The following is a 57,671-nucleotide window of genomic DNA, read 5'->3' on the forward strand; positions in this document are numbered from 1 at the left end:
AGCTACAGACACTACTCGCGGTCTGGACCGGCACCTGTCCGACCTGCCACCGCGACATACCAGCACCAATACGGACCTGACCAAGCCCTACTAGCCAAGGCTTGGTGACGTCAGAGAGCACGCCCTCCACTCTCGTGTCCAGGGCGAAGAGCCTCGCACGTACTCCGGCGGATGCCGGCGCCCGGACAACCGGAGAGAACCCCAGGTGGGGACACAGGAGGATCCAGGGCGAGCCGGCCCGGCTCGGCCACCCCGTCGCCGCCTGGACGGTCTGCGCCGTAGCATCCGGCGTGAGGCCCTCGAGTACGTCCTCATCATGGGCGAGGCTCACGCCCGACAGGTCCTGGCCACCTACAAGAGCACAGCAGCGCGCATCGGCCTCATCGGGCCCGCGTCAGCTGCCACCCGACTCGGTCCAACAGCCCGCCACCGTGCACGACTTCGATACGCCCACACTTCTGCGCACCCGCGTCCTCGGCGGCCTCATCAACGAGTACCGCTACGCGACCTGCCCCACAGGCGTGCGGGCTGTCTTGGTGGTGTCCGTCATGACGCCTGCTCGAAAGCAAGGTCGCTGGCCAGCACCGCGGCGCCGGTCACACCGGCTCGCGGCCCCAGGTCGGACAGCACAACGGGCAGGTTCCTGGTCGCAAGCGGCAGCGACCGGTGGTACACGACGCTGCGGATCTCGGCGAGCAGGATGTGGCCGAGCTGGGCGAGCCCGCCACCGATCACGATCATCGAGGGGTTGGCGAAGCTGACCAAGCCGGCGAGCACGCCGCCGACCTGGCGCCCGCCGTCGCGGATGAGTCGGATGCACGTCACGTCGCCCTCGGACGCGCCCTCGGCCACATCCTTCGCGCCGACCGCGCCGGAGGCGGCAAGCCGCTCGGCCAGTGCCGGGGACCTGTTCGAGCGCGCCGCCGCGGTCGCCTCGCGGGCGAGTACGGCGCCGCTGAACAGCGCCTCGAGGCAGCCGACGTTGCCGCAGGAACAGACCGGCCCGTGCGCGTCGACCTGGATGTGCCCGATGTCGCCGGCGCAGCCGTCAGTCCCTCGGTAGACGTGCCCGTCCTGATAGATGCCGCACCCGACCCCGGTTCCGATCTTGACGAACAGGAAGTCGTTGACCGAGTGCGCAGCGCCGCCATGGCGCTCGCCTATCGCCATGATGTTCACGTCGTTGTCGACGATCGCGGGGCAGCTGTGCTCACGGGTGAGGTACTCGCGCACAGGGAACCGATCCCAGCCCGGCATGATCGGCGGCGACACCGGCACACCGTCGCGGAAGCTCACCGGGCCAGGCAGCCCGATGCCGATCGCGGTCAGCCGCTCGTATGCCCCCTCCGCGCGGGCCTTTGCGAGCATCTCGTCGACCCGGTGGAGGATCGCTTTCGGCCCCGACCGGAGGTCGGCGGACTCCTGGTACGTCGCGACCTGCTCCAGGCGACCATTGGTCACCTCGACGTCGATCGAGGTGGCGTCCAGGTCGATGGCGGCGAAGCGCAGATCCGGGTTCAGCTCGACGAGCGTCGACCGGCGGCCGCCTCGGGACGTGGCAGGCCCGGCCTCGACGACGTAGCCCGCCGCGATCAGACGCTCCAGCTCGGCGAGCAGCCTCCGCCGGGGTACCTCAAGGCGGTCGGCCAGCTCAGCGCGCGACAACGCGCCTTCATCGCGCAGCAGCCGCAGCAGCTCAACATGCAGCGGTTCTGGGCTTCGCACCGGGTTCACCTCTGACGGGTTCATATCAGCGCAACATGCTGCGCTCCATCACAATAGTGACTTTTGACAGGAGCGTTCTATATCTTCGAGCCTCACCTCCAGGACTTTTGTTCTTCTACGCAAAAGTCTCAGACAGGATTCGCCGGCACGCACCCCGCTCGCACCGCGGTCGCCACCGTGTCGCGTGGCCGCCGCGGCGCAAGCGGGACGGAGAGCTGCCGGATGTCAGCCGCGCAGTGCCGCCATGTTGGTCGCACTGATCCTGGCGAACCGCAGGGACTGCCCCGGATCCGAGCTGCCGCCCGGGGCGTTGTCCTGCTCGTAGTTCGAGTTGTAGTGCCCCTTGGCGCCGACGGACTTGTAGAAGGTCTTGTAGTCGATGTCGCTGCGGGGGTCGCCGAACGGGATGAAGTTGTAGCCGTTGCCGACACCGGGTGCCTCGCCGGTGGCGTCGCCGTCCTTGGCGTGGAACAGCTGGTACCGCTGTGGCTGCTTCGCGACCTGGGCGGCCGGGTCGAAGATGTCCTCGACGCGGTTGCCCTCCCAGTCGTAGCGCCACCGCCACTGGTGCTGGGCGACGTGCGCCCAGTACACGTCCAGCTCGATGACGCACAGGGCCGGGTCGGTGACGTCGAGATAGTGCTGCATGAGGCGCTTGCCCGACTCTCCCCGCACCTGCGTGGGCGGAATCGGCCTACCTGTCACGCGGTCCTCGGTCACGGTGACCATGGGACCGTCCTGCAGGAAGTTGTACGCCGGCGAGTGGTTGTGGGTGTACATGCGGATGCCCGACTGCAGGCTGAGCGTGTTCAGCGCCTCCCATTTCTCGCCGGCGACGGTCCACGGCTCGATGTTGCGGTTGCCCGCGTTCGTCGGGTCGTTGCCGGTGCCCATGTACGGCATGCCCAGGATCGCCGCGAATTCGAGCTCGGTCTGCAGCCGCTCGTAGTCCTGTGCGGCCATTGCGCCGCCGGGGCTGTTCGGGCCGTTCCACGTGTTCGGTACGAACCCGTGGTTGCCGATCGCCTCCAGACCGTACGCGTCGAGGAAGCCGCGCAGCGTACGCGCGTATGCCAGGTACGCCGCTCGCGACTGCGGTGTGGTGACGCCGCCGGGCGCCGGGTTGGGCACGTCGCCGCCGGGGTTCGCGGCGTTCTGGCCGTAGCCGGCGAACTCGATCTGCTTGAAGCCGCACTTCGCCAGGAACTCGAACAGCTCCAGCCAGCCGCCGGGCAACGGCACGAGCGGGCCGAGGTCGGTGGGGTCCTTCGGGAAGTTCGGGCCACCCAGCCGGCCCATGGTGGGTGAGACGCCGCGCGCCGCGCTCGCCGCGATGCCGACCCGCGTGGGCACGTCGCGCTGGCTGTAGGTGATCGTGCCCAGCTTGCCGCCCGGGATGAGCCGCCCGTTGGCCGCGCTCGCCTGGGCCGGCGTGAACACGGATGCGGGGCCGAGTGGGCTGAACGTCGCGGCCACCGCCGCGCCCGTGCCGACCATGAACCGGCGCCGGTTGAACTTGCTGTTGAAGGCCATTGTGGTCCCTCTTTCGAAGTGGCTGAACCAAACCAGGGCCGGGGCGCCGTGCCGATCGCACGGCGCCCGGCCGCGGGGCCGTACTAGGGCGCGCTCACCCCTCGTCCGCCGAACTCGACCCAGTTGAGGTTGAACAGGTTGGCGCCGGTCTGACCGCCCGTGACCGACCGGAACACGAGGTAGATCTTGTGCTTGCCGCCCGGGTTGGTGATCGGGAACGTCTGGCTCTGCCACTTCGCCGTGTCACCGGTCGACGTGAGCCTCGCCGTGGTGAGAATCGGCCCGCCGACCGAGTCGAGGTGGACCTCGACGGCGGCCATCGGGCTACCCGCCGGCACCTGCGTCGACGTGCTCGCCACCCGGAACGTCAGCGAGTCGCTGTTCAGGAGGTTGAACGGTCCGTTCAAGGCGATCCAGTCGCCGCTGCCGAGGCTGCCCCTGTGCTGGCTGCCGCCGTCCGGGTCGTTCGTCGTGGCGACGTTGGTACCGGACTCCTCGAGGGCGAACTCGACCTCCTGGCGCTTTTGCCGGATCTCGTTCTGAGCGACCGTCGTCAGCGCCGGAACGCCGCCGGCACCGCCGCGATCGGTGTACGAGGCGCTGATGACGCCGAACACGTTGCCCCCGTGGGACACGTCATCAGGGTCGGTCGGCAGCACACCCGTGCAGCCGTGAACGGTCTGCTCGGCGTGGCCGTGACTGTCGTGGCCGAGGACGAACGTCACCTCGACCCGGTTGCAGTCGATCGTCTTGTCCTCGGGGTCGGTGACCGTCACCGAGAACGGGATGCTCTCGCCGAAGGAGAACAGGCCGCCCTCGACCGGCGTACTGACGGTCACGGTGGGCGCGGTGTTGCCGACCGTGATGGTCGTGTTCGCCGAGGCGGACTTGCCGCTCGAGTCGAACACCGTCAGTCGCGCGGTGTACTGCCCCGGCGTCGTGTAGGTGTACTGCGGGTCGGGGTCGACCGAGTCGACGACTCCGTCACCGTTGAAGTCCCACTCGAACCGGATCGAGTCGCCCGGGTCGGGATCCCGCGAACCCGCGCTGGAGAACTGCACGGTCAGCGGTGCGGAGCCGTTCGTCGGCGTCGCCGCGAGCTTCGGGATCGGTGCGCGCTGGCCCTTGACGTAGTCCCACCGGTACATGCCGGCGTCGTTGTTGCTGGTGAAGAAGCCGTCGCCGTAGGTGAGCAGGTAGAAGTGACCGTTCCCGTCGAACTGCATGTCCATCGGGTTGTCGCACTCGAACGGGTTGTTCGTCTCCGGGACCCGCTTTGCAGAGAGGCCGCCGCAGTCGAGCAAGTTGTTGATCTTGAACACCCGGCCCTTCGAGTCCAGGCGGATCTCCCGCAGGGTGTCCCGGGTGAACTCGCCGAAGAAGACCGCGTTGTCGTAGTACGGCGGCAGCTTCGTCGAATCCGGGTTGTCCGGGTCGAAGCGGTACTTCGCCGCGCCGTGCGGGCCGACACCGCCGGTGCCGAGCTCGGGGAACAGTCGCGGGCAGGTGGTGGCGCCGGAGCCGTTGTAGTAGGCGAGGCACGGCGTACCGATCGGGCTGTCCGCCCGGTTCTCGGGCGTGAACGAGTACCAGATGTCCGGGTTGGTGATCGGCGGGCCGTACTCGAGGCCGGGCTCCACGGTGGGCCCGCCGGAGAGGTTCCACCTGGAGTCGTTCTGCGGCCCGCGGTCGGGGTTGTCGCACTCGAACGGCTGCGGCGGACTGTCCTGCGGCGTGGAGGTGTTGAAGTCCCAGCGGTAGTACGGCAGGTCCGTCCGGTAACACAGCGGCCAGCCGTAGTTCGCCGGCTTGCGAACGATCTCGACCCGGCCGGCACCAGCCGGCCCGCGGAAGTTCTGCGGGGTCTGCGAGTCGGGCGAGTAGTCGGTGACGTAGGCGACGTCGTTCTCGTCGACCTGGATCCGGAACGGGTTCCGGAAGCCCATCGCGTAGATCTCCGGACGGGTCTTGTCCTTCCCGGCGGGGAAGAGGTTGCCCGCGGGGACCGTGTAGGCGCCGCCGAACTTGTTCTGATCGCCGGCGGCGATGGCGCCGTCCTTGACCGTGATGCGCAGGATCTTGCCGCGCAGGTCGTTGGTGTTCAGCGACGAGCGGCGAGCGTCGACGTGCGGGGCGTTGAACTGTCCGTTCGTGGTCAGCATGTCGTTGAAGGGACTGAAGCCCCCGGAGTTGCCGCCGCCGGCCGGGGTGTCATCGCCGGTGACCATCCACAGGTTGTTGTGCTTGTCGAAGTCGATGTCGCCCGCGACATGGCAGCAGGCGCCGCGGTTGACCGGAACGCGCATGATCTCCTGCTCGGACGCGACGTCGAGGTGTGCCGGCTTGTCCGCGGTGGCATCGACGAACTTGAAGCGGGAGAGCTGGAAGTACCCGACCCAGGGATCCCAGACCGCCGGCGAGTCCCCGGTGTTCGGCGCGTTCGCCTCCGGAGTCGTCTGCGTGACGATCTCGCCGGTCGACAGCTTCACGTCCTTCACCGTGGGTGGCGCGTAGTAGAGGTAGACCCAGTGGTTGGTCTTGAAGTCGTTGTCGATCCCCGGCCCGTACATGCCGTCCTCGCTGGCCTGGTAGACCGGGATCTGGGCCAGCACGGTGGTCTTGTTCGACTTGGGGTCGTGCAGCCGGATGCTGCCGCGGCGGTCGGTCTGGATGACCCGGCCGTCGGGAAAGACGTCGAAGCCGACCGGCTCGCCCAGGTTCGGCGGCGCCGCGACGGTCGTCTGCTGGTAGTTGGCCAGCACCGTCGCGCCGCAGTCGGAGTACACCGGGTCGGCCTGCCCGGCCGCCCACTTGATCGCGCCACCGAGGTGCGAGCGCAGGTTGGTCTCGCCGAAGCTGGCGGCGGTGTTGCCGAGCGCGGTGTAGAACGAGCGGCCGCCCTGCCAGTCCTTGCACCAGGTGACCGGGTGGTCGTGCCCCATCGTGCCGCCGCTGATGCCGGTGAGCGTCCCACCCCACGACTGCTGCTTGAAGGCGTCCTCGACGACGGTGGCGATGACATGGCTCTTGCCGCGCACGTTGGACTTGAAGTTGTACCAGGCGTCGGTGCGGGTCCAGTACTCCGGCAGGTTCTTCGACGCGTCGTGGACGCGGTCGGCGACCTTGATGGTGCCGGGCTGCACGCCGGTCCGGCCGGACGCGCGGGTGCCGAGGGCGTCGGACAGGAAGTCCCAGCCGGGCTGGGCCTCGATCGCCGAGCCGATGCCGACGAAGCCGCCGCCCGCGCGGTAGTACGCCTCGAAGGCGTCCTGCTGGGCGGTGGTGAGCACGTCGCCGCTGTTGTTGAGGAAGACGACGGCGCGGTACTGCTTGAGGTGCTCCTCGTCGAACTTGCGGGCGTCGTCGGTCACCTGGACCGCGAACCGGAGTTGATCGCCGAGCTGCCTGATGGCGCCGACACCGGCGGCGGTCGCCGCCGGGTCTCCGCCCGTGGATTTCGTGAAGACCAAGACTCTGTATTGCATGCCGCGGCTGCCCGGCGCGGCCGCGGCCGCCTCCGGGGCGGACGCCGATGCCAGGCCGATGAGCGCGCCGGCCACGAGCGCGAGCAGCACGCCGAACGCGGTGAGGCGGCGGCGGAGGGCTATGCGCATGGAACCTCCTCAGGGGTACGCCCGACCAACGGGCCGTCGCGCGGAGACGGTCCGGCCGGGAAGGGTGCGGTATGCGCCGGTATATCCAGAGGAAAAGGCAAACGGGTGGTCGATCGCTGCAGTGCGAGCGGGGATGAGGTGACGGCAAGTGCGTCCACTGCGCCGAGTTACGCGTCAGTCGCTCACCGCGATCACTGGTGAGCGACTGACGTGGTCCAAGTTCTTGCGCGGATCGTATAGGCGTGAATCCGCCAAAGATAGAGTCTGATACGCGAAAGTTTCAGGCAAACGACCTGAACTTCTGCTCAAACAAGCCAAAGTCTGCTGAAGGCGAGAGGAACGCCGCTGCCCAGCCGACGATCTCCGGCGGCACATCACCGACGTACTGGCGATCAAGCCCGTCAATCCCCGCCGCCCGCCAGTACCAAGCACGCGGCGGACACCTCCGCGTACCCGCAAACACGTTGAGGACGTAGACGGGACCGCGGTCCGGCCAGTGCTCTGACCGGGAAGGTTCGCCGGGTTGGGGGGCCGGTTGCAGCACCAACTCGGTGCGCTACCGACGCGCGATGATGCTGCTCGCCTCAGCCGCGGCAATCGCGTCCCAGTGATCGCCCAACTGGTGCAGGCCGACGAGACACGGTCCGCGATGTGATCCATCGGTTCGACGAGATCGGCCTGGCCCGTGTGGACCCTCGCTGGGCGGGAGGCCGCCCCCGCCGACTCAGCCCTGACGACGAGGACTTCGTCGTCCAGACGGCCATCACCCGACCGACCAAGCTCGGCGAGCCCTTCACCCGCTGGCCCCTGCGGGGGCTCGCCGCCTACCTGCGCCGCGTCCACACCCGCGTCATCCACATCGGCCGCGAAGCCCCGCGCTGCCTGCTCGCCCGACGCGGCGTCACCTTCCAACGCACCAAGACCTGGAAGGAATCCCCCGACCCCGCCTACGACGCCAAGCTCGACCGCATCGAGGACGTGCTCGAGCGCTGCCCGGACCGGGTCTTTGCCCTTGACGAGTTCGGCCCGCTCGGCGCCCCACCGCCGGGACCTGCCGGACCCCGGCCGGCCATCCGGACCGACTGCCCGTCACCTACACCCGCACCCACGGAGTGCGGTACTTCCACGGCTGCACGCCCACCTTCGCCGGCGCAACGCCAACGCCCGCCACCCACGCGTGCTCGCCGCCGAACGCAAGGAACGCGCCCACATCCGCAGCGAGAAGGGCATCCGCTGGGGCGGACGCCCTGTTGCCGGGGCGGTCTGAAGTCGCCGGTGAGCCTCTGCCCGGTGCGTCAGAAGGGCAGGCCCTGGAGGTCCACGCTGACGGTGGGCTGGGGCAGGTCGGCCGGGTCGTATGTCATGGTGCTCAGCGGGCAGGGTCGGGGGCCGGCAGGCTGTCGGAAGGTGACCGGCACGAACATGTGGCGCCATCCGAGCTGTGTGCAGAGCGGGACCAACTCCGGGCGGCAGAGCAGCATCACCGTTTCGGCCCCGGCCTCCCGTGCATGTTCGATCGCGACGCTGATCATGGTCCCCCGGGTGCCGACATCCACCTCAGCGCCCAAGCCGCCCGCCGCCTATGCCGCTTCGTGCGCATCCCACCCGCGCACATGGCCGTCGGGACGCGGTCCTGTTCCCTGTCCTGTCAGGGCGAGGGCCCACGTCCGCCCAGTGATTGCAGGGGGATTTTCGGCTGCGGGTCCGTGGAGCAATCGCGGACCCGCAGATTGCTTTCGGGCCTCGCGAAAAAATTTCAGCTGCCGTGTCACGTTCCGCTTCGAGTCGTCCCTTCACGAACCGGGGCCGGCTGGGGCCGTCCGGGTGGGGCCGTGGTGGTCGACTGGCCGCCGGTCACAGAGTTCCGGGCTGGGCCAGCCACTGGGTGGGTTGTCCGGTGATCTGCGCGACGGTCTCGCAGTCCCGATCGTAGTGGAGCAGCGTCAGCCCGGACAGTTCCGCGGTGGCTGCCACAAGCAGGTCGACAGGGCCGGCGGAGCGGTGTTTGCCGGCGTCGGTGGGCAGTTGCTGCACGCGACGGGCGCACGCGTAGGCGTTGTCCGGCGTGGGGACCCAGCGGCGATCCGTAACTCACCGCGGTCGATACGCCCCGCCCGACCCGCCCTGAGCGGATCAGGCCAACCGACCCGGTTCCGGCCGCCGCTCGCCTTGCTGTCCGCGCCCCGACCAGGTTCTGCGCATTACGGCATGTTCACGCCATGTTGAGTACCGTATTATCCGTTCGACGATTGGACGGGGCGTGCCGGTGGACGGGCTGTTGTCCGGGCCAACGGCCGGGGTACGGGGGATGAGGCGATCGCCACCGTAGCCGTCGTCGGGGATGTACCTGCGCCGCGCTCACTGCCGGACCACAGCGGGAAGGGGCCCCGCTCGGCGGTCTGGGCCGCTCGCCCTCGTGAGGGGGATGACACGGTGCTGGTGACGGAGTTCCGGACGCTGGATCTGCCGATAGCCGAGAGGTTCGCGTCCTGGCACGACATGACGGTCAGCGCACTGATACCCAGCGTGGTCCACACTGACCATGAGGGGGACTTCCAGGCGAGTGCGCGGGTGCTGAATTTGGGTGGCGTTCAGGTGTCGGCGCTGACCTACCCGTCGCTGGAGACACGTCGGACAGCAAGGATGATCCGGCGCTCCGATCCCGAATCCATGCAGCTGATGCTGACTCTGCGCGGGGGCCATCGGATCCTCCAAGGCGGCCAAGACACCACCATCGGCTCCCGTGAGATGCTGCTCTTCGACACCTCACACCCCTGGCACGGCTGGGCGAGCGCGGACCCTGACGCGGTGGAGGGGGTGTTGGTGCAATTCCCCCGGGCGCTGCTGCCGATCCCGGCGAACAAGGTCAAACGGCTCACCGGGATGCGTCTGTGCGGGCGTGAGGGGGTGGGCGCCCTGCTGTCCGCCTACCTCACGCAGCTCAGCACGGGCGCCGCCTCGTACACCCCGGCGGACAGCCCCCGACTGGCCACCCTCACCCTCGACGTGCTCACCGCCTTCCTCGCTCACCACCTCGACGCCACCACGTCAACGCCGCCCCAAAACCGCCATCGCTCCCTGCTGATGGAGATCCACGCCTTCATCCAGCAGCACCTGGACGACCCGGACCTGTCCCCGGGCACGATCGCCGCCGCCCACCACATCTCCCTGCGCTCCCTGCACCGCCTCTTCCACAACCACGCCCACGGCGCCACGGTCGCCTCCTACATCCGCCGACAGCGCCTCGCACGCGCGCGACGCGACCTGGGCGACCCGCGCCTGTCCACACGACCTGTCCACGCGATCGCCGCCCGCTGGGGCTTTCTCCGCCCTGCCGACTTCACCCGGGCCTTCCGCACCATCTACGGCTCCACCCCCACCGAATACCGCCAGGGAATCTTGCGCGCAGGTGCTGGCGTCCATCGCTAAGCGTTTGGCACGCACTGCTATCCACATGCCGGCAGCACCCGGGAATGATCGGGCAAGAAGAGATGCGCCGTGCATGGTGCATATCCATGACGCCGCGCCGTTTCCCATCTCATCCAGGAGGACACCATGCGCACACGCACGCTGCTCGCACGTTCCGCGGTGACCATGCTCTTCGCCTCCGCGGCCATCATCGGCATGACCTCCCCCGCCAGCGCCGCCACCTGCTCGGGCTCGTCCTGCGACGGCAAGGACCCCGGCGCCTATTGCCAGTCCGACGCGAGAACCGTGCAGAGCCTGAAGCTGGGCCAAGCACTGCTCGAGCTGCGGTACAGCTCCTCGTGCCGCGCTGCGTGGGCCCGGATCAGCAATGCATCGTTCGACACCCGTAGTCAGTTCACGCCTTACGCGACCGTCCACCGCAACAGCGACGGCCGCCAGTACAGCTGCTCGGTGAAAACCACCGGTTCGTCCTGTTACACCTTGATGGTCAACGACTCCAACGTCACTTCGTACGCGCGCGGGATGTGGGACAGCGGCGCGAACATCTACGAGGGACGCACCGGCTCTTACTAAGGTCCGCCTGCGGGGCGGCGGCGCCGGGTGCACCGCAAGCTCAAACGGCTGGGGATGCGCCACCGCCCTGCTGCAACGGGCCCGTCCACCTCTGTGCCGTTGGCCAGCCGGTGAACATCATCAGCGGAGCAGCAGCCGAGTGCCTCGGTAGCCTCACGGCAGCCCTCGCACTGGCCGCAGGACACAGCATCAGACGCGCACCAAGCGCCGAGCGCGCCGCGCCACTACACCGGCCACGGGCGCGAGAGGCGCGTCAGCAGCAGACCGCGCGGACACGCCCAACTCGTGAACATGCACGACGGCGGCCTCCTTCGCGCAGGTGGTCGCCGTTTGCAAGGCCCAGAAACTCCCACCTGCCGCCTCTGGTCCGAGCACCGCGCCCGAAGCGCTCACCGTCACGGCCGCCCCGATTCCGAGGGCGGCGCGGAGGCTAACCCGGCGTATGTCGGGCGGTGTTGTGCTCATGCCGAAGGACCCTACGCGTCACGCTGAGACCCGTGCCAGCGACGAGGGTCTGGGCGTGGACGACGCGCAACCGCCGCTGCGGATGCCCAGCTCCAAGCATGCACTGACGGTGACCGAGACCTTGCTCGCCTTGCTGTCCGGGCGGGACGGCGGCCCCTGCCCAGGGCGCTGCGTGCAGGGGCCGTCCATCACCCTGCGGTCCTGTCACAGCGCAAGGCACTACGACGCTAAAACCCCAGCACCCAACCCCGCCCGCTCGGCGCGTCGGCAGGGTGAACGAGTCCCCTCCCCTACGCCTCACGGCCATCTTCACCGACCGCGGCGGCACCCAGTGGTCCTGGTCGCCGCCGGCGGTCCGCATCATGATTTTTGTCGCGGCCCTCGCTCAGGGCGTCAGGCGGGTCGGACACACGAAACGGGAGTACCAGGGGCGCGGAAGGTCTTACCGGGGCCGGCAAGGACGAATCAGCCTTTGGCGAGCGCCTTCACCCGGTCCAGCGCCCCGTTGAACCTGTCGTGATCGCCGACGGTCGGGCCGGACGAGGTGTACTGCCACAGCGTGTAGTAACCCCAGCCGGCCGGCAGCGTGCCGACGGTCGAGGCGTACCGGGCGATCCACAGGGGATTCTTGGTGGCGAAGCCGCCGTAGTTGCCGGTGCACTGGGTCCACCAGCTGGTGGCCGTGTAGATCACGGCGTCCCGGCCGGTGCGGGCCTTGTAGGTCTTGAGGAAGTCGGAGATCCAGCTGACCATCGAGCTCGCCGACTTGCCGTAGCAAGTGGTGCCGTAGGGGTTCCACTCGATGTCGAGGACGCCCGGCAGGGTCTTGCCGTCGCGGGACCAGACGCCGCCGTGGTCGACGAAGTAGTTGGCCTGCTTGGCGCCGCTGCTGGTGTCCGGGGTGGCGAAGTGGTACGCGCCGCGGAACATGCCGACGTTGTACGAGCCGTTGTACTGCTGCTTGAAGTAGGGATTCGTGTAGTACGTCCCCTCGGTGGCCTTCGTGTCCGCCCACTTCACGCCGCTGTTCCACAGCGTCGACCAGGCGACGTTGCCCTCGTAGGAGCTGACGTCGACGCCTTCGGTCTGGGTGGCCTTCCTGGTGGCGGGCGTGCCGCTGCGGCCGTCGTGTGCCAGGACACCCATGCCCATGTAGGCGGAGCCACGGGCGGGGGTGGTGCTGGTGGCGGGCGTGCCGCTGCGGCCGTCGTGCGCCAGGACACCCATGCCCATGTAGCCGGAGCCACGGGCGGGGGTGGTGTCGGCCGAGGAGGGTGCGGTGCAGAGGACCGAGAACGCTGCGAGCAGGGCTCCCGTGACGGTCAGCCGCCCTACGCGGGCCGTTCCGGATCTGTGCACGGGCATGACGTGCCTCCGATAATTAGGCGGTGCTCGGTGGGAGGAAATGCGCGCATGCCCCACGGTCGCACGGAGGGAGAGCGGATCAAGGTCGACCCGCCGAGAGCGGCTCACGCGCAAGGCGTTGGAGGTCAGCCAGCTCACCGGCTTTGATGCGATCAGGGCCCGGCTCGACTCCGAGGCCCCGAAGGTCACCCTCACGGTGGAGGTCCCGGAGTGGGAGCCGCTGGCCTGGACTCCGCACGGCATGCCGTGCATCCCGTGGCCGTCAGGGCACAGCTGGCACTTCCCCCGAGACCGGGGCCAGGAGCACCGCTTGGTGCTGCAGCAGGTCCTCGTGCTGGAGAACCTCAGCGACCGGCGCGTGGAGGCGCGGTTCGTCGGCGACCTGGTCGTGTCGGACGAAGACCGGTGGCCCCGTGCCGCCGGCGTCATCGTCCTGGAGGCCGGCGAGCAGAGCGAGAAGGTCTACCTGCAACGCGACTTCACCATCAAGGAGCTCTCGGAGAACTTCACGGCGAAGCAGGCCGGCCAGGTATTGCCGCGCAAGGTGCTCAGCACCGTCACGGTGGAGGACGATCGCGACAACGGGAACACGGACCGCTGGGATCTGCTGCTGACCGGCTGCCCTGTCCACCCCGATCCCGAGCGGGACGGGGTGTGGATGATCGCCCGGCACCACCTGACGGAAGGTTCAGGGCTTCGGGCCCTGGACTACGAGCTGGTGCCATCGAGGCAGCGGACCCACTGGCTCTCGCGCGCACAGGGTCGCAAGCTCGCCGAGCCCGGCCGGCTGTAGAGCCGGGACAGTCCCTGTCCATCAACTGATCAGTTGTTGAACAGCATCACGTGTGTCGGCCGGGGTCCGTGGTCTGCTCGTCCCTCCGCCGCCCGAAGAGCCACAGGATCCGGGTTGCGTCCAGGGAAGTGGTGTACGGGTTCGACCTGATCGGTGGGTTTGCTCCGGCGTCGGGATGAGGCTCGCATAGACGAACGGCCACCGGCTGATCTTCGAAGTGTCGAAGCTTCGAAGGAGATCAGCACGATGACCGCACCTGACAGTCTGCCCCTGCACGCCCTCGCGGAGGTGCCATCGGCGCGGTGCTGCCCGGCGCCTCTGGCAGCGCTGCCGCACCCACTACGCCCGCAATCTACTGAGCCAGGTCCCGAAATCGGCCCAGCCGTGGGTGGCCACCCTGCTGCGGACCGTCTTCGAACAACCCGCAGGAGCGGCTGAACAAGGAGATCCGGCGTCGCACACCGACGTGGTCGGCATCTTCCCCGACCGCACCGCCGTGATCCGGCTCGTCGGCGCGGTCCTGGCCGAGCAGAACGACGAATGGACCGAAGCCCGCCGCTACACGGGCCGCGAACTCCTCGCCAAAGCCCGCCTCCACCCAATCGAGTCAGAAACCGACGACACCGACCTGCCCACCGAACTCACCGCATAGCCTCAAAGACAAGATACCGAGTGACCGTCGATACACCACTCCAGCGGACGTGACCCCGGGCAATACAACAAACCCCTCACCCCTCACTACATCAGCGAGCAAACCGGCGACCGGGACACACCGTGGTGACGGTCGCCCCGGACAGTGGCCTCAGGTACGTCACGGGCGATCTTTTCGCGGCCTCGCTCTGCTGGAATGGCACGCTCGGGCGATGATCGCATCTCCGGGATTCCACAACCGGCGTCGCACTTCCGATAAAATGCTGAGTTGTGATGGAAATCCGCCATCAGTCCGTGGCGCCGACTCGTACCCAGCGGCTGGCCTCCGGCAGGTCCATCGATGCCCACCGGCACGACGACCCATCAGATCGTCTACGCCGGCCAGGCAGCGATCGCTGTCACCACCGACGCGGGATCCTGGGTGGCACCGGGAACCCGCGCGATCTGGGTGCCGGCCGGAACCGTGCACGCGCACCAGGCCCACGGCCAGCTTCAACTGCACCTGGTAGGACTGCCCGAGGCGCAGAACCCCCTCGGCCTGGACGCGCCAGCCGTACTCGCCGTCAGTCCGCTGCTGCGCGAGGTGATCATCGCCTACACCCACGCCCCGGACGACGAGAGCACCGAACGGGCCCACCTGCGAGCGGTACTGCTCGACCAGCTCCGGCTCTCTCCCCAGCAGCCTCTGCACCTGCCTACGCCGTCCGAGCCCCTGCTGCGGGAGTTGTGCGACATCCTGCGTGCTTCCCCGGCCGACAGCCGCACTCTCGTCGAACTCTGTCAACAGGTCGGGGCCAGCGCGCGCACCCTGTCCCGGCTGTTCCGCAGCGACCTCGGTATGACGTTCCCGCAGTGGCGCACCCAGCTGCGGCTCCACCACGCGCTGATCCTGCTCGCCGAGAAGACGCCCGTGACTGTGGTCGCCCACCAGTGCGGCTGGTCATCGGCCAGCGCGTTCACCGATGTCTTCCGGCGCACCATCGGCCACACGCCAGGCTCCCATCCCGTCGGCTGACGCCCGGCCAGGCAGAGACGGGGCCGCCGGCCACGGCCAGGCCCGTGCCGCCGCCCCGTGCCCGTACGGCGCCCGGGCCGCACGACAACCTGACCCTAAGGAGCCACGACGCGGTCGGTACGGTACGGGCTCGGGGCGCACGGCTCGGACATGTCTTCTGCCGCTTGCCCGCGTCCGAGCGACACGCCTGCGGGCGGGGCCGTCGTCCAGGCGAAGGCGCGGACGAACGCGTTGGTCGTCGCCCACCCGCCAGGCGGTGGCGGTCCACGGCGTCACTGCCCTCGGGGACTGGGTGCGGGTCGGCGCAATCCGTGTGTGGCGGATCTGAGATATAAGTCGGCCGATTACTGGAAGCAGGCCTGACTCGGATTGCTCATCGTGGATGCGTGACTTCAATCCAGGAAACAGCTCGCCCCCCTGATGCCGGTGACCCGCCGGGGCACTGGCCCCGCATGCGGGTTTGGGCCACCACGCACGCGGTCGACGACTTCTATCAGGGTCTCGTGCCCGCCGCCGTCCCCTATTTCGTGCTGGAGCGGCACTTCAGTTACGTCGAGGCCTCGGGGCTCGCGCTGGCCGCGACGCTGGGCAGTGCGCTGCCCCAGGTGCCGATCGGCTTGCTGGCCGACCGGCACCGGCTGCGGTGGATGTCGCCGCTCGGCGTCAGCCTGGCGGGCATCGGGGCGGGCCTGTCCGGGCTCGTGCCCTCCTATCCGCTGGTGTTCGCACTACTGCTGCTGGCCGGTGTCGGCATCGCGATGTTCCACCCGCCCGCCGGACGAGACGCCCGCCGCGCGGCCGGGGGCAGCGCCACGGCGATGAGCTACTTCGCGGCCGGCGGCAGCGTCGGCTTCTTCATCGGCCCTGCGGTCGCGACACCGGCCCTGGACAACCTCGGGATCGGCGCGACCGCGCTGTTCATCCCACCGGCCGTGCTCATGGGCTTCGTTCTGCTGCGCCACAACGGCCGGACCTCGAACCCCGCGGCCAAACAGGTCCAGCATCAAGGCAAGGACCGGGTCGGCCTGTTCGCCACCCTGACCGGCGTCGAGATCGTGCGGTCCACGATCTCGACCGGACTGAACACGTTCATCTCGTTGTACTGGATCCGGCACCTGGGAGCGAGCAGCGCACTCGGCGGCCTGGCGCTGACCCTCGCACTCGGCGGCGGCGTGCTCGGCACCCTGCTGGGCGGACGGATCGCCGACCGCATCGGGATGGTCCGCACCGTGCAGATCGGAAACGCCGCGATGCTGCCCGCCCTGTGGATCCTCCTGGCCTGTGGCGACAAGTACGCCGCACTCCCACTGGTGCTGCTCGTCGGCCTGATCTCGAACATACCGTTCGCCGTGCTCGTCAAACTCGGCCAGGACTACCTGCCCAGCCGACCCGGCACCGCGGCCGGCGTCACCCTCGGGCTCGCACTGAGCGCCGGCGGGCTGTTCATGCCGCCGCTGGGCCTCGTCGCCGACCACTACGGCCCGCGAGGCACGCTCATCGTCCTCGCGTCCGTGACGGTGATCGCGATCGCGGTCTCCACGGCCCTGCGCGAACCAGCCAGCAACCCAAAACCGCCGAAGGCCCCGACAGCCACAGCAACCTGACCGGCTCCTCAGCGATCGCGCACGGCAGGCCGACACCCTGATGGCGATTCTTGGAAACGGCTCTGTCAGCAGTTCCGTGAATCCCCAGGTCAGCGAGGGGATCGAGGGATCGTTTCGGCAGAGTGTTTCCTGCCATGGCGGGTAAGACGGTCGAGGCTGTGCTGTTTCCCGGGATCGATGTGCGAGTGGAGCGCGTCAGCGACTCCTCCGACGTCCTTGTGGTGGAGGCGGTGTCCACTGCTCGCCCGGGCCGGTGCCCGGACTGCCGGAAACAGGCAAGACGCATGCACAGCACGTACCAACGCACCCTAGATGAAAGGGTCGTTGGGATCTCTCCGGGTCACAGTCCGGCTGTCGTGGACGTGCTGCCCGACCGCACCCCCGAAACACGTGAACGTGTCCAGTCACGTACGGATGAAGGGGCTCTGTCGCTGATCTTGTGACCTGTCCCTGGGCGATGGCGAGCACTGCGAGAGCCGAGAGACCGCCCATGTCCAGACGTTGGCGGGTACACGTGACGACTACGTCGAAGGCGTTCAGCGCGGTCTTCCAGCGCATGGTCCAGCGGGCCTGGCCCTTGCCGGTGGGGTCGAGCGACATGATGGCCATGTAGACGCACTTCAACATGGCCTGCTCGTTCGGGAAGTGTCCGCGGGCCTTGACCGCTCGCCGGATCCGCGCGTTGTCCGACTCGATCGCGTTGGTGGTGCAGACGATGCGGCGGATCTCGGTGTCGAACCGCAGGAACGGAGTGAACTCTCCCCCAGACTTCGTCCGGGGCCGCTGCCGACTCGACAGCCTCGTGCTCGGCCACGTTCTCACGGGTCATCGACGCATCTTCCATGATCGGGAGTTACACCGAACGATTCACAGTCCCTCCTCACTGTCAGGTGTGACGGTTTGTTCGGCCCAGATGGTCTTGCCGGTGCGGGTATGGCGGGTGCCCCAGCGGTCGGCGAGTTGGGCGACGAGGAGGAGGCCGCGTCCGCCTTCGTCGTAGATGCGGGCGCGGCGCATGTGGGGGGTGGTGCTGCTGGTGTCGGAGACTTCGCAGATGAGGGTGGTGTTGTGGTGGATCATGCGGAGCTGGACGGGGGGTTTGCCGTAGCGGATGGCGTTGGTGACGAGTTCGCTGACGATGAGTTCGGTGATGAAGGCGGCGTGGGTCAGTCCCCACGTGGTGAGCTGGGCGGTGGCATTTTGGCGGGCGTGGGCGACGACGGCGGGGTGGGGTTGCAGGTCCCAGGTGGCGACGCGGTCGGCGCTGAGGGCGCGGGTGCGGGCGATGAGCAGGACGATGTCGTCGTCGGGGCGGTGGGTGAGGGTGGCGGTGAGGACGTGGTCGCAGACGGTGTCGAGGGTGTGGGTGGGGCGGACGAGGGCGGCGAACATGTTGTCGAGGGCTTCGTCGATGTCGTGGTCTCGGGGTTCGAGGAGGCCGTCGGTGTAGAGGGCGAGCAGGCTGCCTTCGGGTAGTTCGGTCTCGGTGGCCTCGAACGGCAGGCCGCCCAGGCCGAGCGGGGGGCCGGCGGGGACGTCGAGGAGGTAGGCGGCGGCGTCGGGGGTGACGACGGCGGGCGGGGGGTGGCCGGCCCGGGCGAGGGTGCAGCGGCGGGTGACGGGGTCGTAGACGGCGTAGAGGCACGTGACGCCGATGCCGCCGGCGCCTTCGGGGGCGCCTTCGGGGGTGGCTTCGTCGGCGGAGAGGCGGATGACGAGGTCGTCGAGGTGGGTGAGCAGTTCGTCGGGCGGCAGGTCGACGTCGGCCAGGGTGCTTACCGCGGTGCGCAGCCGGCCCATGGTGGCCGAGGCGCGGATGCCGTGGCCGACGACGTCGCCGACGACGAGGGCGACGCGTGCGCCTGACAGCGGGATCACGTCGAACCAGTCGCCGCTGACGCCGGCCAGGGGGTCGGCGGGCAGGTAGCGGGAGGCGATCTCGAGGGCGGCCTGCTCGGGCAGGGTCCGCGGGAGCAGGCTGCGCTGCAGGGTCATGGCGGTGGTGCGTTCGCGGGTGTGGCGCCGGGCGTTGTGGATGCTCAGGGCGGCCCGGGCGGTGAGCTCCTCGGCCAGCTGCAGGTCGAGGGGGGTGAAGGGGGCGGGGTTGTGGTGGCGGCTGAAGAGGGCGGCGCCCAGGGTGGTGCCTCGGGCGCGCAGCGGCACCACCATGAGCGAGTGTGTGCCCCACTCGCTCATCCGGGCCGCTCCTGGGTCCTCGCCGGCCCACCGGGCAAGGGTGGGGCCGGTCATCTCGTAGAGCGCCCCGCGGTCCTTTGCCAGGCATTCGGCCACCGGGGACAGCGCCGGGTAGGTGCTGGACTCGCCGACGGCGACCGGGGACTCGGGGCTTGTTTCCAGGACCGAGCGCACGGCGGCGCGGCGCATGGTGACCGGCCCGGCCGAGACGGTGGCGCCCGCCTCCTCACCGCGCGCAGGGAGCAGGTCGACGGCGGCGAAGTCCGCGAGGCGGGGGACGGCGGCGTCGGTGAGTTCCTGGGCTGTACGGGCGATGTCCGGGGTGGTGCCGATACGGGCGCCGGCCTCGTTCAGCAGCATCCGCTCCCTCTGCGTGTGCTCCTCGTGCCCCTGGTACGCGGTCAGGCACACGCCCCGCAGCCGGCCCGCTCCGTCGCGCAGTGCGGTCAGCGACACCGGCCGGCCGCTTTCTGGGCCGTCGGCGCATCCGGCATGGGCGGCGGGGAGGAAGGCCTTGGTCCACTGCGGCTCGCCGTCCTGAAGCACCTGGCGCATCCGCGCCTGGATCTCCTCGCCCACGGGGTGCGGCGCGATGTCCACCAGGCGCAGCCCGCGCATCTCGGCCTCGGTGAGCGAGAGGGCGTGCTCCATGCCGGTGTTCGCCGCGATGAGCCGCAGATCCGTGCCGAAGACGGCCAGGGGGCAGGGGGACTGGGCGAACGCCCACTCCTTCAGCTCCTTCAGCCCGCCCGGCTGCTCCTCCTGCCCCCGCTCGCCCGGTGCGTCCGGTGTGCCTTGCGGGCGGTTTTCGGGGTGCGGCGGCGGGCTGGTCACGGCGCAGAGAAGGAGCCATTCGGTGGCCGCACCGCCGGTGGGGGTGCGGCGGTGGGCGAGCAGGTGCTGTTCGAGGCGGCGGCCGTCCTGGTGGCGCAGCACCGCGGTGCCGTTCCACCGGTCCTTGCCGGCCGCCTGGTGCCCGGCCGCCCGGCGGGCGGCCTCGCCGGTGTCGTCGGCGAGCAGGCGGGTGGCAGGGCGGCCGATGATCTGTGAGGGCTCGTAGCCGAGCAGGCGCCGGGCGCCCTCGCCCCACTCCGTCACGATGCCGTGTTCGTCGACGGTGGCCGTGGCCGTGACGGTGGCGGTGCGGGGCGGCTCGAGCGGGGCGTCCGCCTCGCCCGGCCGTTCACCAGGAGGAGTGGGAAGGTGCTCCATCGGCGCTCATCTCGCCTCGCTCGTTCCTCGACCGCTGTTCCCGGGGGAACCTCCGCGGCCAGGGCCCTACTGACAAGCATGATCCTGCGGGGCAGGAAGCACCAGCACGGTGCTCGGTGAGGTGCCCGGGCCAGGCGGGGGCGCGGACCGCCCGCGGTGGGCGGTGCGCTGTGTGCGGGGCCGGGTGCCGAGGGTGGTTCTGTACGTCACCGACATGGGCAGATAACAGAAATTTCAGGAAATGTGCGACGGGGTGGAACCGGCCTGGGCCTGCCTGTGTCAGTTAGGGGCAAATGCCCACATTTAGGCATTCGTGTGACTCCGAAGATGTGGGCCGGGACGACCGGACCGATGCGCCGAAGGAAAGCCGCCATGAGCCTCGCACCCGCCCTGTACGCCAAAGCCCCCACCCCCGCCCCTGCCTCTGCCTTCGCGTGCGGGCCGGCTGCGCTGGCCCCGCGTGAGCGGGAGGCGCTGCAGCACATCGCCGCCGGGCGCACCTACGTGCAGACGGCCCGGCGCATGGGGCTCTCGAAACACACCGTCGATGCGTATCTGCGCCGGATCCGGGCCAAGCTCGGCATCAGCAACACCGCCGAGCTCACGCGCCTGGCGGTCTCCCTGGGCCTTTGACGCCGCGTTTCGGACCGGGCGGGGTCGTGAACCGCTCGTTCTGCACGCGCTTCGCGAGTTGGCATGAGCGGGGAGGATGATCGCGGCGGAGGTATAGCCTGCGTCGACCAGATGCTCGCCGGGCCTCGTCCCGCGCAGCTCCAGGTTCTCGTGGACGCTGTCGATCAGGCGGGAGTCATCCACCGCGGCGTGGGTGGTGGCCACGTTCACCGCCAAGTGGGGCAGGTCGTCCTCGCTGGTCTCGCTGTAGCGGACCTTGTAGCCGTCCCAGACCATGCCGCGTTCGCCGCCGCAGCGGGCTTCCACATCGTGGGGGTTGATCAGCCGGTCTCTGCCCGGCGGGAGGTCCTTGCCCTCCCGCGAACTCCACCAGATCCAGATGCGCAACGGGCTGGAGCAGCGGACCGCGGACTGGCAGCGGCGCTACGCGATCCGGGCCGGCATCGAGGCCACCCTCTCTCGAAACGTCCGCACCTGCGGCCCGCATCGACGCGTCGTACCAACTGCGGCTGCCAGGCCGTCCGAGCTCCTCGACGGGAGCGACCGTCCTGGCCGGGAACACGAGATTGGCGTTGTTCGCGAGATCGGGGCCGCGATCGGCTGGCGGGCGGTTGAGAACGACGTACGGCGTCTGCGACAGAGGATCTTCGCGGCTCGCAGGCAGGGGACTGCCTGCGAGCCCTCGGGGCTTGCTTGAGCCGGTTGCTCGGAAAGCGGGCACGGCCGGTTCTGAGGGGGGCGGCAGTGCAGTAATGCACTGCCGCTACCCGACTGGAAGCCCGTGTTCACGGCGCTGGAGGGCCGGTTGACCTGTTGGCTGGTCAACGCCGCGCATCTGCGCAATGTGCCGGGCCGCAAGACGGACGTGGCCGACTCGGTGTGGATCGCCCGGATCATGGAGTGCGGTCTGGTGCGGCCGTCGTTCGTACCGGTGCAGGAGTTCCGTGAGTTGCGGGATCCGACCCGGGCGCGGACCGCCGCCGCGCAGGAGCGGGTCGCGGTTCACCAGGCCGTCCGCCGGTTCGCGCACGCCGCCGCGGCGAGTGGGCCGGTCCTGGATGCCGACCGGCTCTCCTACCTCCGCTGCGTCCGGATCGCCCGGCGCAGCGTGCCGTCCCAGCACGACACCTCCAGGCGCTCGCTGACCAACGCCTGGAAGGAGGCCTGCCAGGAAGCGCGGTCCCGTCCGCTGCCGCCCCGGTCCGGCCGGGGCTGGCCCCGAGCGATCAAGAAGCCGATGCGGTGGCCGATCCTGAGGACTCGGAGCGGCCGCAGCAAGGTCGAGCCGGGGCGATGGGCGCACAACCAGACCACCAAACAGCGCAAACACCGGGGCGTCGGCAGACCTGTGCCGCGAGCTCAACCGTCTTGACCTCCTTACAGCCGGTCCCCCATGCCGGCTGGTTCCGGAGGATGCTTCCCGCCACCGTCCTTGATGTCCTGCTTGCAGGTGCGTCGGTCGTAGGACTGGTCATTGGGGATCAACAGCACTCCGGCAACCTGCTCAGGGTGCTCGACGGCGAGCCAGTCGTCGCCCGTGAGGGCACCGTCCGGCTCGGGCCACGCCCCGGACGAATAGACCGTCTGACACCCCAACGCCACGCGCTCCTTGTCGACCGCGCAGGCATCCACTCCAGGGCCGGATATCTCGTCGGCGCCGTCGAAGCGGTAGTGGAAGTGGACCCGGTCACCATCGGAGGGCACCTGCGGGTGGGGCTCAAGGCGCCAGTCAACGACCTCGGCGGTGACGCCGAGAGGCTGCCCAGACGTGTCCTCGACCTGCACCCTCACACCGGCCTCACCGCGCTTCGCCGTCGTGTCGGTGCAGCCCCGGAGGGAAGAGCAGCCGGACAGGGCGAGAATCACCAGAGCCAACGGGGCACCGGCAAGTACCCGTGCAGGGAACACGACGATGACCTCCGGTCGGGGTGGGGCGGAGCAGTGTATCCCGGGGCCTGGCAGCTGACGGGTGATGGCGGCGAGCGCCTGCAGCGGTGAAGCCGAAGCGCAGAGGAGCCCTGTGAACTGGGTGGGCATGGACAGCATCACGATGCAGCCGACCCAATGAGCGATCGTCTACGCACCTGCGGCCTTCCAGTCGCGGTCGCTGTCTCCGCGGCGAATACCCATGACAGTCTCGCGCTCCAGCCCCTTGTCGCGTCGATACCGCCGATCCGCAGGCGCCGCAGACGGCCCGACGAGCCTCACGGCGACAAGGGATACGACTACCCCCACGTGCGGAGATGGCTCCGCTCTCGCGGCATCACACCACGGATCGCCCGCCGAGGACTCGGGACCTCACACCGACTCGGACGCCACCGGTGGGTCATCGAACAGACCATGTCCTGGCTCACCGGCTGACGTCGGTTCCACCGCCGCTACGAACGCAAGCCAGAACACTTCCTCCCCTTCACCGCCATCGCCACCAGCCTCATCAACCACCGCCGACTCACCAAGTGAAGCAACGTCTGAAGCAACTGCATTGGCCGCGGCCCCTCCCAGGTATTCACCAGGGACATCAGCGAGCTCGCCGACCGGCCAAGGGCATCTGGTACCACGTCTACGTCATCATCGACATCTTCAGCCGCTACATCGTCGGCCACACGGTGGAACTGGCCGAATCAGCCGACCGCGCCGAGGAGTTGATCCGCGAGACCATCGACCGCAACGGCATCGTGCCCGAGACCGTGCACGCCGCGGCACATCGATGACGAGCAAGAAGGTCTCCCAGCTGCTGATCGACCTCGGCGTGACCAGGAGCCACTCACGCCCCAAGGCCAGCAACGACATTCCCTGCAGCGAGGGCCGCTTCAAGACCGGGTCCACTTGTCGCTGAAGGTGTCCTTGCTGATCTCGCAGGAGGCGATGGTGTAGCCGCCCGACGCGGTGGACTGCGAGATGACCCTGCCGTTGACCTTCAACTGGCAGGTGACATGGCCGCCCCCCTGAAGCCGCGCGGTGATCGCGTAGTGCTGCCGGTTCTCGAGCGGCCTGGTCACGCTCATCGGCACCTTGCCCTGGGCCAAGGACCCGGCCGGGCCGTACTGGACGTCGGCGCCGCTGGTGCCGGTGACGACGTAAGTGACGGTCTGCGGCGCCCCCTTCTGGGGGGCGGACTGCAAGGCGGAGGCCTTGGAGGCGTTGCCGGCGTCCGGGGGTGCGGCGGCCGGGCTCTTGGCAGTACCGCTGCTGGACTTGCCGCCGGTGGCAACGGAGATCGCGCCGGCGATGACCAGGATCCCGACGACACCCAGGCAGCCGGCTCCGGCACAGGTCTTGCCCTTGCTCTTCTTCTTGTGAGGTTCCGGGGCCTGCGGCTGGAACGGCTGCTGCGGCTGGCCGGGCTGCCGGCCCCGAGAAGGCGTGGACATGCGCGGGTACCCCCATGTGGTGGCGTGAGGAAGGGGACGGGATGAGACGGAATTCGTACGGGAGCGTGTCCTGGTAGTGCTTGCGCACGTGCCGCAGCCGGCGGGCCTCGCGGTGGAAACCGGGCATCGCCTGCATCACCGCCAGGCACAGCAACTCCGTGTGGCTGAGCTTCGGGGGCCGCCCAGGCAGACGCGTGATCCCAGCCCGCTCATCGTCGATCTTCACGTACAGCGGTCACGAGGGTGTTCAGGTCAGTTGTCGCAAACGGATCCTGAACACCCTCTCTTGGTGCCCGCAGGCATGTGGACAGGCTCGTCTAGGAGTAGTACACGCTCTCCGAGTACGACGAGGACTGCGAGTACGACGAGGACTGCGAGTCCGAGTAGGAGTAGTAGTTCGGCGTAACCGTGTACGACGAGGACTGCGAGTCCGACGAGGACTGCGAGTCCGACGAGTTCGTCGTGACGTCAATATCATTGGCGTAACCGCTGGCGGTCTTGGCCTCCTGCTGGGGCGCTTGCGTGGCCATGGCGCTGGTCTGGGCCGGGGCCGGAGCGGCGAACGCGGCGGTGGGGATCAGTGCGCCTCCCGCGGCCAGGGCAGCGGAAGCGGTGAGGATCGCCAGACGCCGTGTACGAGGTGTGCGGGCCATGGTCAATCTCCTTGGTGAGAAATGATGGGAAAGGAATGTGTCGAAACGGTCCTGCCGGTTCTCCGGCGGGGCGGCCGCGGGACACACGTCCCGTCAAACCGTCCGGACCATTCCGGTGGGCCACCTGCTCTGCGTGAACCCGTGCCTCAATTGACCCCGGCCCGGCGTACCGCGTCATGTCCCTGGAATTCGGGGCTTGACAAACATCCCCGGCCCACCGACCCTCCCCCCCTCCCGGGGGGCGGGGTGCACACCGCGCGTCAGGGCGACGTGGGAACGGCGATCCGCCTCTTGAGGATCGTGCCGGTGGGCCCCTTTTCGGGAGGGCGTCGACGAGCCGGGCCTCGCGCGGGTACGCGTACGGCGCGCGACCGGGTCGCGGACGGATGCCCTCAACTCCTCGGCGACGGAGGGGTGCTCGTACAGAACCGCCTCGATCTTGCGCGGGTGGATGTTGAAGCCGCCGCGGATTGTGAGGTCCTTCTTGCGGTCGACGGTGGAGAAGTGGCCGTCGTCGCCGGCGCGGAGCCGGCCCTCCACGACGGTCTTGGCGGTCGCATCGGGGCGTCCCGGCCCGGCTGGCCGCTGGGGCACGGACCTTGACCTGGCACTTCCCGGCCCGGTGGCCCTGGCGCGACGCGCTGGAACAGCTGTGGACGGCAGCCGGCCACCGCCTGCGCACCTGACCGACCACGCACCCTGCCCACCCTGCCTGCCCGCGACGTGAAGGACCTTGGAGAACCCGCCACCAAAGGGGCCATCCGGAAATGCCTCCTGCCCGGACCCGGGATATCCACCTGGAAACCGATCACGTCACGTGATCAGGCATGACGCGGTGGATCCAGGCTGAATGGCCGGGTTCTGGAACGCCATGAAGACGTAGTTCACCGGTACCTCCCGCTCCTCTGCTCCAGCACCACGGGGTCGATCCAGTGCAGGTCCGGCTGCCCGCCGGCGGGGCGTGACCATCTGGTGGAGTGGCGCGCGGCGGGGCCCGGAGTGACCGACGGGACGCCGCGGGACGGGCTGATCGTGGGGGCGGACGGGCGGGCCGTGGCGCCCGACGCGCCATATGTGCTGAGGCTGTACGTGGGGTTCCACCGGGAGCTGTCGGCCGAGGTGCCCGTGCCCTTCGGCGCCGGCGTCGTGTACCGCGCCGAGCACGTCGTCGTCGCCGACAAGCCGCATTTCCCCGCCGAGCACTGGATCCAGCTGCGCACCCAGAACCCCATCGAGTCCGCCTTCGCCATCGTCCGGCTACGGGCCAAGGTCACCCGCGGCGCCGGCTCCCGCATCGCCGCCCTGGCCATGGTCTTCGAACTCGTCGAGTCCGCCCGACGGCGGTGGCGGGCTGTGAACGCGCCCCGCCTCGTCGCCCTCGTCGACGCCGGAACCCGCTTCGCATGCGGTCAGCTCATCGAACGCCTGGACCCTCTCACCGGTATGCACCACCACAGCCGATCCGCGGTAATGACAATTTCCCGGCGCTCGCGCTTTCCCGCTCCTGATCCCGACACCGCCGCGCGGAACATACGCGGGCTACACCCGTTCTGGGTGACTTGCCGTTCTTCGGGCGATATGCGATACGTGGAGAGAGCCCTTCGCCGAGGAACCCCTGCTGGCCGTCCTGGAAGAGGAGTGCCATGTCAGGAGCGCAAGAGGCCGCCGGGCGCGTGATCATCGGACGTTACCGGCTTCTGCGTCGGCTCGGTACCGGCGGCATGGGACGTGTGTGGCTGGCGTACGACCAGGAACTGGCGTGCGAGGTCGCGCTCAAGGAGATCATTCTGCCGCCGGACGTCCCCGAATGCGAGGTGCGCTCCCGGATCGCGAGGGCCCGCGGCGAGGCCCGGCACGCCGCCCGGCTGCGCAACCATCCGCATGTCGTCACCGTGCACGACATCGTGGAGGAGGGCGGCCTGCCGTGGATCGTCATGGAGTTCGTGCCCGGTGCCATGGACCTGGAGGCGGTGGTGCGCGAGCGGGGGCCGCTGCCGCCCGGCGACGTCGCCCGGATCGGTCTGGCGGTCCTCGACGCCCTGCTGGAGGGACACCGGCTCGGCGTCCTGCACCGGGACGTCAAACCGGCCAACATCCTGCTGACCCATCCGGGGCCCCAGCCCTCCTGTCCGACGGAGGGCGGCGGCCAGGTGATGCTCACCGACTACGGCATCGCGCTGGAGCCGAGCTCCGGGGAGGACCGCCTGACCGCCACCCTGGAGATCCTCGGGACGCCGCGCTTCATGGCCCCGGAGCGGGCCAACAGCCGGCCGCCCACCCCTGCCGCCGACCTGTTCTCGCTCGGGGCCACCTTGTACTACGCCCTCGAGGGGGCCGGCCCCTTCGACCGCGACACCGCCCTCGCCACGCTGAGCGCCCTGCTGTTCGAGCCCCCGATCCTGCCGCGCCGGGCGACGGAGCTGACCCCGGTCCTCGTCGGGCTGCTGGCCAAGGACCCCGCGGACAGGATGGACGGTGAGGAGGCCGCCCGGCGGCTCGCCTCCATCGCCGACCAGCCCCACCCGCCCCCTTCGCAGCAACCGGCCCCCTCACCAAAGGTGCCGCCGCCCGAGCAGCCCTGCGCCCCGAAGCCGCCGCGCCCCCAGGAATCGGCCCCGCCGACCGAGATCCTGCCGCCGGCCGAGCCGGAAGAACCGGCCGGCCCGCCCCTGCATCCGCTGCCGCACAAAGGGGACGAGGCCCGGGGCCGGCCCCGCCCGCCGCGGCCCGGAAACCGACGGGCCAGGCTCATCGCGGGGGTGGCGCTGGTGGCGCTTGCCGCGGCGGGCGGCGGCATCTACCTGGCACAGTCCCGTTCCTCGGGTCCTGAACCCACCGCACCGTCCGTGTCCTCGATCCAGGTCGGCAACTCCCCGGGCGGGGTGGCGGTGTCGCCGGACGGGCGCCGCGCCTACGCGACCAACTACTTCGGCCCGGCCTCGGTGTCGGTGATCGACACCGCCACCAACCGCACCGTGGGCAACCCCATCCCCGTCGGCGACAAGCCGCAGGGGGTGGCGGTCTCCCCCGACGGACGCCGCGCCTACACCGCCAACTCCGGCTCGGCCTCGGTATCGGTGATCGACACCGCCACCAACCGCACCGTGGGCCACCCCATCCCCGTCGGCGACACCCCGCAAGGGGTGGCAATCTCCCCCGACGGACGCCGCGCCTACACCGCCAACGCCCGCTCGAATTCGGTATCGGTGATCGACACCGCCACCAACCGCACCGTGGGCCACCCCATCAATGTCGGCAAAACCCCGGTCGGGGTGACAGTCTCCCAGGACGGACGCCGGGCCTACACCGCCAACGCCGGCTCGGATTCGGTATCGGTGATCGACACCGCCACCAACCGCACCGTGGGCAACCCCATCCCCGTCGGCCACACCCCGCAAGGGGTGACGGTGTCCCCCGACGGACGCCGCGCCTACACCGCCAACGCCCGCTCGGATTCGGTATCGGTGATCGACACCGCCACCAACCGCACCGTGGGCAACCCCATCGATGTCGGCAAGGCCCCGGTCGGGGTGGCCGTCTCCCAGGACGGACGCCGGGCCTACACCGCCAACGCCGGCTCGGATTCGGTGTCGGTGATCGACACCGCCACCAACCGCACCGTGGGCCACCCCATCCATGTCGCCGGGTACCCGGTATGGGTGGCGGTCTCCCCGGACGGACGCCGGGCCTACGCGGCCAACTCCGGCTCGGCCTCGGTGTCGGTGATCAAGTTCTAGCCCCCCTTCCCGCTAGGGCCGGCAAAGCCGAGCCGGTCGCGGTGAGCCGGTGGTCTCCGGCCGCCGGCCACCGGGCGGGCATGGCCGCGACCCGACACCGCAGTCACCGCCCCCGCCCACCGCACTCCCCACCTCCAGGCCGTTGACCAGGGAAAATACACTGGTTGACAGTGGTCCGGCCGCAGCACCAAGCTGTAGTACCAAACCGACAAACAAGGAGTAATCCACCCCAAGGCCAAGGGAGATCATCATGGTGACAAGCACCCGGAAACGCATCCGACACCTCGTCGGCGCGTTCTGCGCTGCAGCGCTGCTCGCCGCAACGATGGGCGTGACGAGCGCTGGGGCAACGCCTCAGACAACGAAGGCCACCGCGCAACCGCCGAGCGCGGACTGCGCCGGCCCCGCGAACCCGCCGGGCTGCGTATGAGGCAAAGCCGGCTCAGGTACCGCCCACTGCGCGGCCCCCGTCTTGAAAACCGCCGCGCAGAGCGCTGCCGGCGCACCACCCCATCCGCCCACCCCCATACGAGCCAACCTCGACCCTGCACGACGGTCCGCCGACGGAGCTGAAGCTCCCCCGTGATCGTGGACAGCGGATGGTTACGCTGCGCGGGCGAGGTCTAGCGTTGCCAGGGCCCTGGTTTCGACCGGGGTGACGTGTCCGTAGACCGGGTGCTTGCGCAGGCGGGTGCGGTCGCACTCGACCTCGATGAAGCGAAAGACGTCGGCGCGAGCCGCCTCGCGGGATGCCCAGAACGTGGTACCGATCTCCGCTTACAACAGTCCGAAAAGCTCTCAGCTGCGGCATTATCGCAACACGAGCCCGCTCTGCCCACGCTCTGCCGCAGACCCAACTCACCTATGAATGTTCGGTATTCGCGTGAGGAGTATTCCGAACCACGATCCGGGTGCGCGACGCAGCCCTCCTTCAGCTCGCCTCGGCCGACGGCCGTCCTCAGCGCGTCGGCAACGAGCCCGGCCCGATGATGGTCGGCCATCGCACAGCCGACGACCTCGCAGGTGACCAGGCCGATCACCGTGGCGAGATACCACCAACCGGCCGGCGTGGGCAGACAGGTGATGCCGGAGACCAATTTCGTGCCGGGCTCGGCGGCGGTGAAGTCCCGTGCGACAACGTCCGGTGACGGGGCCGCCTTCCGGCCCGGCCGGGTCAGGCCGCGACGCCGGCAGCGGGTGATCCCGAGAATGCCGTGCTCACGCATTATCCGCTCCACCCGCTTGCGGTCGACCTGGCGCCCGTACCTCCACAGCACGACTGTGATCCCCGGAGCCGCCGCAGGCCCGCCGCGACACATCGTGGACGTACCGGATCTCGTCGACCAGCTCGCCTCCTGACAGGCCCGCTCCTCAGCCACCGCACGGGCGGCAAGGCAGCCGTCACAGCCCGAACAAGACACGCCCAGCACTCTGCACATCAGGGCGACACTGTGACCACCGGGGTTCTTCTCGGTGGCCTTCCCGCGTCGATGAACGCGTGGCGCCGGCTGCTTCGTCGACTCCCTCGCGAAGAAGGCCCCGGCTTTTTCCAGGACCTCGATCGTCTGCTGCTGTTCCCCGTTCTCCCGCCGCAGACGACACAGTTCTTCCTTCTCATCGCCGGTCAGAGCACCCGCGGTTCGGGGGCGGTGAAGTCCCTGCGGAACAGGTCCGGGACGATGACGACGGAAGGGTCGGGGACCGTGGTGCGGACCCTTCTGCGCAGGCGGAACCCGGTGATGCTGAAGGCCCGCATCACCCGGGCCACGCGTTTCCCGTTGACGCGTATCCCGGCGTCGTGGAGTTCGGCGGTGACCCGCGGCGAGCCGTAGATTCCGCCCGAGTGCTGCTGGACGACGCGGATCTTCCCGGCCAGGGCCTGGTCGTCCAGAGGCCGGGCGGCTCACGCGTCGCCGCCCGCCCGCCACTTGCAGTAACTGGACCGGTTCAAGCCCATGACCTGGCACAACCGCTTCACCCCGAAGGCGCCCCGGTGGTCGTCAACGAACTCGAAACGGCTCACCAACTCGTCTCACCCGCAAAATACTTGGCCGCCCCGCGGAGAATGTCCCGCTCGGTCGCGAGCTTGCGTTCGCTGGCCTCGAGTCCCCGCACACGTGCCTCGAGCTGCCTGATCCGCTCGTCCGGATCGGTGGCCGAAGCCTCCTGCCCGGCCCCGGCCACCGCCTCTCCGGCGGCCGGCGGGGCGGCCGGGTCGACGCCGCGGCGCCGACGGTCACGCAGCACCCAGTTGCGCAGGGTCTTCCTGTTGATACCCAGGTCAGCGGCGATGCTCTTGTATGCCGCCCCCGAGCGTGGACTCGTACAGGGCCACAACATCGGCCTTGAACTCGTCCGAGTAGTCCTTCATCACCATCGACGGTGTTCTCGCTTCCTCCGGATCAAGCAGACCCAGTATCAGCGTGTCCACCAACCAGAGGGAGGCCCCGTCGCGGGTGGGGACCCGGGTGCCGTCCACGATGAGCACGGTGTCCCGCCGATCGGCGCCTCGGTTGCAGTGCCAGGCGGGGAACTATGTCGGCGACCACACGGTCGGCCGTCGACTTCGAAATCCCGAACAGCAACGCGAGCTGGCGCAAGGTGAGGTTCGTGCGCCAGTACGCCGTTACCAGCAGCACCCGGTCAGCCAGGCTCAGAGCCCACGGCCGGCCTCGCAGGACTCTTGTCGCACTCCCTTGCCTAACCACAGTCACAGCCTTCTTGAACTGGCGCGGACTCAGCCCGGTGAACGGGGCTATCCATGACGGCTCCGAGGCCGTGATCACACCCACCACGCCGTGATCATCACATCGGACCGGATGCGTTTCCGAGACCATCGCAGCAACTACGCTTCCACCGGCGCAGCCGATAATGGGCATGGCAGGGGGAGACCGTGAGCCGACCACTCTTGTTCCTCGATGTGGACGGGCCCCTCAAACCCTTACGCGGCCAAGCCGGAGAAGCGCCCCGCCGGCTACACCACCCTAAGAGTGCCGCGAGACGGCGGGGCCCCAGAGGAACACCGAGCACTCTCGTTCCATCGGCGGCCCCTGCGGGTCTGGCTAGCTCGTAGTCGAGCCGGAGCAGGTCTCGTCCGTGCTCTGGATTTGTGTTGGGCCACCACATGGATGGCGGATGCCAATCGGTGGATTGCCCCGGTGCTCGGCCTTCCCGAACTCCCCTTCGTCGACTTCGGTGACGTCTTGCTTCAAGACCGCCCCGACGGAGTTCACTGGAAGACTGCTCCCCTGGTGGACTACGCCAACGGCCGCGCCTTCGCGTGGGTGGACGACGAACAGAGCGACCTGGACCAGGCGTACGTGACCACCCACCACCGCGCACGTGGCCTTCTGCACCACGTCTACCCGCGGATCGGCTTGAGAGAGGATGACTTCCGGACTCTTGCCGACTTCGCCCGTTCTTTGGGTACTTCACAAGCCACCGGCTGAACAGCTCCTCAGCCCATCGGGGAGCTCTGCACCGGACTCCGTGATCATTGCGGGACAGCCCTTAGCCGGCGCAAATGAGACGCTCAAATGGCGGATCCAGGCTCAAGCTTGGCGCCTCCTGGACGATCACCTGTACATGTTCTGTTTTGGCGTGTGCGTCGGCTCGGCCGAGAAGTTTCAGCGATTCGCATTGCCCGGGCTGCAGCGCATCTGCGAACCGGATAGCGTCGTGATCGAGCGCTCCTCGGAGACATCGATCTTCGAGGCGTACAACGAGGTGCTCGACGACGCGCGGGGCCGGGAGGACCTGGAAGCGCTCGTGCTGCTGCATGAGGACACCGAGATCGTGGATGACGGTTTCGTCAAGAAGATCCGGGCGCGGCTCGATGAGCCTGATGTCGGCGTGATCGGGGTGGTCGGGGGGCGGGGGGTGAGGAGCCTGTCGTGGTGGGACTATCACCCTGCGGGGCGTGTGGTCGAGACGAGGGGCCTGATCGACTTCCAGGACGGCGGCTGCGATGTCGACACGGTCGATGGCTTGATCATGGTGCTCTCGCCGCGCGCCGTGCAGCAACTACGCTTTGACGAACAGACGTTTACCGGGTTTCACGGCTACGACGCTGACATCTGTTTCCAGGCGCGCCGTGCTGGGATGCGCGTCGTTGTCGACGATCTCGAGGTGATTCACCACACCAAGGGCGGCTACGGAGATCCGGCCGCGTTCTTGGCTGCTGACCGCGCGTTTCGCGCGAAGTGGATCGCGGGGGCAGAGCAGGCCGCGGGCACACGGGCCCATCGCGTCGAGGAGTTGGGCGTTTACTACGAGGGGGACCGGCCGGACCTCCGAGCGCTCGTGCCCCAGACAGCGCGTCGAATTCTCGATGTCGGCTGCGGAGCTGGTTCCCTCGGCGCCGCGCTTAAGACGGAGTTGGGGGCGTGGGTCGCCGGGGTTGAGCTCTTCTCGCAGGCGGCTGAGATCGCTGCGGGGCGTCTCGACGAGCTGATCGTCGCCGATCTCGATACCGTCTCGGACCTGCCTGACAATCTCGATGCCGCCATCTTCGGCGATGTGCTCGAGCATCTGCGTGACCCGGCCCGACTGCTGTCAGTCGTTCGCCGCAACCTCGCCCCCCAGGGCGTGATCATCTGCTCAATCCCCAACGTCAAGCACTGGACGGTGCTTGCGCCGCTACTGGTCGAGGACCGCTGGCACTACGAGGATCAGGGGCTGCTCGATCGCACCCACATTCACTTTTTCACGCGGCACGAGTTCGACCAGATGCTGACCGCCACCGGCTTCAGGCCAGTGAGCGTGGCGTGCCACGAGGTACCGCTGCCCGCCAGCCTCGAGCCGCTGGTGGACGTCGCCGTCGGCCTCGGTGCGGAGCGGGTTGAGACACACCGTCGCCTCAGTGCCTACCAATACCTCGTGGTCGCGCGCCGTCGCTGAGCTTCAGGAAGCCGACGCGAACCGGCACCATGCAGCACCGTATCGGGGTGCGTACACCGTGTTCTAACTTGGGTGTCACCACAGGGTGAAGGGGAGTCCTGCGGCTTCGGCTGTGTGAATCCGGTGCTCGATGGTGCGGGGGTCCTCCCCGGCGGCAAGTCCGGCACGGATAGCGGCGGCAATGGCGCGGGTGCGTCCGGCAGCGCCGCAGAGGTCCGCGAGCGGGCCGGTGGGGTTGCGGTGGCGGCGGGGCTCGGTGGCAGCCCCGAATACGAGCCGGCCGACGTGCCCAGGCCGAAGCGGAGGGCTTCGTCTTCCACACCAGGGCGCGATTCGGGTTTGCTGCTGCGGCCGGCTCCTCGGACGACCCGCGGGTGCGGTGGATCACCCAGTCCCTCCCGGGAGAGGTAGCCCGGGAGCTGTTCACCGCCCGGGACGCCGGCGCGGGCGAGCAGCAGCAGATGGTGATCCTCGCCCGAGCGCTGGGGCATGCCTACTTCCGCGATGGGGGCCGCCACGCCCACGGCCTGCACCTCGCCTTCAGCGACGTCGAGTTCGCCGACTTCTCGATCGGATGAGCCTGCCCTGATCGGACGCGTCAGGGCGTTCAGCGCCGCGAGGGTCTGGCGCGTACGGCCAGCATCGCTTCGTACCTGTTGGCCTCCTGCCGCTCGCGCCAATCCCACTCAAAACGGCCGGCCGGGCCTTGGCGGCGGGCCACAGGCGGATGGGACGGGCGCAGCCTGGCCGTCTCCGCCACGCGCAGCAGGAGGGCACGGTCTCCTAGCGGTCGGCGAGGGCGCGGACCTTGGTGCCGATCACGTCGTCGAAGGAGAGGACGGGCCCGTAGGGGGTCTGGGCAGGCGGGGCCCAGAACGCCTCCTTGAGGACGTCGACCTCGCACTCCTCGCCGGTGTCCGGGTCGGTGGCGAGGAACCGGCCACTGAGTGGGTCGGTCTGGACATGTGTGGTCCGCCATCCGCGCGCGGTGAGGCCGGCTGTGAGGGATGCGACGATCTCGTCCATCGGAGCGGGATTCTCGGTGGCGACATCGAGGTCGCGACGGAAGCGCTCGACCGGGCCATGGGCCTGCACGGCGTATCCGCCGGTGAGCACCAGAGGATAGGGGGAGCCGAGGTCGAGGATGTCGGCAAGGAGACGCTCGTGGAGCGGGGTGAGCTTCACACGGCGGTCGCGTCGGCCGGAGCGGTGCGGGGCAACTCGGGGAAGGCGTGCTCCCAGACCTCGCGGATGTAGGGGCTGACCAAGCGACGTAGAACGGGCCACTGCTCGGCCAACAGCCGGAGGTGTAGGAAGGCCGCCAGGTCCTCCCGCAGGCCCTCGGCGAGGACGGTCCGGTAGAGCGTCATGCGGGACTTCGGGCGGTGCAGACTGTAGCTCGTCCTCCCGGACCATACGATGTGGAGCGGCAGGTCGACGGTGCCCTCGGACCGACCAACTCCTGCAGGTGCTCGGGCAGCCGACTGCGGTAACGGTCCCGCAGCACCTCGGCGCGGGGGGCGGTGGTCGTCGCATCCATACATCCGGTATCGCTGGTGGAAGGCGGCGGCATGGCGGATACCGGGCTCTCCTGCCGTATGGGTGGATCAGGCACCCCCACCGCCCCGGCACCTCACCGGCGGACCCCCACCGCATCATCACCCCGTTACCGTCTTCGTGGCCCCGCAATGGGGCTCCCGGCCGCCGGTCCGGCATGACTGTTCCCCCTTGTAGTGCGCATGATCCGGGCGGTGGTGTCACCGGGCCGGAGGCATCGGTAGACCGCTGATAGGGGCAGGACCACCAGCTCGCTGGGAGGCTCTTCGTAACGTGGATGCCGGCGACTCATGCCACGCTGACGAGGCCGAGGCCGTGACAGTACGACGCCGGGACAGTACGACCTCGTGAGGATCAGCGTGATCGACACCGGCGATGTGGACGTCTTCCTCGGCCTGGACGTCGTTAAGGGCTTCCAGTGCCGCTCCAGCAGGGCGAGGGCGAGCAGGGGCAGGACCACCCAGACGGCGTCCATGGGACGCATCAACGCCATGAGGGCGGTACCGCCGGCCAGTCCCCACAGTGCGGCACGGTCCCCCGTGGCGGTCCGGACGCGCAGGTAGCAGCCCGCACAGGCGAGGGCGCCGATGGCCACCCAGTAGTTGGGCATGGCCTGCGGACCGTAGAACAGCGTCACCCACAGGGACGCGAACAGGGCTCCGGCCAGGGCCAGGACACCGGAGCGGAACGCATGCCGCCACACGCGCAGGGCCAAGTAGAGGGCGAGCCCGGAGAGCACCGCGAGGTAGACGCGCAGCAGCACGGTGGACGACGACCAGGAGGCGACCGGGGCTGCGGAAGTGGGCCGTCGACGGGACCTGGGAGCGGGTGTTCACCGCGCTGATAGCCCAGGCCGACGCCGATGAGGACCTCAACCGGACCGTCTTTACCCGCATGTGCCGCGGGTCCCACCACCCCAAGCCGCCGGACTGCACGACAGACCCCCGCCAGACTGCGGCAGGTCTCGCCGAGGTACTGCGGACCTACGGTTCGCTTCGGAGGCCGGACCGCGACCGACACCGCTGACCTCACCTGGATCGCCCCGTCGGCCGCAGCCTTCACCGCGCCGGACAGAGACACCGCTGAGAACAGGGTCAGGCCGAGGCCACGCGCAACACCACCGCCGCCGCGGCCAGAAGCGTAAGGACCACGACCGGCGCCACGGCGTTGTCCTTCACGCGCAGGTGCGATATCACCGCGCCGACGAAGTAGAGCACCAGGCCCACGGCGGCGGCTATGCCGAGCGGCGCGACGACCAGGCCGGCGAGCAGACCGAGCGCGCCCGCCGCCTTCGCCGTCGCGAGCCAGGGCAGCCACGAGTCGGGCACGCCCACCTTGGTCATGCTGCTCACGACCTGCGGATTGCGGGTGAAGGTCAGGAAGGCGGACCCGACAGAGGCGAGCGCGAGCAGCGCGGCGACGATCACGTAGCCGATGAACATGGCAACTTCTCCAACGATCTATGAATGACAACCGTTGAAGAGTATCAATGATTTATGTCGGCCCATAATAAGCCCACTGTTACGGTGGACGGCATGGCAGCTGCGCACCCGAACGACCGCCTCGGATTCCTTCTCTCCTTCCGCGGAGAGCTCACCGGCGCACGCATCCGCGCCGCCCTGGTCGTCGCCGGGCTGCACCCGCGCACCGCGATGACCCTGATGCACCTCGCCCCGGGCGCCACCAGCCAGCGCGAGCTGGCCGTCACGATGGCGGTCGACCCCAGCCAACTGGTCGCCATCCTCAACGAGTTGGAGTCCGCCGGGCTGTGCGAGCGGCGCCGCGACCCCGCTGACCGGCGGCGCCACATCGTGGAGATCACCCCGGCCGGCCAGGAGGCGCTGGGGCACATCGACGAGGCGGTGAGCGCGGCCGAGCGCGAGCTGTTCGGCGACCTCACGGAGGCCGAGCAGACCCTGCTGCGGGGCCTGCTCGACCGCGTCGTGGTGGATCCCGCCGCCCACGAGTGCGGCGAATAGACGGGACGAGAGCCAGGAGTCAGATCAGCCCTCGAAGGTGACAGTGGGCGCAGCCCTGCCGGCACCGATGTTGGTGACGATCTCGATCCACTCGCTGTGCTCATCGCCGAAAGGACGCGGGTCGTGGAGCCCGATCTCGCTCTTGGGGACGTCCGGGGAATCCCCGAGCCCATCGAGGAACTCGCCGTTATCCTCGCAGCCCTCGGGCAGGCCGGCGACGATCTTGGTGAGCTCGGTGATGGTGTGTACGAGAGAGGAGAGGTCTCCGTGCAGCGGGATGGGCATGATGCCCTGGCTGAGCTGGCGGAGTTCGCCGCTCTGTGCGTCCGCCACGATGGCGCTGATCTCGAAGCTCCCGATGCGGCTTTGTTCATGAGAACGGGTTTGGCTCAAGTTCTGTGATCGGGAACGCCGGGCAGTCCTGGTTGTTCGGCTCGAACGCGGCCTGCTCCATCTCGGTGTGGAAGTCGGTCACGTTGCGGTCCAGCACCAGCCTGCCCACATGTGCCGCCAGGTGCGAGGGATGCCCCGGTCGCCCATCAGCCAGGTCACCATGTGCGCCGACTCCGGCGACAGGGTCGGTGCGGGTGCCGGGCTGGGATACCGCTGCCTTCGTGTAAAGCGCTGGTGGTCGGCGCATATCTGCTGGGGCCTCCTGGTAGCTCGAGGTTGTGATCCCAACCGAGCAGCACCAGGAGGCCCTTGCGCCGCAGTCTCCGCCGCCTGCGCGTCGGCAGGCTCCCCGAGACCGCGCCCCGAAGCCGGCGCCGTCGCGCTCGAGGCCTCAGCCCTGGCGCGCCTTGAAACGGGGGTTCTTCTTGTTGACGACGAAGGTCACGCCCCGGCGGCGCACCACCTGAGCGCCCGGCTTGGCCTTCAGGGAGCGCAGGGACTTCCGCACCTTCATGGCTGTCTCCTCCTCTTGCTCCGGCTCCCGTTGCTGGGGGGCCGGACGGCGGTCAACCGCGGGCCGAGGCGACGCGGCCGTAGCGCCGCTCGAAACGCTCCACCCGGCCCTCGGTGTCCACGACGCGCGAGGTGCCGGTGTAGAAGGGGTGGCTGCCCGACGAGATGTCCACGTCGATCAGCGGGTAGGTGTTGCCGTCCTCCCACTCGATCGTGCGGCTCGAGTGCGCGGTCGAGCGGGTCAGAAGCGCGATGTCTGCGGCACGGTCGCGGAAGACGACCGGGCGGGAGACGGGGTGGATACCTGGCCTCATGGGTTTTCCTCCTCGTGAGCCGTCCCCCGGCGGCGGCTCGGCTCAGCGTTCCTCGCGGAACGGGACGTGCTTGCCGGCCACCTGGTCGTACTTGCGCAGGACGAGCCGGTCGGGGTCGTTGAGACGGTTCTTGCGGGTCACGTAGGTGACGCCGGTCCCGGCCGTCGACTTCAGCTTGACGACGGGGCGCATGGTGCTGCGTGCCATGAGGTTCTCCTTTCGCCGACACCCCAGGTGATTGTCCCGGGCATGTCAGCCATCGCTCCTCCAAACAACGGAACGCTTCGCCGCATTCCCGACTCGCCATCGCCCCCTGCGGGACCGCGCCTGGGCAAAAGACGAGGCCCGGGGACACCGCCCCTTCGTCATCACGTGTCCCGCAACGCGGCAGGTCGCGTGGACATTCCCCTGAGCGGCGAAGCGCTCAGGACGGTGGAGGCAACTGAAATGGCGCAGGTCGAAGGGTACCGGGCTGGCGGGGCGGAACATCGGTGGCGCTTCACCGTCCACAGCCAACAGCACGATGCACTCACCCGGCTCGGCATGGAATGGACATGACGCTGGCGCCCTGACCTGTGGGCGGTCCTCGTCTGCCGCTCGTCTCGTCAGGTAGACCGCACGACAATGCCGTTGGCGCGCGCGACAAACTCACCCTCACGGATGCTCGTCGCCGCGTCCAGCCGCTCTGGAACTCCTGATAGCCCTCAACCGGTTCCTCCGTCCACTTCGAATGCCGCTCGGTGCGCGCTTTCAGGGATCCTCGTCGGCCCGGTCTTCGGGTTGCCGCTCTTCGAGAACTCCGACGAGGGCCGAGGCGACGAGGGCGACGGCGCGGTCCTTGTCGTGGGCCAGTTGGTGCAGGAGCTCCTGCCCGGTGGTTCCCGCGAGCTCGCCCAGCGCCTGGGTGAGGCGGATCCGTGTCGCGGAGTCCGCGGTGGGCGCGGCGAGTTCGTCGGCCAGGGCGGTCAAGATCCGGTCCGCGCGTTCGGGGTCCTGGGACAGCGTTCCCAGAGCCTCCGCCGCGTCCACGTCGTTGGGGCCCTTGACCACCATGCCGACGAGTGCGGGCACGGCCGCGGTCACGCCATGCCTGCCCAGGGCCAGAGCGGCGTGCCTGCGCACCGTCGTGTCCGGGTCCCCGAGAGCGTCCGCGAGCACCTCGGTCGCACCCGGGGCCTCGGGCATCCCGGCGATGGCCAGCACCGCGCGTCGCCGGATGTCGACGTCCTGCGAGTGCGCGCCGGCGGCCAGTGCCGCCACGCCGTCGCCGCCCGCTCGGGCGAGCGCCCAGCGCAGGGCGCCTGCGACGTTGGGGTCGGATTCGGCCAGGACCGCCCGGCCAGCAGCTCGGCGGGAACCGACACACTCCCCGGCCGGGCCAGGACGGCCTGCTGCCTGCGCGCGGCGCTGGTCGAGTTGGGCCCTTGCATGAGTTCGACGATGCGCAGGACGTCCTGCCAGCCGGTGGGCGCCGACGCATCGACAGCGCGGAGCCGCTCGAGCAGTTCCTGTTCCCGCGCCAGGCGGTCTTCCGTCCACCGGATGAGGTCACTGACCAGGGCGGACGGCTTGAAGGCCGGGTCCTCCAGCGCGCGCCCGATCTGCTTGAGCGAGAGTCCGAGGGACCGCAGGCTCTCCACGTGAAAGATCCTGCGGACGTCCTCGGCGGAGTACTCGCGGTAGCCGCCGACGGTGCGGCCGGTCGGCCGCACCAGCCCGAGGGCGCCGTAGTACCGGAGCATCCGGGTGCTCACCCCGGAGTGGCGGGCCACCTCGCCGATCAGCAATCCGCGGCCTCCGAAGCCTCTGTGGCCTTGGCAGCCTCCGCCGACTCGGTCGTCTCCATGGGCTCGGCGGTCTCCGAGGTCTCGGTGCCTGCTGCGGCAGCAGCAGCTCGTTCCGGTCCGAGTGCAACCACGCGCTTGGCCTCTTCGATGGCCGCGTCGAAACCGGTCTCCGGGTTCTGCCAGAGCAGTTCGGTGGCACGGGCGTGCGCGGCCACCGCCGGGGCGGGATTCTCCGCGGCCTTCGCCAGGGCGGGCTTGATCACGTCGCCGAGGTCGACGAGGGCCCGGCTCAGGCTCAACCGCACGCTGCGGTCGCCGCGGCCGAGCTGCAGAACCAGTTCGTCGACCAAGTCCCTTTCCTCGTCCTCGGGCACGAGGACGACCGCGACGCGCCAAGCGGTCCGCGCGACCTCGTCGTCGGCGTCGCGCAGCATGTCGCGAGTGATCCAGGCCCACGTGCTCCTGTCGCCGATCTTGGAGTGCGGCCGGACCCGCTCGTCCGATGTCTTCACCCGACCGAGTGCCCCCGAGCGTGTCCGTGGGCCGGTCAGGGGCTGTCGCCGCTCCAGTCCCAGCAGGCCGGGTTGCCCGGGCGGGGGTCGTACAGGGCCCGCCCGCCGGGGCCGAAGTGCCCGAGGTCGGTCTGGAGGCAGACGCCGGTGCCGCTCTCATCCAGGGTCCAGCCGGTGATGTCGAGCAGCAGCCCGTCCAGCGGCCCGCCGACCAGTTCGGCGTAGGCGTGGCCGGGGCGCGGTCCCGGGTGCGGATCGCCGGCGTCGCGGCCGTAGACCCGGCCGCGCAGCAACTGCTCATCATCGCTGTCCATACGGTCCAGCCTCGCAGCGGCCACTGACAACAGCCGGCTGCTCCAGTGTCACGCCCCGGCGCGCCTGCACACCCGCTGAACCAACCCACGCCCCGACCCGAAAACAGCCGCCAACTCCCCCTACCTACACGCGCCTGCACAAAAACCGGCATCACACTCAGCTCACCGCGCAGCACAAACAACCAGCTCAGCCCACCAACCACCCGTCGCCGGCGCCTCAGCCCCGCGCAGACCTCCCCGCGCAGACCTCCCCGCGCAGACCTCCCCGCGCAGACCTCCCCGCGGAACAGACATACCGCTCAGCACAACTGAACAACAGCAGGTCGCAATCAAGATCCATAAGCAAACGCGACAGCTACGCCACACCACAAACTCACCCCCGAACAACGCACCGCACTACGGAAGCTGGGCATGCAGCGGGCGTAGTCGGGGCCGTCGAAGCGCAGCCGAGCCCCGCCCCGTCGGGAGTGGGGGGTCCGCGTTTGCCCAGGTCGTTGCAGGGTTCGCGATTGATCTGCGGTCACACTCCGGGCCTCGGGTTTTCCCCAGTACGGAGGGGAAGAGGGCCATACCATCGGCTGACCCGTTACCCGGATGGTCTGGCAGGCATCGAAACAACGAGGCTGAATGCGCACGGATCCACCGCACAAAAGGAACCACCTGTGTACAGCTTCAAACCACTGCGCCGCCGTACCGCCCGCACCGCTGCCGTCGGCGTTCTCTCAGCTGCGGCCTGCGCCACTGTCATGGCCGGCAGCGCCTCAGCCATCGTCAACGGATCGGACTCCACCGAGCACTACCCGTTCATGGCGACCGTCCCCGAGTCGGCCCCCACGCTCGGTCTGAACGACGGGACCTGCGGGGCGTCGCTGATCGATCAGCAGTGGGTACTGACGGCGGCCCACTGCGTGAAGGGTGACGGCCTGGAGCTGGACGGCATCGTGCGCGTCGGCAGCGACCACCGCAAGTCCGGCGGCACTGTCCGAAAGATCGACCGGATCTTCGTCCACCCCGGCTATGTGAACGGCGAGGGCAAGGCCGCCAACAACAACGACCTCGCGCTGATACGCCTGGACCGCCCGGTCGCCCAGCACCCCATCAAGATTGCCCAGCATGTAGGGGGCCCTGGCACGCCGACCCGGCTCCTGGGCTTCGGCACCACCGTCGACACCGAGCTCAAGTTCCCGGACCGGCTGCAGGAGCTGAACACCCGCAGGGGCGCTGAGTCCGAGTGCGCGCCGGGCTACGCGGGCAAGACCCGGCTGTGCACCATCACCACCGTGCCCAAGGCCATGGCGTGCTTCGGGGACTCCGGCGGGCCGCAGGTCCAGAAGGGCCGCAACGGCCGCTGGGAACTGATCGGCGTCACCTCGGGACCCGGTGCCCCGAAGGTACCGTGCTCGGAGGGTCCTGGCCTCTACACCAACGCGCACGCCTACGCGGACTGGATCAACAAGACCATGAAGACCAACCACGCCCCGAAGAACCACCACGCCCTGTCGACTGCGGCCATGGGCTCCGACCTCGCCGAGACCGGTACGAACGACAACACCGCGGCAATCGCCGGTATGGCCGCCACACTGGTCGTCGCCGGTGCCGGCACCGCCGTCGCAGTACGCCGCCGCAAGACCCGCCGCGCCGCCTAAGTGTGGTGTCTCGGGACCTTGGTTACACGAAGTCCTCGAAGGTGAGCTGCTGCGGGATGTCCGCGAGTGGTTCGGGCGGGTGGTCAAAGACGATCCGGTAGTCGCTCCCGGCGGTCCGGCTGATGGGCAGTCGGCCGCCGAGCGCGGCATGCGGCCGCTCGTGGTCGTAGTAGTTCACGAACTCCGCGAGCGCGACGCGTCGTTCACGCTCGGTTGGGTAGTCGCGGACGCATGCCCACTCGCGGGAGAGCGTCCCGTTATACCTCTCCACCTTTCCGTTCGTGCGCGGCGTGTACGGCCTGGTCCGCTTGTACTTCGTACCGGTCGCGGCGAGCGCGTCAGCCCAGGTTGTAGACCGGTAGCACGCGCCGTTGTCGGTGAGGCAGCGGCGGATTGGTGTGATGCCGTGGGCGGCGAAGAAGGCAACGGCCCGGTGCCGGAAGGCGACCGCGGTGACGGCCTTCTCATCGTCCAGGGCCTCGGTGTAGGCGAGCCGGGAGTGGTCGTCGAGCGCCGAATGCAGGTACGTGTATCCGACCTTGCCGGTGCCGGGACCGGTGCGTTTGGAGGCGCGGGCGGACGGTGCCGACGCCGTGCATCCGCCAGCCGCCGCCGGTCGGGATACGTCCGAGCTTCTTGACGTCGACGTGGACCAGGTCGCCGACCCGGTCGTGCTCGTAGCGGATGACCTCGCGCGGCTGCTCGCCAGTCGGTGGATCGAGGTCCCGGAGCCGGTCGAGTCCTCGCCTCACCAGGATGCGGTGAACGGTCGCCGGCGCGAGTGTGACGCCGTGCAGCCGCTGCAGGTCGGCGGCGAGCCGGGCCGGCCCGTGCTTGGTCTGCCGCCGCAGCGCCTCCACCAGGCCAGCGATGTCCTCGGGGGTGCGGGCGGGGCTGGTAGCGGGGCGGGAAGAGCGGTCGAGCAGTCCGTTCTCACCGTGCGCCCGCCAGCGGGCGTACCACTTGGCCCGGCAGCGGCGGGAGATCCCGGCTTCCGCAGCCACGTGCGCGATCGGACGTCCGGCGTCGATCCGCAGACACAAGCGCAGACGTCCTTCGGGGGGTCAGCGGTGCCTCCCGTGCCCCCTGCTGGTGGCGCTCCTGGACTCGGCGGCCGCGTTCACCGGGAGCCCTGGGGTCTCAGGGCTCCCGCGTGAGCGGCTGTGTGTGGCGTCAGCGTGCGAACTTTTCGATGGCCGCCGGGGTGACGGGGGTGAAAAAGTTGACGAGGTTGCCGTCGGGGTCGCGGAACAGCAGCGACCGGTTGCCCCAGGGCATCGTGGTGGGCTCGTTGACGAAGTCGGTGACGAAGCCGGTCAGGTTCTGGTGAACGCGGTCCACGTCGTCGACGAGGAACTCAGTGATCACACTGTGGTTGTCCGCCGGGCGGGCAGAGCCCGGGGCGAACAGCGGGACGGTGCGGGTGCCGGCGATCGCGAGGGTGGCGCCCGCGGTCTTGAGTTCGGCGAAGTCCTCGGTGGCCCACGTCGCCCGCGCCCCTGTGGCTCGCTCGTAGAACTCGACGAGGCGCGCTACGTCGCTGGTGATGATGCGGATCGAGACGAAGTCCATGGGGATCTCCTTGGCTGTGCTGGAGGCGTGCACGTCGCAGGCTAGGAGAAATAGTGGACAGAATCGGTCCTGTATTCGCGTTAGGCTGCGAACATGCCTCGACCCACCGGCCGCGTGCTGACACTCCTGGAGCTGCTGCAGTCGGGCGGCACCCGGACGGTGGCCGAACTCGCCGACCGGCTCGGCGTCGAAGGGCGCACCGTGCGGCGGTACGTGGACCAGCTGATCGACCTCGACGTGCCCGTGGAATCGGTGCGCGGCCGCTACGGCGGGTACCGGCTCGCCCCCGGGTACCGCTTGCCTCCGCTCATGCTCAGCGACGACGAGGCGCTGGCCGTGCTCCTCGGCCTGGTCGCCGGCCGCCGAGCAGGGCTGACAACGACGCAACACACGGCAAACGAGACGGCATCGGCGAAGATCCGGAGAGTGCTGCCCAAGCACATCGCCCGCCGGCTCGACACACTCCTGGAATCCCTCGCCTTCACGGAACAGCCCGGAGAGTTCGACACCCCGGACGCCGGGGTCCTGCTCACCATCGCCGATGCGGTGCGCCACCGCCGACCGGTCTCGATCCGCTACACCGACCGCGACGGACGGCGGAGCGAACGCACGCTGCACGCCTACGGGATCGTCGCCCATTCGGGCCGGTGGTACGTCACGGGCAAGGACGCCCGGATCGGCGAGGACCGAACCTTCCGGCTCGATCGCATCGCAGACGCGCGGACCCTGCCCGGCTCATTCGAAGCGCCGACAGGTCCCGGTCCGGCACAGCGCGTGTTGTCAGGCTTCGCCACGGCTGAGTACCAGCACGAGGTGACCTTGCGGATCCACGGCACGGTCGAGCAGATCCGCGCCCACCTTCCCGCCAGCGTCGCGAGCCTGGAGGAGCACGAGCCAACGGCAGGCGAGGACCGGGCAACCGAGCGCTGGCTGCGCGTCGAGCTGCGGGCGGAGCGGCTCGACTGGTTGCCTCCGGTACTCGCCTCACTCGACCGGCCGTTCGTCATCGAACGCCCCGCTGAACTGCGCGACCTCGTCATCGAGCTCGCCGATCGCCTCGCGTCCTGCGCCCGCCAAGCCTGACCGCGAGGAACCAATGTCATGAGATGGCACACCTAAGCGAAACCGCCGCAGCCCAAAAGCGGCCCCCTGACCAGAGGGCCGCTGCCCATTGCCGCGTCCTGCCCACCCTCATCCGCCCTGTTTGTAAGCACTTGAGAAGAGCTCTTTCTGCAGCATCCCGACGCGGAGATCATCACGAGCTTCCCCGGACTTGCCGTGCTCACCGGTGCTCGGATACCCGCGGAGATCGGTGACGACCGCTCTCGACTCGACACGGCCCGAGACCTGAAGGCCTACGCCGGAGGCGCCCCGGTAACGAGGGAATCGGGCAAGAGCCGTCGCGTCAGCCACCGCCGGATCAAAAGGGCAGGTCATGGGGCGTCAGCAGTGGTGGCTGAAAAGTGGTTTGGCGGCCGTGACCGCGCTGGCGTTGGCCGCGTGCTCACCTACCGGACAAGGGCCGGCGCCCGCGACGAACCGTCCGCGCCCGCCGGCACTCCAGGCGGTGAGGCCGCCGAATCCGGCACACTGCCGGGCCTCCCGACCGCGGAACAAGCCCGGACGGAGTTGGCGGGGCTGACGGTGGCGGCACACGGCTCGATGCGCGGCTACAGCCGCGCGAAGTTTTAGCGTTCGGGTAGTGCCCCGCGCTGACAGGACGCAGGGCTCGGGCGGCCCCGCACTCCGCGCCCTGGGTAGGGGCCGCCCCCGACGTGGGGCAGGTCGACGGCGCGGGCGGTGGTGATCCACTCGGTGAGTTTGACGTCGTTGCCCTCTGCCGGTTTCAGCAGGACGGCGAAGCCGCGTACGAGATCGGCGAGTGCGGTCATCTCCGGGCAGGTCCCGGCGATCTTCTCCGACAGGGTCGCTCCCCTCGGGCGCAGATTCTCGGGATCGGTGAGCAGGAGACGGCGGGCGTGACGCGGGGTGGTGACGCGGTGGTCGCCTTCGGCGCGGCCCTGATTGAGGTAGCGGACCAGTAGGTTGGCGCTGACGGTGTAGCCCAGCTCTCGGATCTCCCGCAGCAGTTGGGTGACGGGGATGGCGGGGTCGGCCGCACGGCGGGCGCGCAGATGGTCGCGGTAGGGGTCGACGAGGGTCGGCCGGTAGGCGGGGGCGATGCGCGGGTCTGCGGTTCGGGCATGCGGGCGTAGCGTTTGACGGTGTTCGGGGCCAGGTTCAGGCGGCGGGAGCAGTCGAGCAGACCGACGCCCCGGCCGAGGAGATCGTGAACCTTGTTCCAGCGTTCGCGGGTGGTCTGCTCGCGCACTCCGCCCGGGGCGGGGCGGGTTGATGGTGGCCCAGCAGCCGGCGTGGGCCCGGACCTCGAGCAGAACCCTGTCGCACAGGTTGCGCCAGAGGTGCCATCGGTCGCTGACCTGCACCGCGTCGGGCAGGGCACGGGCCGCGGGCGTCGCCGTCGCGCTGGTCGCGCTGCGCCGGGTGACCCCGCCCGGAACCCTGTCCGTACGACCGGGCATCGGCGCCGGCATCGTCGTACGGGGGCTGCTGTGCGCGGTGTACTTCGGCAGCGAGGCGTTCATCCCGCTGGGTCTGACCGAACTCCGCGACCTGAGTGCTACTCAGGTGGGTCTCGGTCTCTCGGCGGGCGCGCTGGCCTGGGTCGTGGGCTCGGCACTCCAGGCCCGGCGGGACGCGTCCGCCGCCGCGGGCGGCAGGAGACAGGTACGGGGCGTGGCGCTGGGCAGCGCCGTCCTGCTCGCCGGTGTGCTGATCACCGGCGGGGCGATGCTGGTCCCCTCCATCCCCGCCCTGCTGGCCGTGCTGGGGTGGACCGTCGGTGGCCTCGGCATGGGCATTGCCTTCAACGCGGCCACCACCGACACGATGGAACAGGCAGCCGCCGGTCAGCAGGGCACGGTCAGCGCAGCCCTCCAACTGGCCCAGACCCTCGCCACGGCCCTGATCAGCGGCCTCGGCGGCGCGGCCATTGCCATCGCGCACGCCCATGGCTCGACCACGCGGGCGGCCCTGCTGTGCGTGTTCGCGGCGACGGGCCTGCCGGCCGCTCTGGCCGTCCTCGCGTCCGGCCGCCTGCGGCCGCGTACGGCGTGAGACTCGAGACCCCCGCCCTGGAACGGAGCGAACCATGCCCCCCGACTCCCCGGTAGCCACGGAAGGTTCGTCCGCACCCTGCGCACCGAAGGCGGCAGTCGGCGGCCCCCTGCTCGGCTGCGCTCGCCCTGCTCGCCCTAAACTTGCGAGCCCCGCTCACCTCGGTCTCCCCGTTGCTCACGCCCCTCCGCGACGACCTGGGGCTCGGCGACACGGCGGTGGGGGTCCTCACCTCGTTGCCCGTGCTGTGTCTGGGCCTGTTCGCGTTCGCAGCGCGGCGGCTCCAACGCCGCTGGTCCGGCCGTACGTTGCTGGTGCTGTCCCTCCTGGTCCTCGCGCTGGGCGGACTGATCCGGTCGGACTCCTCGGCGGCGGCGCTGTTCGTCGGCACGGTCCTGGTGGCGGCCCCGATCGGGATCGCGAACGTACTGATACCGGGCCTGATCAAGCGGAGGTTCCCGCGCTCCGTACCTCGTGTGTCGGCGTTCTACTCGGGCGCGCTCACCCTCGGCGCGGCGGGCGCCCCGGCGGTGGCCGTGCCGCTGGCACAGGCGACCGGATCCTCCTGGCGGCTCCCGCTGCTACTCCTGGCCGTACCGGTGGCGCTGGTCACGGTCGCGGTGGTGCTCCGGGCGGTGGACCGCGAACCACCCGAGCCGACCGGTGAGGCGAGGCGCGTACGACTGTGGGGCAGCCCGTTGGCCTGGCAGGTGACCGTGATCTTCGGCGCCCAGGCGCTGCTGTCGTACACCGTGTTCGGCTCGCTGCCGACCATCTGGCAGGACCGCGGTCCGAGCGCCGTCTCAGCGGGCCTCGCGCTGTCCCTGTGCAACGCGGTGGGCGTCCTGGGCGCCTGGCTCCTGGCCGCCTTCGGCCGCCACCTCCCGGACCAGCGGGCGGCGGGGGTGACGGTGGCCTTTCTGACCGGGGCGGGGCTGATCGGCGTGTTCGCCGCCCCGACGGGCCTCATCTGGCCGTCGGCCGCCGTACCGGGCCTCGGCCTGGGGGCCGGATTCGCCCTGGCCCTCAACCTCTTCGCCCTGCGTTCCCCGGACGCCCCCACCACCGCGGCCCTGTCCGCGATGGCCCAGGGCACCGGCTATCTGATCGGCGTCCTCGGCCCCTTGGGCGCGGGCACCCTCCACGACGCCACCGGCTCCTGGTCCTGGCCGCTGGCCCTGCTGCTGATCGCCTGTGCCGTCCAGGCCCTGACCGCTCTCCGTGCGGGCCGCACGGGCACGGTCACGGATTGGCCGGGACGCCGACCACAGGCCGACTTGCGCCGCTCCGCGATACCGGCCACCGCACTGCGCTCCCGAAACTCCACAAGTAACTTTGACAAGTTACTTGTGGAGTTTTATCGTTGCATCATGAACACAGACCCCACGCCGCAGTCCTCCACTGCGGCAGCGCAGCGCCTCAATGACGCGATCAAACGCCTGCGCGCCCGCCTGCGCGCGGAATCGGGGCAGCACGCAATAGGCCTGACGACCACACAGCTCTCCGTCCTGGCGAGCGTGGTACGGGAAGGACCCGTCACCGCCGCACGGCTCGCCGTCCTGGAGCACGTCAGCGCCCAGTCCATCGCGCAGAGCCTCGCGGTACTCAAGGCCGCCGGACTCGTGAACAGCCAGCCCGACCCCGCGGACGGCCGCAAGAAGCTGATGAGCCCCGATCCGTCCGCGACCGATCTCGTCGACAAGCTACTCGCGGGCCGCGCCGACTTTCTGACGCGGGCCATCGACCGGCTCGTCGCCCCCGACGAGCGCGAAGACCTGGACAAGGCCATCGAACTGCTGGAGCGCCTGGCCTCGGCCGACCTGGATCAGGAACCCACCGGTGACGGCGGCAGGAGTGGCGGCACCCGATGAGTACGGCCCCCGCACGGGCCGACACTGCGACCCGCGATCCGCGGCGCAAGCCGTTCGCCTGGCCGTTCACCACGCCCCTGTATGTGGGCTCGGCCCTCAACCCGATCAACAGCTCCATCATCGCGACCGCCATGGTCCCCATCGCCACCGACCTGAACGTCTCGATCGGCAGCACCGCCGTACTGGTCTCCTCGCTCTACCTGGCCAGCGCCGTCGCCCAACCCACCGCGGGCAAGCTGGCAGAAGTGCTCGGCCCGCGACGGATCTTCCTCTCCGGCATCGTCCTCGTCCTGCTCGGCGGCACCACCGGCGGCTTCGGCCAGAACCTCGCGATGCTGACTGCCGCCCGCGTACTGATCGGCATCGGCACCTCGGCCGCGTTCCCCTGCGCCATGGTCATGATCCGGCGCCGCGCCGAGGACGCCGCCATGGACGCCCCGCCGGGCGGAGTTCTCGGCGGCCTCGCCATCGCCGGCATGGCCACCGCCGCCGTCGGCCCGCCGATCGGCGGGCTGCTCGTGGGCGCCGCAGGATGGCGCTTGGCCTTCCTCATCAACCTCCCGGTCACCGCGATGGCCCTCGTAATGACCTCGCGCTGGCTCCCCAAGGACCCGCCGCTCGACCGGACCGACCGCAGCTTCCGCGCCGTCGCCGACCGGATCGACCTCCTCGGCATCCTCGGCTTCGCCACCTCCATGACCGCGCTGGTCGTCTTCCTGATGGGCCTGCCGGACCCCGAATGGATCGCGTTCGCCGTCTTCGTCGTGGCCGCCGCGCCGACCGTCTGGTGGGAGCTGCGCAGGAGTGCGCCCTTCTTCGACTTCCGCGGTCTTGCCGCCAATGGCGCCCTCGCACGCACCTACCTGCGACAGGCCCTCACCCTCCTCGGCGTCTACTCCGTGATGTACGGCATGACGCAGTGGCTGGAGGCCGCGCACGGCTTCTCCGAGGTGCAGGCGGGCCTCCTACTGCTGCCGATGGGCGCCGTCTCCGCGCTCCTGTCGCACCCGCTGGCCCGTCGCAATCTGGTGCGCGGGCCGCTGCTCGCCGCCGCCCTGAGCATGCTGGTCGGCTCAGCAGGGATCATGCTGCTCACCTCGGCCATCCCGGCGATCGTGATCGTCCTGGTCTCCCTGGCCTTCGGCGTCACCTCCGCCGCGACCACGGTCGGCAACCAGACCGCCCTTTATCTCGCGGCGCCGCCCGACCAGATCGGCACCGCCTCCGGCCTGTTCCGGACCTTCGGCTACCTCGGCACCATCACCTCGTCCGTCATCGGCGGCATCGTTTTCCGTGACGGCGCGAGCGACCAGGGGCTGCACTTCCTCGGCCTCGTCCTGGTCCTGGCGGGTACGGCCGTGCTCCTGCTGACCGCCCTCGACCGCCGGCTGATGGGCCGGAAGAAGCACGGTGCGACGGACGACGTTCCGGACCACCCCGACACCCCGACCGACACCGCCCACGCGGCGATGACCCCACGCAAGGAGAACCACGCATGACCACCCCCGCCCTCCCCGAGTTCGCCCCCCGGCGTGCCGCGCTGCTGGCGATGGACTTCCAGAACGGGATCATCGCGAGCATCCCGGAGCCCGACGCCCTCATCGGGCACGTCACCAGCGCGATCGCCGACGTCCGTGCCGCGGGCGGCACCATCGGTTACGTCCGCGTCGCCTTCACCGAAGACGATTGGGCGTCCGTGCCCGCCACCAACAAGACCTTCAGCGGCGTCGCCGCGGCGAAGATATTGCACCACGAGGACGCCACGACTCAGATCGACGACCGGATCGCCCCGGCCGACGGCGACATCGTCGTCCGCAAGATCCGCTTCGGTGCCGGCTCGACCACCAACCTCCACGAGCAGCTGCGGGACCGGGGTATCGACACCCTGATCCTCTCCGGCATCAGCACCAGTGGCGTCGTCCTGTCCACCCTCATCGACGCCGCCGACCGCGACTACCGCGTCTACATCTTGACCGACGGCATCGCCGACACTGACCCCGAGGTCCACCGCGTCCTGGTCGACAAGGTGTTCCCGTCACGAGCCCACCTCATCGACACCACACAACTCGCTGAGCTGCTCAAGGCGGCCTGAGCTCGCTCTACCGCTCGCCCCGCCCCTGGTCCATCACGGTCGCGGCCACCGTCGTAATGGTTGGCCTCCACCTGCACCGCCCGTGCGTAGCGCCGGTATGCCTCGTCGGACACGGGACCGGTTGGGGACGAACAGATTGACGCCGAACGCGACGCCTTCCGCGCGCATGGTGTGGATCTGCCCGGCGAGTGTCTGTGCGGTCTTGTACCCGCCGGCGAGGAACCCCAGCCCGCCTGCGGGACGGGATCGTCGGCCCCGCGACCTGGAAGTGCCTACGTTACGGAGGACGGTTCATGAGCCTTTGAGTGGTTCTGGCGTCGCCTGAAAGTGCGGGTGTGGGCGGAAGCCTGCCGAACCACGGGCCGTGACAGATGGTGTGCACCCGCTTCCGCCGCCACGCCCTGGACGGCGTGTTCACCCGAGCCTTCCAAGCAGATCCAGTCCCGCGCGGACGCGGCCGGGGACATCGACTGGCTGGTTCCGAATCGACTCTGTCATCGTGCGGCGGCGGTTCCCGTCAATGCTCGATTTCTATCTGCGCAACCATGTGGACGGGTCATCGATGATGGCCCGGATGACCGAGCTCGCGGCCCCGAGCACGGAGGCGTCGGTGCCCGCGAGCGAGATCCGGACGCGGATCGGAGACCAGGATGAGGACAGCACCCGAAGATCGACCTCACGCTGCACCTCTGGCTGGATCCAGGGCCCCAGCGGTGCGTAGATGCCGCCGAGCACGACGCAGCCGATGTCGAGGAGTTTGACGGCCCCGGCGATCGTGATACCGAGAGCGCGGCCGGCCCGCCTGAGCGCCGCCAGGGTTTGCCAATGGCCCGCCTCGGCCGCCTGCACGATGCGGCCGACGGTAGCCTGTCCCCCCATTGAGGTGGCGGCCCGCAGGGGGAGTCCGGCGGCCCGCAAGATGGCCTCTTGGCCGGCCACTTGTTCCAGACAGCCGTGGGCGCCGCACTGACATGGTGGTCCGTCCATCCCGATGGCCATGTGCCCGATCTCGCCGCTCCAGCCGTGCTCGCCACGGAACAGCGCACCGCCCATGACGATGCCGGCGCCCACCCCGATCTCGCCCGAGACATGCAGAAAATCGGTGGGCGCGGCGCCCCGGTCCATGCGTAGTTCGCCCAGCGCGGCGAAGTTCGCCTCGTTGTCGACCGTGATCGCCAGCCCGTCCAAAGCTCCGGTCCGGGCGAGCAGGGACGAGATGTGGACGTCGCGCCAGCTGAGGTTGGGTGCCAGGCGCAGCAGCCCCTTGTCGACCAGTCCGGGAACGGCCACGCCCGCACCGGCCACGGTCAAGTCCAGCCTCTCGGCGGCAGTGATCGCGGTCGCGGCCATGTCGGCGACGGTGCTCAGCACCTCGCGCGGGGTCCGCCCCCGCTGGTCCTGTTGTACAACCTCCTGGTAACGGACTCCTCCGGCGAGGTCGATGACGCATGCTGCGATGTAGTCGACGCTGATTTCCAGCCCGAGCCCGGCCGCTCGATCGTCGGCGAGTACCAATCCGGTCGCCGGGCGGCCCGTCGGCCTGGTCTTGCGTGGTTCCAGTTCGCCGACCAGACCACCCTCGATCAGGACGTCGACCAGAGTCGAGACGGTGGCCCTGGTCAGTCCGGTCGCCGCTGCCACGTCGGCACGCGACACCGGTTCCGCCGCGCCGGCGATCTGGTTGAGCACCAGCGACAGGTTTCGGGTCCGCAGGCTTTCTTGCCGGGCCGGACTGGCCATGGCTTCTCTGTTCCCGGGTCCTGCCGAGTCTCCACCCTTCATAGGTGTTGACACTGCCACATTCCCGCTCTAAGTTCAGCGACTAAACAAAGCCAATCTGGACATGGATCTCACCTTGGGGGACCACGTGACCGTGCCGCGGTTGCGGGTGTAGGGCGTCAAGACGTTCCCCGGGGCCCGAGCACTCGATGGCGCTGACCTGGAGACACTCCCGGTGAAGTGCAGTGCCGGCTCGGGCGGAACGGTGCCTCGGAAAGTCAATTCTGATCAAGGTTCTGGCCGGCGTGCTTCAGCCGACGGCGGTGAGATCCATGGCCGCGGCGATGTGCCGAGGCCCGATGGACCGTGGTCCGGCGATGTCGGACCGCAGAGGGAGGGGCCGTCCATGCACGTGAAGCTCCTGCGATTGCTCGCCTCGTCAACCGCGAGTGGCTAGGAGCCATCCACTGAGGGTGTCCCTCAGTCCCGGCAAGAGACCCCCCGTACCGCATTACGAGGGGACCCCCGACCCCGTCCCGGCCCAGCCCGGCATGTGCGGCCGGACGCCCCCAGAACGTGGGGCGGGGCGCTGACGCTGACAGCACCCCGGCGCACCCCAACCAGCAATCGCCCGATGAGTCCACATTCCCCCGAGCCCCAGAGGAACGGCTGTGGCCCACAGACATAGAACCCTACGCCGAATAGCCGCGACGATGGCGTTTGCCCTCGTCCTTCCCATCCTGTCGCTGGTCGCCCCGGCGGCCCTGACGTCGCCGGCGCACGCCGCCACTGCGGCACCTGCCTTCAAGGTGCTCGTCTTCTCCAAGACCACCGGATTCCGACACGACTCGATCCCTGACGGCGTCGCAGCCATTCAGAAGCTCGGCCAGGAACAGGACTTCGCGGTCGACGCCACCGAGGACAGCGCGGCGTTCACCGACGAAAACCTGGCGCAGTACCAGGCCGTCATCTTCTTGTCCACGACCGGCGACCCGCTGGGCACGCAGGACCAAAAGGACGCCTTCCAGCGCTATATCCAGCACGGCGGCGGTTTCGCCGGCGTCCACGCCGCTTCCGACGGCGGTTACAACTGGCCGTGGTACGGCAAGCTCGTCGGCGGGTACTTCAAGTCGCACCCGGCGATCCAGAACGCCACCGTCAAGGTCGAGGACCCGGCGCACCCGTCGACCGAGGGTCTGCCGACATCGTGGAAGCGCAACGACGAGTGGTATGACTACCAGGCCAACCCGCGTGGCACCGTGCACGTGCTGCAGTCGATGGATGAGAAGTCCTACAACGGCGGCACGATGGGCATCGACCACCCGACCACGTGGTGTCAGGACTACGACGGCGGCCGGTCGTGGTACACGGGGCTCGGTCACACCAAGGAGAGCTTCAGCGAGCCGGAGTTCCTGAAGATGCTCCTCGGCGGCATCAAGACCGCCGCGGGTGTGGTGAAGGCCGACTGCGCGGCGTCGCAGAGCGCCAGCTTCGAGAAGGTCACCCTCGACAACAAGACGTCGAACCCGATGATGCTGGACGTCGCAAAGGACGGCCGGGTCTTCTACATCGACCGCCTGGGCGACGTCAGGGTCGTCAAGCCGACTGGCGGCACGGTGACGGCCGGTCACCTGAACGTGTTCACCGCCAACGAGAGCGGGCTGCTCGGGCTGGTGCTGGACCGTGACTTCGACACCAACCACTGGGTGTACCTGTTCCACTCCCCAGTGGGCGAGAACGTGGACCGGCTGAGCCGGTTCACGGTCACGGGAGACACGCTCGACATGTCGAGTGAGAAGAAGATGCTCGACGTGCCGGTGCAGCGGGCGGAGTGCTGTCACCACGGCGGCGGCATGCTGATGGATCGCAAGACCGGTGATCTGTGGCTGGCTGTGGGCGACAACACCAACCCGTTCGCCTCGGACGCCTACACCCCGATCGATGAGCAGCCGGGCCGTGAGGCGTGGGACGCGCAGCGCACCTCGGGCAACACCAACAGCCTGAGTGGCAAGCTGCTGCGGATCCACCCCGAAGCGGACGGCACCTACAGCGTGCCGGCGGGCAACCTGTTCGCTCCGGGGACGGCGAAGACGAAGCCTGAGATCTACAGCATGGGCTTCCGCAACCCCTTCCGGATCGGCCTCGACCCGAAGACCGGGAATCCGATGGTCGCCGACTACGGCCCTGACGCCGGGTCTCCGAGCGCCACGCGGGGTCCGGAGAACACGGTGGAGTGGAACCTGATCACCAAGCCGGGCAACTACGGCTGGCCGTACTGCACCGGTCCCAACAACCCATACATCGAGTACGACTTCGCCACCAAGAAGTCCGGATCGGCGTTCAACTGCGCCGCCCCGGTCAACAAGTCGCCCAACAATACCGGGCTGACCAACCTGCCGCCGGCGATCCCGGCAACGGTCTGGTACCACTACAACACCGACCCGAACCAGTTCCCCGAACTGCAGGGCGGCGCGCCGATGGCGGGCCCGGTCTACCGGTATGACGCGGACCTGAAGTCGGACGTCAAGTGGCCGGCGTACTGGGACGGCAAGGCGATCTTCGGCGAGTGGAACACCAACAAGATGTTCTCGTTCCAGCTGAATGAGGACACCACCAAGCTCGTCAAGATCAACCAAATTCTCAAGTCCATGAGCTTCAAGCGGCCCATGGATATCAAGTTCGGCCCTGACGGTGCGCTGTACCTGATCGAGTGGGGGTCCGGGTTCGGCGGTGACAACGCCGACTCGGGCGTCTACCGGATCGAGTACGTCAAGGGCAACCGGCCGCCGGTCGCCCGCGCCTCGGCGGACAAGACCGACGGTCCGCTGCCGCTGGCCGTGAAGTTTTCCAGTGAGGGGACCAAGGACCCCGACGGCAAGGCGCTCACTTACGCCTGGGACTTCGGTGACGGCACGGACGGCACGACCAACGCCAACCCCACGCACACCTACACCAAGGCGGGCGAGTACAACGCGGTCCTGACCGTCACCAACGACGACGGCATGACCGCCAAGGCCAGTGTGACGATCACAGCGGGCAACACCCGGCCCACCGTGAAGGTGGACCTGCCGCCGAACGGCGGATTCTTCGACTTCGGGGACCAGGTGAAGTTCAAGGTCACCGTCACCGACCCCGAGGACGGCCAGATCAACTGCAACGAGGTCCAGATCCAGGCGATCCTCGGCCATGACGGTCACGGTCACCCCCTCGACCAACTCAAGGGTTGCGAGGGCATCGTGCAGACCAACGAGGGCGGGCACGGCGCCGACGAGAACCTCTTCTATGCGATCGAGGCCAGCTACACCGACCACGGCGCCGCCGGCGGGGCCAAGCCGCTGACCGGGCGGGGTCAGGTCGTGTTGCAGCCCAAGCACAAGCAGGCCGAGCACTTCTCGGCGACCGGCCGGGTCTCGGACAGCAAGGCCACCACTGCCCATGGCATTCGGACGGAGACCACCGGCGACCCGCTGGGCGGCGGCCTGAACATCGGGTACATCCGGGACGGCGACTGGTGGTCGTTCGACCCGGTGAACCTGAGCAACATCGACGCGATCCGGCTGCGGGTGGCCTCCAACAACTCCGGCGGGACTGTGCAGGTCCGGCAGGGTGACCCGGAGAACGGGAAGCTGGTCGGGACGGCCGATGTGACGGGCACCGGCGGCTGGCAGCAGTACGTCGATGTCACGATGAAGCTGACCAACGCGTCGACCGACAGCGGCCCGCTGTACTTCGTCGTGCGCAAGCCGGCGAGCGCGGGCGACGACGCCTTCTTGATCAATGCCAACTGGGTCGACTTCATTGGCAAGGGTGTCACCGACAGTCAGCGCCCGGTGGTGACCGCGTCGGCGAACCCGACCTCGGGCACCGCGCCGCTGAAGGTCGACTTCACCGCTTCGGCCACCGACCCCGACGGCAACCTGCCGCTCACCTACAAGTGGGACTTCGGGGTGAAGGGAGCCCCGCAGCCGACGACCGCGAACGCGAGCTACACCTACAGCGCGCCGGGAACGTACACCGCCTCGGTCACCGTGACCAACGCCAAGGGCGCGGCGACGACCAAGGAGATTTCGATCAAGGTGGAGGCGTCGAACACGCTCTGCCTGACCGGACGTTCCGACGACTTCCTGGGCACTGAGCTCAACCATGACCGCTGGTCGGTCATCCGGGAGAACCAGGACCTCAAGGTCGCGGACGGCAAGCTCGTCATCCCGACGTCGAACACCGATATCTACGGATCCAACAGCGGCTCGCCGAACATCGTCGTGCAGCCGGCGCCGTCAGGTGCCTGGATGGCCACCACCAAGGTCACGCTCAATGCCCGCGACGCCTACCAGCAGGCGGGCCTGATCCTGTACGGCGACGACGACAACTACGCCAAGATGGTGCTGCAGGGCCGCGGCACCGACAACCACGCCAACCGTATCTTCCAGTTCATCCGCGAGGAGAACGGCGATCCCAAGGAGGTGACGGCCAGTAACACGGCCCAGCTCGGGGACGCCTACCCCGACACCGTGTACGTGCGGTTCATCAGTGACGGCACCAACCTGACCGCTCACTACTCGGCGGACGGCATCAACTTCACCGCGATGCCGGAGACGAAGCCGCTCGCCGGGATCAAGAACCCGAAGATCGGCCTGTTCGCCATCGCCGGGACCGGCAACCGCCCGGTGATCGCCGCCCACTTCGACTGGTTCCACATCACCCCCGACGACACGGCGACCAAGCCGGGTCCGAACGACGAGTTCGACGGCACCACGCTCGACCAGTGCCGCTGGGACTCGATCGTGCGCCACGAC

Annotated in this window: 40 protein-coding genes and 20 pseudogenes (1 of these 60 running past the window's edge); 28 read left to right on the plus strand and 32 right to left on the minus strand. The window is 69.1% G+C overall.

Translation table 11 applies throughout. The features are described from left to right. Positions 1-546: 546 nt before the first annotated feature. The 3 genes from ACFY3J_RS35420 to ACFY3J_RS35430 all read right to left on the minus strand — a co-directional run bounded on the left by ACFY3J_RS35420 (position 547) and on the right by ACFY3J_RS35430 (position 6,872). Complete coding sequence (locus ACFY3J_RS35420) at positions 547-1,749, minus strand: ROK family protein (protein ID WP_384187861.1); 1,203 nt, start codon at positions 1,747-1,749, stop codon at positions 547-549. Positions 1,750-1,950: 201 nt separating this feature from the next. Beyond that, positions 1,951-3,258 (minus strand): sugar phosphate isomerase/epimerase family protein, encoded by a 1,308-nt coding sequence (locus ACFY3J_RS35425; protein WP_384187858.1) that lies wholly within the window; start codon positions 3,256-3,258, stop codon positions 1,951-1,953. Positions 3,259-3,341: 83 nt separating this feature from the next. Continuing rightward, positions 3,342-6,872 (minus strand): ThuA domain-containing protein, encoded by a 3,531-nt coding sequence (locus ACFY3J_RS35430; RefSeq protein ID WP_390842596.1) that lies wholly within the window; start codon positions 6,870-6,872, stop codon positions 3,342-3,344. A gap of 539 nt (positions 6,873-7,411) precedes the next feature. Here ACFY3J_RS35430 and ACFY3J_RS35435 point away from each other — a divergent pair. After that, positions 7,412-8,139, plus strand: a pseudogene (locus tag ACFY3J_RS35435) (helix-turn-helix domain-containing protein); the annotation flags it as partial. Positions 8,140-8,167: 28 nt separating this feature from the next. Here the strand turns inward: ACFY3J_RS35435 and ACFY3J_RS35440 are convergent. Together ACFY3J_RS35440 and ACFY3J_RS35445 are read right to left on the minus strand one after the other, a co-directional pair. Then, positions 8,168-8,404: a hypothetical protein gene (locus tag ACFY3J_RS35440; protein ID WP_390842597.1), complete on the minus strand. Its 237-nt coding sequence runs from the start codon at positions 8,402-8,404 to the stop codon at positions 8,168-8,170. 322 nt (positions 8,405-8,726) lie between these two features. Next, positions 8,727-8,948: pseudogene (locus ACFY3J_RS35445) on the minus strand (VapC toxin family PIN domain ribonuclease); the annotation flags it as partial. A gap of 363 nt (positions 8,949-9,311) precedes the next feature. Between ACFY3J_RS35445 and ACFY3J_RS35450 the strand changes: the two are divergent. After that, on the plus strand, positions 9,312-10,301 hold the full coding sequence (locus ACFY3J_RS35450; RefSeq protein WP_390842598.1) for a helix-turn-helix domain-containing protein: 990 nt from the start codon (positions 9,312-9,314) through the stop codon (positions 10,299-10,301). A 126-nt stretch (positions 10,302-10,427) separates the two neighbouring features. Next, a complete protein-coding gene (locus ACFY3J_RS35455; RefSeq protein WP_384188046.1) occupies positions 10,428-10,874 on the plus strand; it encodes a DUF2690 domain-containing protein in 447 nt (148 codons plus the stop codon). Between the two features lie 930 nt (positions 10,875-11,804). On the opposite strand, the gene ACFY3J_RS35460 is transcribed toward ACFY3J_RS35455, so the two are convergent. Further along, entirely contained in the window at positions 11,805-12,704 is a 900-nt protein-coding gene (locus ACFY3J_RS35460) for a lysozyme (protein ID WP_390842599.1), read from the minus strand. 118 nt (positions 12,705-12,822) lie between these two features. On the opposite strand from ACFY3J_RS35460, the gene ACFY3J_RS35465 reads away from it, so the two are divergent. From ACFY3J_RS35465 to ACFY3J_RS35480, 4 genes and pseudogenes are all read left to right on the plus strand, one after another. Beyond that, positions 12,823-13,497 carry a hypothetical protein gene (locus tag ACFY3J_RS35465; RefSeq protein WP_390842600.1) on the plus strand — a complete coding sequence of 225 codons (675 nt, stop codon included), beginning with the start codon at positions 12,823-12,825 and terminating at the stop codon, positions 13,495-13,497. Between the two features lie 290 nt (positions 13,498-13,787). Next, positions 13,788-14,149, plus strand: a pseudogene (locus tag ACFY3J_RS35470) (transposase); the annotation flags it as partial. 272 nt (positions 14,150-14,421) lie between these two features. Beyond that, positions 14,422-15,163, plus strand: a pseudogene (locus ACFY3J_RS35475) (AraC family transcriptional regulator). 452 nt (positions 15,164-15,615) lie between these two features. Beyond that, a complete protein-coding gene (locus ACFY3J_RS35480) occupies positions 15,616-16,767 on the plus strand; it encodes an MFS transporter (RefSeq protein WP_390842601.1) in 1,152 nt (383 codons plus the stop codon). A 522-nt stretch (positions 16,768-17,289) separates the two neighbouring features. On the opposite strand, the pseudogene ACFY3J_RS35485 reads toward ACFY3J_RS35480, so the two are convergent. Continuing rightward, positions 17,290-17,526 (minus strand): annotated as a pseudogene (locus tag ACFY3J_RS35485) (transposase); the annotation flags it as partial. A 108-nt stretch (positions 17,527-17,634) separates the two neighbouring features. Beyond that, positions 17,635-20,175: a SpoIIE family protein phosphatase gene (locus ACFY3J_RS35490; protein ID WP_384183046.1), complete on the minus strand. Its 2,541-nt coding sequence runs from the start codon at positions 20,173-20,175 to the stop codon at positions 17,635-17,637. A 372-nt stretch (positions 20,176-20,547) separates the two neighbouring features. Between ACFY3J_RS35490 and ACFY3J_RS35495 the strand changes: the two genes are divergently transcribed. Both ACFY3J_RS35495 and ACFY3J_RS35500 read left to right on the plus strand, forming a co-directional pair. Then, the gene (locus ACFY3J_RS35495; RefSeq protein WP_384183048.1) at positions 20,548-20,808 is read left to right on the plus strand and encodes a response regulator transcription factor; all 261 of its coding nucleotides are present in this window, start codon (positions 20,548-20,550) and stop codon (positions 20,806-20,808) included. 781 nt (positions 20,809-21,589) lie between these two features. Next, positions 21,590-22,180, plus strand: coding sequence for a transposase (locus tag ACFY3J_RS35500; RefSeq protein WP_390842602.1), 591 nt, complete (start codon positions 21,590-21,592; stop codon positions 22,178-22,180). A gap of 5 nt (positions 22,181-22,185) precedes the next feature. Here the strand turns inward: ACFY3J_RS35500 and ACFY3J_RS35505 are convergent, their stop codons facing one another. Next, positions 22,186-22,716, minus strand: coding sequence for a hypothetical protein (locus ACFY3J_RS35505; RefSeq protein WP_384183404.1), 531 nt, complete (start codon positions 22,714-22,716; stop codon positions 22,186-22,188). A gap of 156 nt (positions 22,717-22,872) precedes the next feature. Between ACFY3J_RS35505 and ACFY3J_RS35510 the strand changes: the two are divergent. Together ACFY3J_RS35510 and ACFY3J_RS35515 are read left to right on the plus strand one after the other, a co-directional pair. Further along, positions 22,873-23,268: pseudogene (locus ACFY3J_RS35510) on the plus strand (transposase). Further along, positions 23,265-23,519, plus strand: a complete 255-nt coding sequence (locus ACFY3J_RS35515) for a transposase family protein (protein WP_390842603.1) — start codon at positions 23,265-23,267, stop codon at positions 23,517-23,519. Before ACFY3J_RS35510 ends, ACFY3J_RS35515 begins: the two are co-directional and overlap by 4 nt. A gap of 99 nt (positions 23,520-23,618) precedes the next feature. On the opposite strand, the gene ACFY3J_RS35520 is transcribed toward ACFY3J_RS35515, so the two are convergent. Both ACFY3J_RS35520 and ACFY3J_RS35525 read right to left on the minus strand, forming a co-directional pair. Then, positions 23,619-24,179, minus strand: a complete 561-nt coding sequence (locus ACFY3J_RS35520; RefSeq protein ID WP_390842604.1) for a hypothetical protein — start codon at positions 24,177-24,179, stop codon at positions 23,619-23,621. A gap of 317 nt (positions 24,180-24,496) precedes the next feature. Continuing rightward, entirely contained in the window at positions 24,497-24,832 is a 336-nt protein-coding gene (locus ACFY3J_RS35525; protein WP_384183059.1) for a hypothetical protein, read from the minus strand. A gap of 905 nt (positions 24,833-25,737) precedes the next feature. On the opposite strand from ACFY3J_RS35525, the pseudogene ACFY3J_RS35530 reads away from it, so the two are divergent. The 3 genes and pseudogenes from ACFY3J_RS35530 to ACFY3J_RS35540 form a co-directional block, all read left to right on the plus strand. Further along, a pseudogene (locus tag ACFY3J_RS35530) lies at positions 25,738-26,029 on the plus strand (pseudouridylate synthase); the annotation flags it as partial. Beyond that, positions 26,021-26,257: pseudogene (locus ACFY3J_RS35535) on the plus strand (IS256 family transposase); the annotation flags it as partial. The pseudogenes ACFY3J_RS35530 and ACFY3J_RS35535, both read left to right, overlap by 9 nt. Positions 26,258-26,475: 218 nt before the next feature. Continuing rightward, complete coding sequence (locus tag ACFY3J_RS35540) at positions 26,476-28,569, plus strand: protein kinase (RefSeq protein ID WP_390842605.1); 2,094 nt, start codon at positions 26,476-26,478, stop codon at positions 28,567-28,569. 623 nt (positions 28,570-29,192) lie between these two features. On the opposite strand, the gene ACFY3J_RS35545 is transcribed toward ACFY3J_RS35540, so the two are convergent. From ACFY3J_RS35545 to ACFY3J_RS35560, 4 genes and pseudogenes are all read right to left on the minus strand, one after another. Continuing rightward, a complete protein-coding gene (locus ACFY3J_RS35545; protein WP_390842614.1) occupies positions 29,193-30,197 on the minus strand; it encodes an IS3 family transposase in 1,005 nt (334 codons plus the stop codon). Next, entirely contained in the window at positions 30,194-30,460 is a 267-nt protein-coding gene (locus ACFY3J_RS35550; RefSeq protein WP_384183406.1) for an IS3 family transposase, read from the minus strand. Before ACFY3J_RS35550 ends, ACFY3J_RS35545 begins: the two co-directional genes overlap by 4 nt. A gap of 128 nt (positions 30,461-30,588) precedes the next feature. Further along, positions 30,589-30,909, minus strand: a complete 321-nt coding sequence (locus ACFY3J_RS35555; protein ID WP_390842606.1) for a transposase — start codon at positions 30,907-30,909, stop codon at positions 30,589-30,591. Between the two features lie 109 nt (positions 30,910-31,018). Further along, positions 31,019-31,364, minus strand: a pseudogene (locus tag ACFY3J_RS35560) (transposase family protein); the annotation flags it as partial. A 98-nt stretch (positions 31,365-31,462) separates the two neighbouring features. Between ACFY3J_RS35560 and ACFY3J_RS35565 the strand changes: the two are divergent. From ACFY3J_RS35565 to tpg, 3 genes and pseudogenes are all read left to right on the plus strand, one after another. Further along, positions 31,463-32,018: pseudogene (locus ACFY3J_RS35565) on the plus strand (hypothetical protein). Positions 32,019-32,058: 40 nt separating this feature from the next. Next, on the plus strand, positions 32,059-33,468 hold the full coding sequence (locus ACFY3J_RS35570) for a methyltransferase domain-containing protein (protein WP_390842607.1): 1,410 nt from the start codon (positions 32,059-32,061) through the stop codon (positions 33,466-33,468). Between the two features lie 263 nt (positions 33,469-33,731). After that, positions 33,732-34,046, plus strand: a pseudogene (gene tpg / locus ACFY3J_RS35575) (telomere-protecting terminal protein Tpg); the annotation flags it as partial. A gap of 208 nt (positions 34,047-34,254) precedes the next feature. Here tpg and ACFY3J_RS35580 read toward each other — a convergent pair. The 4 genes and pseudogenes from ACFY3J_RS35580 to ACFY3J_RS35595 all read right to left on the minus strand — a co-directional run. Further along, a pseudogene (locus tag ACFY3J_RS35580) lies at positions 34,255-34,653 on the minus strand (nucleotidyl transferase AbiEii/AbiGii toxin family protein); the annotation flags it as partial. Further along, positions 34,650-34,838 (minus strand): hypothetical protein, encoded by a 189-nt coding sequence (locus tag ACFY3J_RS35585; protein ID WP_384183072.1) that lies wholly within the window; start codon positions 34,836-34,838, stop codon positions 34,650-34,652. The gene ACFY3J_RS35585 and the pseudogene ACFY3J_RS35580, both read right to left, overlap by 4 nt. Positions 34,839-35,431: 593 nt before the next feature. Continuing rightward, positions 35,432-35,851, minus strand: a pseudogene (locus ACFY3J_RS35590) (hypothetical protein); the annotation flags it as partial. A gap of 268 nt (positions 35,852-36,119) precedes the next feature. Continuing rightward, a complete protein-coding gene (locus ACFY3J_RS35595; protein WP_384183075.1) occupies positions 36,120-36,467 on the minus strand; it encodes a DoxX family protein in 348 nt (115 codons plus the stop codon). A gap of 93 nt (positions 36,468-36,560) precedes the next feature. On the opposite strand from ACFY3J_RS35595, the gene ACFY3J_RS35600 reads away from it, so the two are divergent. Further along, entirely contained in the window at positions 36,561-37,004 is a 444-nt protein-coding gene (locus ACFY3J_RS35600; RefSeq protein ID WP_384183078.1) for a MarR family winged helix-turn-helix transcriptional regulator, read from the plus strand. 24 nt (positions 37,005-37,028) lie between these two features. On the opposite strand, the gene ACFY3J_RS35605 is transcribed toward ACFY3J_RS35600, so the two are convergent. The 6 genes and pseudogenes from ACFY3J_RS35605 to rpmG all read right to left on the minus strand — a co-directional run bounded on the left by ACFY3J_RS35605 (position 37,029) and on the right by rpmG (position 38,431). Continuing rightward, a complete protein-coding gene (locus tag ACFY3J_RS35605; protein ID WP_384183081.1) occupies positions 37,029-37,337 on the minus strand; it encodes a hypothetical protein in 309 nt (102 codons plus the stop codon). A gap of 37 nt (positions 37,338-37,374) precedes the next feature. Continuing rightward, on the minus strand, positions 37,375-37,494 hold the full coding sequence (locus ACFY3J_RS35610; RefSeq protein WP_384183083.1) for a hypothetical protein: 120 nt from the start codon (positions 37,492-37,494) through the stop codon (positions 37,375-37,377). Positions 37,495-37,505: 11 nt separating this feature from the next. Then, a pseudogene (locus tag ACFY3J_RS35615) lies at positions 37,506-37,583 on the minus strand (catalase); the annotation flags it as partial. Positions 37,584-37,788: 205 nt separating this feature from the next. Further along, positions 37,789-37,911 (minus strand): type B 50S ribosomal protein L36, encoded by a 123-nt coding sequence (gene ykgO / locus ACFY3J_RS35620; RefSeq protein WP_141365801.1) that lies wholly within the window; start codon positions 37,909-37,911, stop codon positions 37,789-37,791. 52 nt (positions 37,912-37,963) lie between these two features. Continuing rightward, positions 37,964-38,224 (minus strand): type B 50S ribosomal protein L31, encoded by a 261-nt coding sequence (locus ACFY3J_RS35625; protein WP_390842608.1) that lies wholly within the window; start codon positions 38,222-38,224, stop codon positions 37,964-37,966. 42 nt (positions 38,225-38,266) lie between these two features. Next, positions 38,267-38,431, minus strand: coding sequence for a 50S ribosomal protein L33 (rpmG, locus tag ACFY3J_RS35630; protein WP_141365795.1), 165 nt, complete (start codon positions 38,429-38,431; stop codon positions 38,267-38,269). A gap of 165 nt (positions 38,432-38,596) precedes the next feature. Here rpmG and ACFY3J_RS35635 point away from each other — a divergent pair, with 165 nt between their 5' ends. Next, entirely contained in the window at positions 38,597-38,782 is a 186-nt protein-coding gene (locus tag ACFY3J_RS35635) for a hypothetical protein (RefSeq protein ID WP_384183087.1), read from the plus strand. 192 nt (positions 38,783-38,974) lie between these two features. Here ACFY3J_RS35635 and ACFY3J_RS35640 read toward each other — a convergent pair. From ACFY3J_RS35640 to ACFY3J_RS35650, 3 genes and pseudogenes are all read right to left on the minus strand, one after another. Next, positions 38,975-40,011, minus strand: a pseudogene (locus ACFY3J_RS35640) (HEAT repeat domain-containing protein). Then, positions 40,005-40,490, minus strand: a pseudogene (locus ACFY3J_RS35645) (HEAT repeat domain-containing protein); the annotation flags it as partial. The pseudogenes ACFY3J_RS35645 and ACFY3J_RS35640, both read right to left, overlap by 7 nt. Before the next feature lie 68 nt (positions 40,491-40,558). After that, entirely contained in the window at positions 40,559-40,837 is a 279-nt protein-coding gene (locus ACFY3J_RS35650) for a hypothetical protein (RefSeq protein ID WP_384183090.1), read from the minus strand. A gap of 662 nt (positions 40,838-41,499) precedes the next feature. Between ACFY3J_RS35650 and ACFY3J_RS35655 the strand changes: the two genes are divergently transcribed. Beyond that, positions 41,500-42,483: a trypsin-like serine protease gene (locus tag ACFY3J_RS35655; RefSeq protein ID WP_390842609.1), complete on the plus strand. Its 984-nt coding sequence runs from the start codon at positions 41,500-41,502 to the stop codon at positions 42,481-42,483. Positions 42,484-42,505: 22 nt separating this feature from the next. Here the strand turns inward: ACFY3J_RS35655 and ACFY3J_RS35660 are convergent. Continuing rightward, positions 42,506-43,532, minus strand: a pseudogene (locus ACFY3J_RS35660) (IS481 family transposase). Positions 43,533-43,656: 124 nt separating this feature from the next. Further along, entirely contained in the window at positions 43,657-44,055 is a 399-nt protein-coding gene (locus ACFY3J_RS35665; RefSeq protein WP_351018624.1) for a VOC family protein, read from the minus strand. A gap of 93 nt (positions 44,056-44,148) precedes the next feature. Between ACFY3J_RS35665 and ACFY3J_RS35670 the strand changes: the two genes are divergently transcribed. Further along, entirely contained in the window at positions 44,149-45,138 is a 990-nt protein-coding gene (locus ACFY3J_RS35670) for a helix-turn-helix transcriptional regulator (RefSeq protein ID WP_390842610.1), read from the plus strand. A gap of 138 nt (positions 45,139-45,276) precedes the next feature. Then, positions 45,277-45,480: pseudogene (locus ACFY3J_RS35675) on the plus strand (transposase); the annotation flags it as partial. Between the two features lie 347 nt (positions 45,481-45,827). On the opposite strand, the pseudogene ACFY3J_RS35680 reads toward ACFY3J_RS35675, so the two are convergent. After that, positions 45,828-46,526, minus strand: a pseudogene (locus ACFY3J_RS35680) (ISL3 family transposase); the annotation flags it as partial. A 34-nt stretch (positions 46,527-46,560) separates the two neighbouring features. On the opposite strand from ACFY3J_RS35680, the gene ACFY3J_RS35685 reads away from it, so the two are divergent. From ACFY3J_RS35685 to ACFY3J_RS35705, 5 genes and pseudogenes are all read left to right on the plus strand, one after another. Further along, complete coding sequence (locus ACFY3J_RS35685; protein WP_384187754.1) at positions 46,561-47,193, plus strand: hypothetical protein; 633 nt, start codon at positions 46,561-46,563, stop codon at positions 47,191-47,193. Between the two features lie 143 nt (positions 47,194-47,336). Beyond that, positions 47,337-48,293 (plus strand): annotated as a pseudogene (locus ACFY3J_RS35690) (MFS transporter); the annotation flags it as partial. A 270-nt stretch (positions 48,294-48,563) separates the two neighbouring features. Continuing rightward, the gene (locus tag ACFY3J_RS35695; RefSeq protein ID WP_384187760.1) at positions 48,564-49,064 is read left to right on the plus strand and encodes a MarR family winged helix-turn-helix transcriptional regulator; all 501 of its coding nucleotides are present in this window, start codon (positions 48,564-48,566) and stop codon (positions 49,062-49,064) included. Next, positions 49,061-50,563: an MFS transporter gene (locus tag ACFY3J_RS35700; RefSeq protein ID WP_390842611.1), complete on the plus strand. Its 1,503-nt coding sequence runs from the start codon at positions 49,061-49,063 to the stop codon at positions 50,561-50,563. Before ACFY3J_RS35695 ends, ACFY3J_RS35700 begins: the two co-directional genes overlap by 4 nt. Then, on the plus strand, positions 50,560-51,156 hold the full coding sequence (locus ACFY3J_RS35705; protein WP_384187746.1) for a cysteine hydrolase family protein: 597 nt from the start codon (positions 50,560-50,562) through the stop codon (positions 51,154-51,156). Before ACFY3J_RS35700 ends, ACFY3J_RS35705 begins: the two co-directional genes overlap by 4 nt. Before the next feature lie 531 nt (positions 51,157-51,687). On the opposite strand, the gene ACFY3J_RS35710 is transcribed toward ACFY3J_RS35705, so the two are convergent. Further along, positions 51,688-52,896, minus strand: coding sequence for an ROK family protein (locus ACFY3J_RS35710; RefSeq protein WP_384187743.1), 1,209 nt, complete (start codon positions 52,894-52,896; stop codon positions 51,688-51,690). A 692-nt stretch (positions 52,897-53,588) separates the two neighbouring features. On the opposite strand from ACFY3J_RS35710, the gene ACFY3J_RS35715 reads away from it, so the two are divergent. After that, positions 53,589-57,671 carry the 5' portion of a ThuA domain-containing protein gene (locus ACFY3J_RS35715; RefSeq protein ID WP_390842612.1) on the plus strand. It continues 1,629 nt past the right edge of the window, so only the first 4,083 of its 5,712 coding nucleotides appear in the window; the start codon lies at positions 53,589-53,591; its stop codon lies beyond the right edge, outside the window.

The organism is Streptomyces sp. NPDC001231 (assembly GCF_042896885.1).
Lineage (GTDB): Bacteria > Actinomycetota > Actinomycetes > Streptomycetales > Streptomycetaceae > Streptomyces.

Bases quoted from the DNA above. Each gene is read 5' to 3' on its own strand.
- ACFY3J_RS35585 (WP_384183072.1), bottom strand. From the start codon at position 34,838: ATGACGCTCTACCGGACCGTCCTCGCCGAGGGCCTGCGGGAGGACCTG.
- ACFY3J_RS35600 (WP_384183078.1), top strand. From the start codon at position 36,561: ATGGCAGCTGCGCACCCGAACGACCGCCTCGGATTCCTTCTCTCCTTC.
- ACFY3J_RS35650 (WP_384183090.1), bottom strand. From the start codon at position 40,837: ATGGACAGCGATGATGAGCAGTTGCTGCGCGGCCGGGTCTACGGCCGC.
- rpmG (WP_141365795.1), bottom strand. From the start codon at position 38,431: ATGGCACGCAGCACCATGCGCCCCGTCGTCAAGCTGAAGTCGACGGCC.
- ACFY3J_RS35695 (WP_384187760.1), top strand. From the start codon at position 48,564: ATGAACACAGACCCCACGCCGCAGTCCTCCACTGCGGCAGCGCAGCGC.
- ACFY3J_RS35625 (WP_390842608.1), bottom strand. From the start codon at position 38,224: ATGAGGCCAGGTATCCACCCCGTCTCCCGCCCGGTCGTCTTCCGCGAC.
- ACFY3J_RS35670 (WP_390842610.1), top strand. From the start codon at position 44,149: ATGCCTCGACCCACCGGCCGCGTGCTGACACTCCTGGAGCTGCTGCAG.
- ACFY3J_RS35455 (WP_384188046.1), top strand. From the start codon at position 10,428: ATGCGCACACGCACGCTGCTCGCACGTTCCGCGGTGACCATGCTCTTC.
- ACFY3J_RS35480 (WP_390842601.1), top strand. From the start codon at position 15,616: ATGCGGGTTTGGGCCACCACGCACGCGGTCGACGACTTCTATCAGGGT.
- ACFY3J_RS35425 (WP_384187858.1), bottom strand. From the start codon at position 3,258: ATGGCCTTCAACAGCAAGTTCAACCGGCGCCGGTTCATGGTCGGCACG.
- ACFY3J_RS35440 (WP_390842597.1), bottom strand. From the start codon at position 8,404: ATGATCAGCGTCGCGATCGAACATGCACGGGAGGCCGGGGCCGAAACG.
- ykgO (WP_141365801.1), bottom strand. From the start codon at position 37,911: ATGAAGGTGCGGAAGTCCCTGCGCTCCCTGAAGGCCAAGCCGGGCGCT.
- ACFY3J_RS35710 (WP_384187743.1), bottom strand. From the start codon at position 52,896: ATGGCCAGTCCGGCCCGGCAAGAAAGCCTGCGGACCCGAAACCTGTCG.
- ACFY3J_RS35555 (WP_390842606.1), bottom strand. From the start codon at position 30,909: ATGTTGTGGCCCTGTACGAGTCCACGCTCGGGGGCGGCATACAAGAGC.
- ACFY3J_RS35495 (WP_384183048.1), top strand. From the start codon at position 20,548: ATGAGCCTCGCACCCGCCCTGTACGCCAAAGCCCCCACCCCCGCCCCT.
- ACFY3J_RS35665 (WP_351018624.1), bottom strand. From the start codon at position 44,055: ATGGACTTCGTCTCGATCCGCATCATCACCAGCGACGTAGCGCGCCTC.
- ACFY3J_RS35490 (WP_384183046.1), bottom strand. From the start codon at position 20,175: ATGGAGCACCTTCCCACTCCTCCTGGTGAACGGCCGGGCGAGGCGGAC.
- ACFY3J_RS35595 (WP_384183075.1), bottom strand. From the start codon at position 36,467: ATGTTCATCGGCTACGTGATCGTCGCCGCGCTGCTCGCGCTCGCCTCT.
- ACFY3J_RS35700 (WP_390842611.1), top strand. From the start codon at position 49,061: ATGAGTACGGCCCCCGCACGGGCCGACACTGCGACCCGCGATCCGCGG.
- ACFY3J_RS35705 (WP_384187746.1), top strand. From the start codon at position 50,560: ATGACCACCCCCGCCCTCCCCGAGTTCGCCCCCCGGCGTGCCGCGCTG.
- ACFY3J_RS35520 (WP_390842604.1), bottom strand. From the start codon at position 24,179: ATGTCCACGCCTTCTCGGGGCCGGCAGCCCGGCCAGCCGCAGCAGCCG.
- ACFY3J_RS35540 (WP_390842605.1), top strand. From the start codon at position 26,476: ATGTCAGGAGCGCAAGAGGCCGCCGGGCGCGTGATCATCGGACGTTAC.
- ACFY3J_RS35420 (WP_384187861.1), bottom strand. From the start codon at position 1,749: ATGAACCCGTCAGAGGTGAACCCGGTGCGAAGCCCAGAACCGCTGCAT.
- ACFY3J_RS35430 (WP_390842596.1), bottom strand. From the start codon at position 6,872: ATGCGCATAGCCCTCCGCCGCCGCCTCACCGCGTTCGGCGTGCTGCTC.
- ACFY3J_RS35525 (WP_384183059.1), bottom strand. From the start codon at position 24,832: ATGGCCCGCACACCTCGTACACGGCGTCTGGCGATCCTCACCGCTTCC.
- ACFY3J_RS35460 (WP_390842599.1), bottom strand. From the start codon at position 12,704: ATGCCCGTGCACAGATCCGGAACGGCCCGCGTAGGGCGGCTGACCGTC.